Origin of the sequence: Paenibacillus senegalimassiliensis, assembly GCF_001486585.1 — a bacterium.
Lineage (GTDB): Bacteria > Bacillota > Bacilli > Paenibacillales > Paenibacillaceae > Fontibacillus > Fontibacillus senegalimassiliensis.
In genome coordinates this window covers 2,501-59,488 of sequence record NZ_LN909041.1, presented here as the reverse complement: position 1 = coordinate 59,488, position 56,988 = coordinate 2,501, and the positions used below count along the sequence as shown (strand labels likewise).

The 56,988-nt window shown below is 50.2% G+C and carries 57 protein-coding genes, 1 pseudogene and 1 riboswitch (2 of these 59 only partly in view); of the genes and pseudogenes, 46 read left to right on the top strand and 12 right to left on the bottom strand.

The window, feature by feature from the left end:
- The 9 genes from BN3279_RS01970 to BN3279_RS01930 form a co-directional block, all read left to right on the top strand.
- Positions 1-555: the 3' portion of a LytR/AlgR family response regulator transcription factor gene (locus tag BN3279_RS01970; RefSeq protein ID WP_059048978.1), read on the top strand. The gene continues 186 nt to the left of window position 1, outside the view; only the last 555 of its 741 coding nucleotides appear in the window; the start codon falls outside the window, past its left edge; it ends in the stop codon at positions 553-555.
- Positions 556-557: 2 nt separating this feature from the next.
- Positions 558-1,865, top strand: a complete 1,308-nt coding sequence (locus BN3279_RS01965; protein ID WP_059048977.1) for a sensor histidine kinase — start codon at positions 558-560, stop codon at positions 1,863-1,865.
- 116 nt (positions 1,866-1,981) lie between these two features.
- The gene (locus tag BN3279_RS01960; RefSeq protein ID WP_089153417.1) at positions 1,982-4,051 is read left to right on the top strand and encodes a serine hydrolase domain-containing protein; all 2,070 of its coding nucleotides are present in this window, start codon (positions 1,982-1,984) and stop codon (positions 4,049-4,051) included.
- Between the two features lie 210 nt (positions 4,052-4,261).
- Positions 4,262-4,621 carry a DUF805 domain-containing protein gene (locus BN3279_RS01955; protein WP_059048976.1) on the top strand — a complete coding sequence of 120 codons (360 nt, stop codon included), beginning with the start codon at positions 4,262-4,264 and terminating at the stop codon, positions 4,619-4,621.
- 104 nt (positions 4,622-4,725) lie between these two features.
- Positions 4,726-5,409, top strand: a complete 684-nt coding sequence (locus BN3279_RS01950; protein ID WP_059048975.1) for a DUF554 domain-containing protein — start codon at positions 4,726-4,728, stop codon at positions 5,407-5,409.
- 303 nt (positions 5,410-5,712) lie between these two features.
- The gene (locus BN3279_RS01945) at positions 5,713-7,005 is read left to right on the top strand and encodes an ABC transporter substrate-binding protein (protein WP_059048974.1); all 1,293 of its coding nucleotides are present in this window, start codon (positions 5,713-5,715) and stop codon (positions 7,003-7,005) included.
- 73 nt (positions 7,006-7,078) lie between these two features.
- Positions 7,079-7,966: a carbohydrate ABC transporter permease gene (locus BN3279_RS01940; protein WP_059048973.1), complete on the top strand. Its 888-nt coding sequence runs from the start codon at positions 7,079-7,081 to the stop codon at positions 7,964-7,966.
- 3 nt (positions 7,967-7,969) lie between these two features.
- Positions 7,970-8,776: a carbohydrate ABC transporter permease gene (locus BN3279_RS01935; protein ID WP_059048972.1), complete on the top strand. Its 807-nt coding sequence runs from the start codon at positions 7,970-7,972 to the stop codon at positions 8,774-8,776.
- A 326-nt stretch (positions 8,777-9,102) separates the two neighbouring features.
- Positions 9,103-10,002, top strand: coding sequence for an MBL fold metallo-hydrolase (locus tag BN3279_RS01930; protein WP_059048971.1), 900 nt, complete (start codon positions 9,103-9,105; stop codon positions 10,000-10,002).
- A gap of 22 nt (positions 10,003-10,024) precedes the next feature.
- Here the strand turns inward: BN3279_RS01930 and BN3279_RS01925 are convergent, their stop codons facing one another.
- Entirely contained in the window at positions 10,025-10,432 is a 408-nt protein-coding gene (locus BN3279_RS01925; protein WP_059048970.1) for a DUF2500 domain-containing protein, read from the bottom strand.
- Between the two features lie 422 nt (positions 10,433-10,854).
- Between BN3279_RS01925 and hflX the strand changes: the two genes are divergently transcribed.
- On the top strand, positions 10,855-12,135 hold the full coding sequence (hflX, locus tag BN3279_RS01920; protein ID WP_059048969.1) for a GTPase HflX: 1,281 nt from the start codon (positions 10,855-10,857) through the stop codon (positions 12,133-12,135).
- A 31-nt stretch (positions 12,136-12,166) separates the two neighbouring features.
- Positions 12,167-12,637 (top strand): GNAT family N-acetyltransferase, encoded by a 471-nt coding sequence (locus BN3279_RS01915; RefSeq protein ID WP_059048968.1) that lies wholly within the window; start codon positions 12,167-12,169, stop codon positions 12,635-12,637.
- A gap of 43 nt (positions 12,638-12,680) precedes the next feature.
- Here BN3279_RS01915 and BN3279_RS01910 read toward each other — a convergent pair whose 3' ends face one another.
- Together BN3279_RS01910 and BN3279_RS01905 are read right to left on the bottom strand one after the other, a co-directional pair.
- Positions 12,681-14,231 (bottom strand): sensor histidine kinase, encoded by a 1,551-nt coding sequence (locus BN3279_RS01910; protein WP_059048967.1) that lies wholly within the window; start codon positions 14,229-14,231, stop codon positions 12,681-12,683.
- Entirely contained in the window at positions 14,228-14,914 is a 687-nt protein-coding gene (locus BN3279_RS01905) for a response regulator transcription factor (RefSeq protein WP_059048966.1), read from the bottom strand. The genes BN3279_RS01910 and BN3279_RS01905 overlap by 4 nt, the downstream gene beginning before the upstream one ends.
- A 178-nt stretch (positions 14,915-15,092) precedes the next feature.
- Here BN3279_RS01905 and BN3279_RS01900 point away from each other — a divergent pair, with 178 nt between their 5' ends.
- A complete protein-coding gene (locus BN3279_RS01900; protein WP_059048965.1) occupies positions 15,093-16,025 on the top strand; it encodes a manganese-dependent inorganic pyrophosphatase in 933 nt (310 codons plus the stop codon).
- Positions 16,026-16,124: 99 nt separating this feature from the next.
- Here BN3279_RS01900 and BN3279_RS01895 read toward each other — a convergent pair whose 3' ends face one another.
- Positions 16,125-16,424 carry a hypothetical protein gene (locus BN3279_RS01895; RefSeq protein ID WP_059048964.1) on the bottom strand — a complete coding sequence of 100 codons (300 nt, stop codon included), beginning with the start codon at positions 16,422-16,424 and terminating at the stop codon, positions 16,125-16,127.
- Between the two features lie 161 nt (positions 16,425-16,585).
- Here BN3279_RS01895 and BN3279_RS01890 point away from each other — a divergent pair, with 161 nt between their 5' ends.
- From BN3279_RS01890 to trxB, 6 genes are all read left to right on the top strand, one after another.
- Positions 16,586-16,849 (top strand): YqkE family protein, encoded by a 264-nt coding sequence (locus BN3279_RS01890; protein ID WP_059048963.1) that lies wholly within the window; start codon positions 16,586-16,588, stop codon positions 16,847-16,849.
- Positions 16,850-16,890: 41 nt separating this feature from the next.
- Positions 16,891-17,472 (top strand): peptide deformylase, encoded by a 582-nt coding sequence (gene def, locus BN3279_RS01885; RefSeq protein WP_059048962.1) that lies wholly within the window; start codon positions 16,891-16,893, stop codon positions 17,470-17,472.
- Between the two features lie 45 nt (positions 17,473-17,517).
- The gene (gene deoC / locus BN3279_RS01880) at positions 17,518-18,168 is read left to right on the top strand and encodes a deoxyribose-phosphate aldolase (RefSeq protein ID WP_059048961.1); all 651 of its coding nucleotides are present in this window, start codon (positions 17,518-17,520) and stop codon (positions 18,166-18,168) included.
- Positions 18,169-18,332: 164 nt separating this feature from the next.
- On the top strand, positions 18,333-19,625 hold the full coding sequence (locus BN3279_RS01875; RefSeq protein ID WP_059048960.1) for a homocysteine synthase: 1,293 nt from the start codon (positions 18,333-18,335) through the stop codon (positions 19,623-19,625).
- 310 nt (positions 19,626-19,935) lie between these two features.
- Positions 19,936-21,876 carry a heavy metal translocating P-type ATPase gene (locus BN3279_RS01870; RefSeq protein WP_059048959.1) on the top strand — a complete coding sequence of 647 codons (1,941 nt, stop codon included), beginning with the start codon at positions 19,936-19,938 and terminating at the stop codon, positions 21,874-21,876.
- A 117-nt stretch (positions 21,877-21,993) separates the two neighbouring features.
- Entirely contained in the window at positions 21,994-22,944 is a 951-nt protein-coding gene (gene trxB, locus BN3279_RS01865) for a thioredoxin-disulfide reductase (RefSeq protein ID WP_059048958.1), read from the top strand.
- A 91-nt stretch (positions 22,945-23,035) separates the two neighbouring features.
- Here the strand turns inward: trxB and BN3279_RS01860 are convergent, their stop codons facing one another.
- Positions 23,036-23,233 carry a hypothetical protein gene (locus tag BN3279_RS01860; RefSeq protein WP_059048957.1) on the bottom strand — a complete coding sequence of 66 codons (198 nt, stop codon included), beginning with the start codon at positions 23,231-23,233 and terminating at the stop codon, positions 23,036-23,038.
- A 231-nt stretch (positions 23,234-23,464) separates the two neighbouring features.
- Here BN3279_RS01860 and BN3279_RS01855 point away from each other — a divergent pair, with 231 nt between their 5' ends.
- Positions 23,465-24,595: a transglutaminase domain-containing protein gene (locus tag BN3279_RS01855; protein ID WP_059049044.1), complete on the top strand. Its 1,131-nt coding sequence runs from the start codon at positions 23,465-23,467 to the stop codon at positions 24,593-24,595.
- A gap of 76 nt (positions 24,596-24,671) precedes the next feature.
- Here the strand turns inward: BN3279_RS01855 and BN3279_RS01850 are convergent, their stop codons facing one another.
- Positions 24,672-26,150 carry an amino acid permease gene (locus BN3279_RS01850; RefSeq protein WP_059048956.1) on the bottom strand — a complete coding sequence of 493 codons (1,479 nt, stop codon included), beginning with the start codon at positions 26,148-26,150 and terminating at the stop codon, positions 24,672-24,674.
- Between the two features lie 105 nt (positions 26,151-26,255).
- Positions 26,256-26,454: riboswitch (Lysine riboswitch) on the bottom strand.
- Between the two features lie 158 nt (positions 26,455-26,612).
- Positions 26,613-27,805, bottom strand: a pseudogene (locus BN3279_RS01845) (virulence factor).
- Between the two features lie 341 nt (positions 27,806-28,146).
- On the opposite strand from BN3279_RS01845, the gene BN3279_RS01840 reads away from it, so the two are divergent.
- Both BN3279_RS01840 and BN3279_RS01835 read left to right on the top strand, forming a co-directional pair.
- A complete protein-coding gene (locus tag BN3279_RS01840; protein ID WP_059048955.1) occupies positions 28,147-29,091 on the top strand; it encodes an MBL fold metallo-hydrolase in 945 nt (314 codons plus the stop codon).
- A 112-nt stretch (positions 29,092-29,203) separates the two neighbouring features.
- Positions 29,204-30,835: an ABC-F family ATP-binding cassette domain-containing protein gene (locus tag BN3279_RS01835; RefSeq protein ID WP_059048954.1), complete on the top strand. Its 1,632-nt coding sequence runs from the start codon at positions 29,204-29,206 to the stop codon at positions 30,833-30,835.
- Positions 30,836-30,941: 106 nt separating this feature from the next.
- Here the strand turns inward: BN3279_RS01835 and BN3279_RS01830 are convergent, their stop codons facing one another.
- Positions 30,942-31,139, bottom strand: a complete 198-nt coding sequence (locus BN3279_RS01830; RefSeq protein WP_059048953.1) for a hypothetical protein — start codon at positions 31,137-31,139, stop codon at positions 30,942-30,944.
- A 217-nt stretch (positions 31,140-31,356) separates the two neighbouring features.
- Here BN3279_RS01830 and BN3279_RS01825 point away from each other — a divergent pair, with 217 nt between their 5' ends.
- The 8 genes from BN3279_RS01825 to BN3279_RS01790 all read left to right on the top strand — a co-directional run bounded on the left by BN3279_RS01825 (position 31,357) and on the right by BN3279_RS01790 (position 38,441).
- Positions 31,357-32,226 (top strand): cation diffusion facilitator family transporter, encoded by an 870-nt coding sequence (locus BN3279_RS01825; RefSeq protein WP_059048952.1) that lies wholly within the window; start codon positions 31,357-31,359, stop codon positions 32,224-32,226.
- Positions 32,227-32,668: 442 nt separating this feature from the next.
- Entirely contained in the window at positions 32,669-33,694 is a 1,026-nt protein-coding gene (locus BN3279_RS01820) for a C40 family peptidase (protein WP_059048951.1), read from the top strand.
- Positions 33,695-33,849: 155 nt separating this feature from the next.
- Complete coding sequence (locus BN3279_RS01815; RefSeq protein WP_059048950.1) at positions 33,850-34,344, top strand: DUF948 domain-containing protein; 495 nt, start codon at positions 33,850-33,852, stop codon at positions 34,342-34,344.
- 127 nt (positions 34,345-34,471) lie between these two features.
- Positions 34,472-35,626 (top strand): SpoIIE family protein phosphatase, encoded by a 1,155-nt coding sequence (locus tag BN3279_RS01810; RefSeq protein WP_059048949.1) that lies wholly within the window; start codon positions 34,472-34,474, stop codon positions 35,624-35,626.
- An 80-nt stretch (positions 35,627-35,706) separates the two neighbouring features.
- Positions 35,707-36,045, top strand: coding sequence for an STAS domain-containing protein (locus BN3279_RS01805; RefSeq protein ID WP_059048948.1), 339 nt, complete (start codon positions 35,707-35,709; stop codon positions 36,043-36,045).
- Between the two features lie 18 nt (positions 36,046-36,063).
- On the top strand, positions 36,064-36,516 hold the full coding sequence (gene rsbW / locus BN3279_RS01800; RefSeq protein ID WP_059048947.1) for an anti-sigma B factor RsbW: 453 nt from the start codon (positions 36,064-36,066) through the stop codon (positions 36,514-36,516).
- Positions 36,513-37,286 (top strand): sigma-70 family RNA polymerase sigma factor, encoded by a 774-nt coding sequence (locus BN3279_RS01795; RefSeq protein ID WP_059048946.1) that lies wholly within the window; start codon positions 36,513-36,515, stop codon positions 37,284-37,286. Before rsbW ends, BN3279_RS01795 begins: the two co-directional genes overlap by 4 nt.
- Before the next feature lie 144 nt (positions 37,287-37,430).
- Positions 37,431-38,441 (top strand): asparaginase, encoded by a 1,011-nt coding sequence (locus tag BN3279_RS01790; RefSeq protein ID WP_059048945.1) that lies wholly within the window; start codon positions 37,431-37,433, stop codon positions 38,439-38,441.
- Positions 38,442-38,447: 6 nt separating this feature from the next.
- Here the strand turns inward: BN3279_RS01790 and BN3279_RS01785 are convergent, their stop codons facing one another.
- Complete coding sequence (locus BN3279_RS01785; RefSeq protein ID WP_059048944.1) at positions 38,448-38,675, bottom strand: DUF1128 domain-containing protein; 228 nt, start codon at positions 38,673-38,675, stop codon at positions 38,448-38,450.
- 132 nt (positions 38,676-38,807) lie between these two features.
- Here BN3279_RS01785 and yyaC point away from each other — a divergent pair, with 132 nt between their 5' ends.
- The 6 genes from yyaC to BN3279_RS23285 all read left to right on the top strand — a co-directional run bounded on the left by yyaC (position 38,808) and on the right by BN3279_RS23285 (position 44,500).
- Complete coding sequence (gene yyaC, locus BN3279_RS01780) at positions 38,808-39,356, top strand: spore protease YyaC (protein ID WP_059048943.1); 549 nt, start codon at positions 38,808-38,810, stop codon at positions 39,354-39,356.
- A gap of 86 nt (positions 39,357-39,442) precedes the next feature.
- Positions 39,443-40,249: an alpha/beta fold hydrolase gene (locus tag BN3279_RS01775; RefSeq protein ID WP_059048942.1), complete on the top strand. Its 807-nt coding sequence runs from the start codon at positions 39,443-39,445 to the stop codon at positions 40,247-40,249.
- Between the two features lie 147 nt (positions 40,250-40,396).
- Positions 40,397-41,044 (top strand): DUF6483 family protein, encoded by a 648-nt coding sequence (locus tag BN3279_RS01770; RefSeq protein ID WP_059048941.1) that lies wholly within the window; start codon positions 40,397-40,399, stop codon positions 41,042-41,044.
- Positions 41,045-41,313: 269 nt separating this feature from the next.
- Positions 41,314-42,501 carry a class I SAM-dependent methyltransferase gene (locus tag BN3279_RS01765; RefSeq protein ID WP_059048940.1) on the top strand — a complete coding sequence of 396 codons (1,188 nt, stop codon included), beginning with the start codon at positions 41,314-41,316 and terminating at the stop codon, positions 42,499-42,501.
- 167 nt (positions 42,502-42,668) lie between these two features.
- Complete coding sequence (locus tag BN3279_RS23665; RefSeq protein ID WP_187377714.1) at positions 42,669-43,439, top strand: hypothetical protein; 771 nt, start codon at positions 42,669-42,671, stop codon at positions 43,437-43,439.
- A complete protein-coding gene (locus tag BN3279_RS23285) occupies positions 43,397-44,500 on the top strand; it encodes an O-antigen ligase family protein (RefSeq protein ID WP_157686428.1) in 1,104 nt (367 codons plus the stop codon). Before BN3279_RS23665 ends, BN3279_RS23285 begins: the two co-directional genes overlap by 43 nt.
- Before the next feature lie 15 nt (positions 44,501-44,515).
- On the opposite strand, the gene BN3279_RS01750 is transcribed toward BN3279_RS23285, so the two are convergent.
- Positions 44,516-44,833, bottom strand: coding sequence for a hypothetical protein (locus tag BN3279_RS01750; RefSeq protein WP_059048937.1), 318 nt, complete (start codon positions 44,831-44,833; stop codon positions 44,516-44,518).
- Positions 44,834-45,016: 183 nt separating this feature from the next.
- Here BN3279_RS01750 and BN3279_RS01745 point away from each other — a divergent pair, with 183 nt between their 5' ends.
- The 3 genes from BN3279_RS01745 to BN3279_RS01735 all read left to right on the top strand — a co-directional run bounded on the left by BN3279_RS01745 (position 45,017) and on the right by BN3279_RS01735 (position 47,030).
- Positions 45,017-45,628 carry an undecaprenyl phosphate transporter UptA gene (locus tag BN3279_RS01745; protein ID WP_059048936.1) on the top strand — a complete coding sequence of 204 codons (612 nt, stop codon included), beginning with the start codon at positions 45,017-45,019 and terminating at the stop codon, positions 45,626-45,628.
- An 80-nt stretch (positions 45,629-45,708) separates the two neighbouring features.
- Entirely contained in the window at positions 45,709-46,335 is a 627-nt protein-coding gene (locus BN3279_RS01740) for an MBL fold metallo-hydrolase (RefSeq protein ID WP_059049043.1), read from the top strand.
- Positions 46,336-46,646: 311 nt separating this feature from the next.
- Complete coding sequence (locus BN3279_RS01735) at positions 46,647-47,030, top strand: hypothetical protein (RefSeq protein ID WP_059048935.1); 384 nt, start codon at positions 46,647-46,649, stop codon at positions 47,028-47,030.
- A 33-nt stretch (positions 47,031-47,063) separates the two neighbouring features.
- On the opposite strand, the gene BN3279_RS23660 is transcribed toward BN3279_RS01735, so the two are convergent.
- Positions 47,064-47,231: a hypothetical protein gene (locus tag BN3279_RS23660; protein ID WP_157686427.1), complete on the bottom strand. Its 168-nt coding sequence runs from the start codon at positions 47,229-47,231 to the stop codon at positions 47,064-47,066.
- Positions 47,232-47,594: 363 nt separating this feature from the next.
- Here BN3279_RS23660 and gatC point away from each other — a divergent pair, with 363 nt between their 5' ends.
- The 7 genes from gatC to BN3279_RS01700 all read left to right on the top strand — a co-directional run bounded on the left by gatC (position 47,595) and on the right by BN3279_RS01700 (position 56,057).
- The gene (gene gatC, locus BN3279_RS01730) at positions 47,595-47,882 is read left to right on the top strand and encodes an Asp-tRNA(Asn)/Glu-tRNA(Gln) amidotransferase subunit GatC (RefSeq protein WP_059048934.1); all 288 of its coding nucleotides are present in this window, start codon (positions 47,595-47,597) and stop codon (positions 47,880-47,882) included.
- 265 nt (positions 47,883-48,147) lie between these two features.
- Entirely contained in the window at positions 48,148-49,602 is a 1,455-nt protein-coding gene (gatA, locus tag BN3279_RS01725; RefSeq protein ID WP_059049042.1) for an Asp-tRNA(Asn)/Glu-tRNA(Gln) amidotransferase subunit GatA, read from the top strand.
- 65 nt (positions 49,603-49,667) lie between these two features.
- Positions 49,668-51,107 carry an Asp-tRNA(Asn)/Glu-tRNA(Gln) amidotransferase subunit GatB gene (gene gatB, locus BN3279_RS01720; protein ID WP_059048933.1) on the top strand — a complete coding sequence of 480 codons (1,440 nt, stop codon included), beginning with the start codon at positions 49,668-49,670 and terminating at the stop codon, positions 51,105-51,107.
- A 54-nt stretch (positions 51,108-51,161) separates the two neighbouring features.
- Positions 51,162-51,620 carry a GNAT family N-acetyltransferase gene (locus BN3279_RS01715; protein ID WP_059048932.1) on the top strand — a complete coding sequence of 153 codons (459 nt, stop codon included), beginning with the start codon at positions 51,162-51,164 and terminating at the stop codon, positions 51,618-51,620.
- A gap of 174 nt (positions 51,621-51,794) precedes the next feature.
- Positions 51,795-53,612, top strand: a complete 1,818-nt coding sequence (locus BN3279_RS01710) for a DUF4097 family beta strand repeat-containing protein (RefSeq protein ID WP_059048931.1) — start codon at positions 51,795-51,797, stop codon at positions 53,610-53,612.
- Positions 53,613-53,759: 147 nt separating this feature from the next.
- Positions 53,760-54,188 carry a Fur family transcriptional regulator gene (locus tag BN3279_RS01705; RefSeq protein WP_059048930.1) on the top strand — a complete coding sequence of 143 codons (429 nt, stop codon included), beginning with the start codon at positions 53,760-53,762 and terminating at the stop codon, positions 54,186-54,188.
- A 132-nt stretch (positions 54,189-54,320) separates the two neighbouring features.
- Entirely contained in the window at positions 54,321-56,057 is a 1,737-nt protein-coding gene (locus BN3279_RS01700) for a glycosyl hydrolase family 18 protein (RefSeq protein ID WP_059048929.1), read from the top strand.
- A 77-nt stretch (positions 56,058-56,134) separates the two neighbouring features.
- Here BN3279_RS01700 and BN3279_RS01695 read toward each other — a convergent pair whose 3' ends face one another.
- Positions 56,135-56,515, bottom strand: coding sequence for a YgzB family protein (locus tag BN3279_RS01695; protein WP_059048928.1), 381 nt, complete (start codon positions 56,513-56,515; stop codon positions 56,135-56,137).
- 169 nt (positions 56,516-56,684) lie between these two features.
- Between BN3279_RS01695 and BN3279_RS01690 the strand changes: the two genes are divergently transcribed.
- On the top strand, positions 56,685-56,988 hold the 5' portion of the coding sequence (locus BN3279_RS01690; protein ID WP_232436730.1) for a nucleotidyltransferase-like protein. It continues 551 nt past the right edge of the window; 304 of the gene's 855 nt are visible here — the first part of the coding sequence; the start codon lies at positions 56,685-56,687; its stop codon lies off the right edge, out of view.

The window sequence follows — 56,988 nt, the reverse complement described above, 5'->3', positions numbered from 1 at the left end:
ATGAAGGAACGGAATGGAATAGAGACGGCCCGGAGATTAAGGGAGATGAAGCGGCAAAGTGAGCAGATTATCTTCCTGACCAGCTATCCGGAGTACATGCTGGAGAGCTTCGATGTCATTACGTTTCAATATCTGATCAAGCCAGTGGAGCCTGAAGTATTTGAAGAGAAGATGTTGAAGGTATGCCGCTTTTTCCAGGAAAGTGAATCCGATATTCTGATTATTAAGTCTGCGCATGAAGAAATCGTGCTTAGACAAGATGACATTATTGCCATTGAGGTCGTGAAGAGCTTAACAGTCAAGAATAAACTCAAGTTCACGACCACACATGCCGTCTACGAGGGCAAGGGATTAATCTCTGGTTATGCCTCGGCACTCAAGGCAGAGCGTTTCCTGCAAATCCACCGCTCTATTCTGATTAATTTATTGCATGTACATAAGTTCTCAGGAGGACAGGTAGTGATGTCCAACGGTATGCAGTTACCGATCGGCAGATCCAAGATGAAGGAAGTCAAGGATGCCTGTACAAAATTTATGGTCATGAGGACGGATTGAAGATGGACGGGATGCTACTTTTTCTGAATTTGAGCATAGTGCTGATTATGGCCGTGCAGGTGAACTTCTACTTTAACTCCGTGTTCGGCAAGGAGAAGAGCAAGCGTGAGAAGAAATGGTTTATTCATCTCTTTCTGGTGCTGAATTTTTGGTATATGAGCGCCTACTTTACACCCCTCTTGTCCTCCTTGATTGCCTTGTTCGTCATCTTCTGTCTCGCGATGGGGTATGAAGTGGAGATGCGGATGAGGGTAATCTTTTCGGTGCTGTATGCTGTGCTAATCTCGCTCATTAACTTGCTCTGCTTGTATTTGCTCAATCCTTCGGCCTCTTTGGCTCTAGACAACTGGGAAATTGTGCAGGGGCGGGAAGAGATGTTGGTTGCCAAGATGAGTATTTTAATAAGCTGTATGATTATGTTTGCTGTCGTTCAGATTATCCGGTTTGTCGCCAAACGCCGCAGCTTTCCCTTGGACTCACGCTACTACCTGATGTTTCTCAGCGTGCCGATCATCAGCATCTATCTAGTGAATGTGCTGTCTGTCTACAGCGAGAAGAATATTCATTACTTCATCTCCATCGTTGGCTCCATCGTACTGAATGTACTGGTGGTCTATATTCTGGATACGGTTATTGCCAAATTCCAGCTATTGCACGAGAATGCCGGACTCCAGCAGCAGATGGACTATCAGGACGCCAACTATGAGAAGACCGTGCATAGCTTCAAGAAGATTAAAAGCATTATTCACGATAATAACAAACAGTTGCTCTATGTTGCAGAATGCATTGAACAGGGGCAGGTGGACGAGGCTAGCCGGCATATCCGGGTGATCTTGAATAAGGTGGAACATGCCTACCACCGGGTGAATACGGGAAATCTGGTCGTTGATGCGTTGGTGACGAACGCGCTGAACATTGGTCAGGAGAACGGTATTCGTGTGGATACGGAGCTTCGACTGCATGATCGGGAGCTAGGGATCGAACGTTATGATCTCTGTGTTGTGCTGGGTAACCTGCTGGATAACGCTGTAGAGGCTTCCAAGAAGGTACGGGTGGCGGAGGATCGACATATCCGAATTCAGATCCGTTCCAACAAATCGGCGCTCTTGATTTGCGTCCGCAACTATGTGGATCACGAGGTTAGCCATTTCAGTACCCAGAAGGCAAGTTCCGGCTACCACGGCTTTGGCTTGGTCAATATTAAGCGTATTTGCGAGAAATACGGCGGGCATATGACTATTGAATCTGCCAATCACACGTTTGACAATATGGTCATGATACCATTTAGTAGGAAGGACTCCCTGGCGTAAATGCAGTTCAGGGGTCTTTTTTTTCGTTTCGGGGTTTTTCCATGCTCGTGAAGGAATCCATCCGTATAATGAGACTCAATCAAGGAATTTGGATGGAGAAGAGAGGAGATTACCCTATGAATACATTGAAAAAGCTAGGCGTGGCTACGATTGCAGCCCTGATGTTCGCTTTGCCGGTAGTTGGAGTTGGTGCAGCAGATCATAAGGATGTCGGACTCGCCGAGCGCAAAGCGCGGGAAGCTGCCGAAGTGCTCGTTCGTGATTATGGCGTAAATAGTGTGCAATATGCGATTCGCGATCAAGGAAAGGTTGTATTGTCTGGTGGACTGGGGGTCACGGAAGATGGGAAGCAGGAGGCAGTCTCCAAGGATACCATGTTTGGTATCGGTTCCGTGAGCAAGGTGTACTCTACCGCGGCCGTGCTAATGCTGGTTGATGCTGGGAAGGTGGACCTGGATCGTCCGCTGACAGACTATATTCCCGATTTTCAAATGGCCGATGAACGCTACAAGCAGATCACAACCCGGATGCTGATGAATCATTCGGCAGGATTATATGGTAGCCATTATAAGAATAGTATGCTGCTGGCGGATAATGACTCGCAGAACTATGATACATTGCTGGAAAATTTGCGGAACGAGCGGTTGAAATCTGATCCGGGAGAATATTCGGTATACGCCAATGATGGATTTCAGTTGCTACAGCTCCTGGTAGAGCGAGTAAGTGGGTTAAGCTATAACGAATACCTGGATCGCTATATGAGCACGCCGCTAGGATTAACTTACACCAAGACGCCATTAGATACGTTTAATCGGACTTCGTTGAGTCCGGTGCGCTTCCCGGGGATTGCCGGGGATTTACCGGATGAGAATGCTAATATACTGGGAACGGGTGGGATTTACTCTACCGCAGAAGAAGTAACCCTGTTCTCGGAGGTATTGATAGGTAAACGTCCCGAGCTCATGTCTACCGAGTCTGCACTGGCCATGCAAGCCAAGGAGTATCGTAAGGGCATCTGGGTAGAAGATGAGACCAATACGTATGGTTATGGTCTCGGGTGGGATTCCGTAGACCTCAGTCCGTTTGACCAATACGGCATTAAGGCAGTGACTAAGGGCGGAGACACGATTCTCTATCATGCGGCACTAGTTGCCTTGCCGGAAGAAGGCATGTCTATTGCGCTGCTGACTTCAGGTGGTTCTTCAATCTTCAATACGCTCTCGGCATCCAATATTATGCTGGCTTACTTACAGGAGACGGGGCGAATTGCTGAAGTATTGCCTCCGCCAACCTTTGAAGCGCCTGTGCAAGTAGATGTGCCAAGCGAACTGCTTGAGTTCTCTGGTCTATATGGAACGGTAGGTTCAACCCTTGAGGTAACCATAGAAGACGGTGTGATTGCCATGCCTAGCTTATTAAGCAATATGATTCCGGAACAGAATTACGTATACACAGGTGATGGAGAGTTCACTAGTGAGGATGGCTACACCTTGATCAGCTTTGATGAACAAACTAACGGACATACGTATATGCGTACCCGGACCAACCTGGAGCTTCCGGGGCTTGGACAGACGCTTATGGCTTACTATGAATATCAAAAGCTGGGCGAGAACGTATTAAGTCCAGAGGTATCCAAGGTATGGCAACAAAGAGAAGGCAAAACGTATTACGCAGTGGACGAGAAAATCAATTCCCTATTTTATCTCGTTCCTTCATCCATCCTGTGGAAGCCAATTGTGCTGGATGAGGAAGGCGGCTACGCCAATGGAACACAGATTAAGGATGCCAATCATGCTGTTAATATCGCGGAAATTCCAGTCATGAATGGTCGCGATGTCTTTGATCTGAGCTTTCAGCAGAGAGATGGAGTAGAATACCTGATGGAAGATGCCCGCACTTACGTAAGTGAAGCAGCGGTAAGCACGATTTATGGTGGGCCCTCTTCACGAGTTACGATTCCTGAATCCGGTTATGTGCGATGGTTCAAGGTCGGTAGTGAGGCCGCTGGGAAAACGATGAGTGTACAGCTTCCGGCTGGCGGAGGATTCGCTGTTTACACGGCAGAAGGAGCACTTGTAGAGTTTTCTGTAGCCAGTGGCAATTCTGCTGCGCTTCTGCCGGAGAATGGCATTGTCGTATTCGGTGGTCAGGCGGGAGATCTGTTCCAGATCAAGTTGACTAATTAATAGGCTATAAGGCCTATAACATCATGATTACAAGTGGTGTAAAGTCCTGCAAGAGAGTATCGTACTCTCGCAGGACTTTTTTTATTTTGTAGGTCTTTATTCGTCTTTTTTTAATAATTATGAACAGAATGCAAGCTTTTTGGATGAAAATCCGATAATATTGTGAATGCGGTAATCCGCAAGAAATCGAAAGAAGAGGTGGAGTGCAAGATGGAGTGGTATTTAAAGGTTTTGAAGAATTACACCGGGTTTCAAGGACGGGCAAGTCGGCAAGAATATTGGATGTTCTTCCTGTTTAATGTGCTTGCTGTCTTAGCTCTAAGTATTGTTGGTGGAATTATCAATCAAACACTGGGTCTTATTCTGGCGTATGGCTATATGCTGGCAGTAGCATTACCTTCTCTGGCAGTTGCTATGCGTCGTTTGCATGACACAGGCAAAAGCGGCTGGTTTGTGCTTATTTCCTTGGTTCCAGCAGTAGGCTCGATTATTCTGCTTATTTTCTTGGCGCAGGAAGGTCAATCTACAGACAATCAATATGGCTCAAACCCTAAAGGATTAGCGGCATAATACATAGCTTATAACCTTTAAATCATTTTTGACTTTATCCGGGGACGCCGTTATAATGTAGAGCTGTCTTGCAGTTGAGAATTGGACGGGATTGGAGCGGACAAATGATCGGCACGATAGTGAATACAGCCGCTATATTAGTGGGCAGCGTCCTCGGAAGTATTTTTAAAAAGGGATTAAAGGAAAAGTATCAAACCGCGTTATTTACGGCAATTGGGCTAGCCGCTACGGTACTTGGCATCAACTCGGCAGTAACCCATATGAATGACAGCGCATTTCCCGTATTATTTATCATAAGTTTGGCGGGAGGAAGCCTGTTAGGAACGGCGCTTGACCTTGACGGCAGATTTCAGCGTCTGGTTGGACGGTTCTCCAGCTCTAACTTGGGACAAGGTCTGTCTACGGGCATTCTGCTATTCTGCATCGGTACGTTGTCGATTTTGGGGCCCATCGAAAGTGCACTTCGTGGTGACCATACCTATCTGTATATGAACGCGACGCTGGATCTGGTAACCTCCATGGTGCTGGCATCCAGTTATGGCATAGGAATTGCGCTTACTGCGGGAGTCTTGCTCGTGTGGCAAGGCCTGATTTACTGGAGTGCGGACATTCTGGCGCCCTTTCTGACTGCGCCTTTACTGACTGAGATTTCCATTGTAGGTGGAATACTGATCGCCACTTCGGGATTATCCATTTTGAAGATCATCAATCCCAAAACCTTGAATTTGTTGCCGGCCTTATTGGTTCCGGTCGTCTGGTTCCTGGTCAAGGGCTTGTTCATGGGATAGTTAAAGGTCAATAATGAGCATACGAGGATGTCGAAGGGGGCGGAGACGCCCTCTTTTGCATTGGCTTCACCTTCCTGCTGAAGTCTTGTCCCTTTGCAATGAGCAGGACAACCTTTCTATTTCTTTTATTACAATAATATTGTATTAAATGGACAAACAGGCAATAATATTACAATAAAATTGATTGAAAGCGTTGACAAACGGGCATTACCTCCTTATATTTAGGTTCAAAGGAACGAAAAAAATGGAATATTTTACGGTTTGTCCACTCGTTCCTTGGACTATCGCAAAGGGGAGGTCGCTATGAATAAGAGACTGGTCTTTATGCTTGTCCTGTTGCTTTCCGCATCGTTTGTATTAAGCGCTTGTGGAGGAAATAGTGCTAGGGGGAACGATACATCTGGTGAAGGTGGAAAGGTAGAGTTGACGTTCTGGACGTTGTTCTCCGGTGGAGACGGAGATAATATGCAGGCGATGATTGATGCTTTTAACAAGGAGCACCCTGATATTCAAGTGAAAAATACCAAGCTGGAGTGGGGCGAGTATTATACCAAGCTGATTACCGCTGTAGGTAATGGTAACGGTCCGGATATTGGTATCTCTCACATTTCCCGGTTGCCAGATCTGATCGACCAGGGAGTTGTGTCCGAGTTAGACGACGTAGCTGATGCAGCCGGTGTAGACTGGTCTACCTTTAACCCCAATATCCTCGAAGCCTCTGTTGTTAATGATGCCCACTATGCCGTTCCCATCGATACACATCCGTTCATCATGTATTATAACAAGAAGCTGCTGAGTGATGCCGGACTCCTTGGCGATGATGGCAAGCCAGCGTTTGAATCTTCCCCGGACGGCTTCGTCACCTTCCTGACCAAGCTGAAGGAGCAACTGCCGCAGAAGGCCACGCCTTTTGCTTTATCCAATACCAATGATGATCCCTTTCGCTTATGGTGGGCGCTGTATTCCCAGCTAGGGGGCAATGATGTCGTTGCCGACGATTTATCGACGGCCCAGGTGGATACGGAGAAAGCCGTGGAAGCGGCTCGCTACATCCAGGATCTATTCCACAAGCATAAAGTGATCAAACTCAATGACCCGGATTTCTATAAAAATTTCCAAAGCGGAACGGCTGCCATTATGATGACCGGTGTCTGGGCCACAGGGACGTGGGAAGCCACAGAGGGTCTGGATTTCGGAGCGATGCCGATTCCTACCATTTTCGGGCAAGCGGCCACTTGGGGTGATGCTCATACCGTCATCCTCCCCATCACGAAGAAGGAAGATCCAGCCCGGCGGCAGGCGGCTCTTACATTTGCCAATTGGCTGGCTGACAATGGCCAGGTCTGGGCGAAGGCCGGGCATATTCCCTCCAAACCATCCGTCTTCGAGCACCCTGATCTTCAGGCACTCCCTCACCGCAGCGATTACGTATCTGTAGCCTCTACCGTTAAATTTAACAAGCCATCGACGAAGAACTGGCAAATCCGCGATCTCGCGATGTTCAAATATTTAAACGAGATCTGGGCCAACAAAATGTCGCCGGAGGACGGCATCTCCAAATTGACTGATGAAGTGCAGAAGGTGCTTAGCGAATAGAGCCAAGGATCGGAATCGGGCCGGCTTTGCGGGCAACACGGGCAAGGCCGGCCATCCTGGGAGGTTGAGTACGATGAAGATGGGCAAGTGGAGGGCAGACGGGCAGGCATTTCTGTTCCTGCTCCCTTTTCTGGTTGTATATGTCCTGTTTACCATTTTTCCAATGATCAAGGGCGTGGAGATGAGCTTCTATAAGTGGACGCTGATTCGGAAGATGGACTATCTCGGCTCGGGCAACTATGAACGAATGTTTCAGGATCAGGAGTTTTGGGCATCCATTTGGCACTCAACCATCTTTGTATTGATCACGACTCCTACGATGCTGGTGCTCGCCATGGTACTGGCCCTTATTGCTAACCGTAATTCACGATTACAGCGCTTTTACCGCAGCGTGTTCTTTATTCCCAGCATTCTGTCCGTTGCGGTTGCCTCCTTCCTGGGGTTGTTCGTATTTCAGCCCTATACCGGACTGTTAAATTCCATGCTGCATTGGCTAGGACTGCTTGCCGAAGGCGCGGAAATCTTCTGGTTGACCGAAACGCATCTGGCCTGGATAGCCATCTCGTTATTGACGCTTTGGTGGACGGTTGGCTTCAACTTTATCTTGTATCTCTCAGCATTACAGGATACGCCTGATGAAGTGTATGAAGCAGCTCGCCTAGACGGCGCATCTGATTCTCAGCTATTCTGGCGAATTACTCTCCCCTTGCTGAGCCCCATCACACGAACCATTACCATGCTGCAAATCATCGCCTCGTTCAAAGTGTTCGTGCAGATTTATGTCATGACCGGCGGCGGACCGCTTGACCAGACACGTCCGGTCATTCAATTAATCTGGCAGACGGGCTTCCGTAAGAACGACCTGGGTTATGCTGCCGCCATGTCCTATATGCTATTCGCTATTTTGCTTGTGCTGTCCGCCTTGCAGTACTGGATGAATAACCGCAAGGAGGCGAACTAGGATATGAAGTGGTTCTATCGGATCTTTTCCCTGTGTATGGGCTTATTGTTTCTTTTCCCACTGATCTGGATGCTGGTCGTCTCCGTGAAAAAAGAAGGCATGAAAATCATTACGGTCGTGGACTGGTTTACGCCCCCCTACTCGCTGGCCGTGTATCATGAGATCATTACGGGGACTAAATTGCTGCATTGGTCGTGGAACAGCTTCTTTATCGCGGTCTGTGTCACGGTGCTGACGTTGGTCATTGCGGCCATGTCGGCCTTCGCCGTATCCAAGATTCCTTTCCGCTATCGAACCTTCATGTTCTTCTTCATTCTGGCGGGGCTGCTGATTCCGGGTGAGGCCATCCTGATTCCTTTGTATCAGGTTGCCAAGGATTTGGATATCCTGAACTCGTATCAAGGGCTGATCCTGCCTGCCTTGGCTTCACCATTTGCGATTATCATACTTAAGAGCTTCTTTGATGGCATTCCTAACGAGCTGTTGGAAAGTATTCAAATGGATGGTGGCGGCGTGTGGAGAATTTTTACCAGCATTATGCTCCCTTTAACGCGGCCTGCTCTGGTATCCATCGCTATTCTGACCTTCATCGGCTCGTGGAATAACTTTCTGTGGCCGTTTATGTCGGTAACCGATGATAACTTGTTTACCTTGCCGATGGGGATTCCTACCTTGATGAATCAATACACGGAGGACTATGTGAAGCCGATGGTCATCAATACGGTCGCCTCGCTGCCTATTATGGTGTTGTTCCTTATTTTTGAACGGCAGATTATAAAAGGGGTTAGCCTTTCGGGAATAAAAGGGTAAAGGAGGATAAGAAGGGGATAAGAATAGAAGGAATTTGCACTGAATTCGGAGAAACTAAAGAGAACGATTTGAGGACTACCCATGAGTATTTAAAATTAATCAGAAGCTGACTTTCTGAACTATTTCTCTAAGTGCGTGTTCAAAAAGTCGGGTTTTCAGGACCAAGAAGGTTGGATGAAGCTAGGGACTGAGTAGCGGAGCGTACGTAGTGGGTACGTGAGCAACGGAAGGCCCGGCTGAATTCAAGATTCGATGTCGAACCTGCTTCTCGAACTGCTTCGTTCTGGAAAGCTGACTTTTTGAACAACCTCTCTAAGGAGCTAAATATGAAGACACATCATCGAAGCAATGACAGCAGCAACTTACACATTAACCAGGCCAGATCCGGCGTGGCCTTTATTGAAGAAGTTCGTCGTACCGAGGTTCCCTACGGAACGCTGGCTTTGTGGTTCCTTGGACAAGAGAGCGTCATTATCAAGGGAGACGGCATCACCATCTATGTGGACCCGTATGTATCGGGTGATTTTGACAATGAGCTATGGAGACGAACCTACCCGGCACCGATCCGTCCAGAGGAGATACAAGGAGTCGATGTCTGCTTGATCACTCATGAGCATAACGATCATATGGATGAGAGAACTTTGCTGCCGCTGCATCGTCAAAATCCGGCCGCGTTGTTGGTAGCGCCGGGGTGCTGTCAGCCCATGCTCCAGGGATGGGGCATTGCCGAGTCCCAAATTCGGGTGGCGGATGATCGCCAGCCACTGGAGTTATCCTCCAAGCTGCGTGTAACCCCCATTGCAGCGGCCCATGAGCAGCTTGAACGGGATGACAGCGGCAACCCGAGATACGTAGGTTATGTGCTGGAATTAAACGGTGTTACGCTCTATCACGCGGGCGATACCTTGGTGTTCCCTGAACTGTTAGAGCAGGTAGCTGCGTTGCAGCCGGACGTGGCCCTGCTGCCGATTAATGGCAGAGATTACTTTCGGGAGCGCCTTGGCATCGTAGGCAACATGGATTACCGGGAAGCGGCAGAGTTCGCTCACGGGATTCATGTGGATACCGTCATTCCGCTGCATTATGATCTGTTCGCTGTCAATGCGGAGAAGCCCGGCTACTTCGTCGACTATATATACGAGCACTTCCCGGAGCAGAAATGTCACGTTATGGCTCGGGCCGAAAGGTTCATTTACGCTTCTCCGCACGCTTTTCTTAGCAAATAGGGAGCCTTCTGGCTCCCTTTCTCTAGTAGTTGCTGCTATATTGCCCCGGCCCCAAGTCACGCTCAAAGGCTACAATCCAATCTCCTTGAACGGCCGCGTATCCAACATCTCCTTCGGCGACAAGTCCATACAATTTCTTGACGTCCAGATACTCGTGGCGTTCCCCATTATCAAACTCCAGGGTTATGTAGTAATAGGTACGTGAGGATGAGGTATGCACATGATGATCACCAGCAGGACTGCTGGAATTGTGCTGTACATCCATACGTTTGGATATGATGCGCGCATACCGGCTGCTTCGGGGAGCGCTGGCATTTTTGACATAACGGGCTCCATTCGTAAAAATACCAACAATCACAATGACAAATACGATAACTATAAAAATAGGGGCTAATGAGAAAATATCAAAACCGCCTTCGACTACACTCATGGTAGTTCCTCCTCTGCTATTCTCTTTATAATTACGCAGTCTGTGCCAGAATGTTTCACTGTGCCCTCCCTAAGTGCGCAGCAGCACGGATTGTGAACGCATACGAATTGTGATAAACTGGGATCATTATAAATGAACGGAGGGTTCCCTGTGATTAACATTAAATTCCGTTTTGCAACTTTGCGCGGCTAATTGAATACAGCCAAAGGCTCTGCACCCGTGCAGGGCAAACGGGATAGGTGTGCTATGATAAAGGGAACCTTGATGACTTTAGAATAGAATATGCCTTTTTTGCTGGCGTCCGCTCTGGTGGCAAGCTTATTTGCCTATAGAATGACTGCGCCGGGGAAGAGTGCCGTTTGCGTAGAACATGGGTGTGGGCCGCCTGTGTTTTATTTTTTTCCCAAGGGAGGAAATCATTTATGATCGAGGAACAGCAATTGGAGCAACGTGCGGTTCTGGTAGGCGTTAACTTGAACCATCAGGAGGACTTTGAATATTCCATGGAGGAATTGGCTAATCTGGCCGAAGCCTGCGATATTCAGGTCGTTGACCAGCTTACGCAAAATCTGCCCAAAATCAACACCTCGCACTACATTGGTACGGGGAAAATTATAGAAGTGCGAGCCTTGCTGGAGGCGCACGAAGGCAACCTGGTCATTTTTAACGATGAACTGTCCCCTTCGCAAATTCGCAACCTGGAGGCTGATCTGGACTGCAAGGTTATCGACCGTACCCTGCTCATCCTGGATATTTTCGGGCAACGGGCCAAGACGCGGGAGGCGCAGCTTCAGGTTGAAGTCGCACGGTTGAAATACATGCTGCCACGGCTGATCGGTCTTAGAGAATCACTGGGTCGTCAAAGTGGCGGGGTAGGCACGAAGAACCGTGGCGTCGGGGAGACGAAGCTGGAACTGGACCGTCGCCGGATCGAGGAACGAATTACGGCACTGGGCAAAGAATTGGATACGCTGGTCGCCCATCGGCAGGTGCAGCGCAAGCAGCGGAAGAAGAACGAGTTGCCTGTGGTGTCCCTTGTCGGTTATACGAATGCGGGGAAATCAACCATTATGAATGCCATGCTGGAGCGCTACAGTCCGGAGCAGGAGAAGCAAGTGCTGGAGAAGGATATGCTGTTCGCTACCCTGGAGACCTCGGTGCGGAGCATCCCCCTACAGGATAACAAGGCGTTCCTGCTGACGGATACGGTTGGCTTTGTCAGCAAGCTACCCCATCACTTGATTAAGGCCTTCCGCTCGACGCTGGAGGAAGTGGCTGAGGCCGACCTGTTAATTCATGTAGTGGATTATTCCAATCCGGAGTTCTCCCGTATGCTGGACATTACCCACGAGACTTTACGAGAGATCGGTATCTCGGATATTCCGGTCATCTATGCCTACAACAAATCAGACCTGACGGAGCAGTCTATTCCTGAAGTGCAGGGTGATATTGTATACTTGGCAGCGAAGCCTCGCGTAGGCATTACCGAACTGATTGATGAAATTCGCAGCCGGGTGTTCAAGGACTATATCCAGTGTACGATGCTGGTCCCTTATGATCAGGGTGGGGTTGTCTCATACCTGAATGAGTACGCCAACATCTTCGATACCAGTTACGAGGCGGAGGGGACGAAGCTTTCTCTGGAATGTCGACTCAGCGATTACGGCAGATACCGTGAATTTGTAGTTGAAGCTACGGAATAACTATGTGATGTATAAAGGAGACTTGGCGATTATGGCAGATATGTTGGTGAAGCTGTACGGCTTGCCCACGTTTGAATCAACCGGGCAATATGAGGAACGTACAGGGGTTATGATTCGCCGGGCGCTTGCCCCGGAGAAGCATGTGGTCACGCAATGGATTGGCGAGCATTTTGGCCCGATGTGGGTTAGTGAATGTGAGGTGGCTTTCTCCAGATCGCCGATCACTTGCATTCTGGCGGTAGAGGATGGCAAGCTACTGGGCTTTGCCTGCTATGACACGACAGCCAAGGGCTTCTTCGGACCGACCGGAGTAGACGAGAACGAGCGGGGACGTGGCGTGGGCAAAATGCTGCTGCTGCATACACTTGATCTGATGCGTCATGAAGGTTACGGTTATGCTGTAATTGGGGGAGCCGGTCCTGAGGAGTTCTATGCCAAAGCGGTAGGTGCCGTCGCTATAGAAGACTCGAAGCCAGGTATATACAAAGGGATGCTGCGATAACGCGCATCCCTTTTTTTGTTCTGTTTTTATGTTCTATTGTGCATTAGTGTCCGGTTCCGGAGTGGATGTCCAGCGCCGGTAAAATCACCTTGAAGGCGGCTCCTTGACCGGACTCGCTTTGCACACTGATCGTGCCCCCGTGGGCTTCTACAATCGATTTGGAAATAGCCAGGCCTAGGCCGGCGCCCCCTTGCTTGCGCGTCCGGGAGGCGTCGCTGCGGTAGAACCGCTCGAAGACGTGGGGCACGTGTTCTTGGGCGATGCCGGGCCCGTTATCCACAACCTCGAACTCGGCCAGACCTGCAGTTCGGGTTAGACGTACCTTGATTTGCCCCTGAATGGGGTCAGTATGCTGTACGGCATTATGGAAAATATTCAGCACGACCTGCTTGATCTTGTCCTCATTGCACATAGCCTGAACATCCGGCTGCAACATAAAGTGTACGGTGCGTTCTCCGGCCAGCATGCGCAGGTGGGGCTGCATTTCTGCGATCGTCTCATCCAGGGATACCAGCGTTCTCTGCACGACCGGGGTACGGTCCAGTTTGGCCAAAGTAAGCAGATCCTCAACAAGCTTCTTCATCCGCTTAGATTCACCTAGCATGCTGTGAAGCGCGGTGTGCAATTGCTCTGGTCGGTCGGCTGCGCCGCGAAGCAACACTTCCAGGAAGCCATGAATTGCCGTGAGCGGAGTGCGTAGCTCATGGGAAGCATCGGCGACGAAGCGGCGCATTTGCTCCTTGGCTTCCCGCTCGGCCTGGAAGGAGCCCTCCAGCCGCTCCATCATACCATTGAAGGAGACGCCTAGCCGATCAATCTCCGATTGACCCGTATTTGCCGGGAAGCGATTGTCCAGGTTGCCTGCATTAGTATCCTCCACCGTCTTGACCATCTGATTCAGCGGGCTGAGACTTCGGCGCAGCAGGGGCAAGTATAAGGCCAAGCCCCCGGACAGTGCCAGTAGGGACAGGCCGGCGAACGTCATTAGCTGACGAACCACAACCTCCCTCAAAGGAGCCGTAGAGGAGCCCATTTGTATGAGCCAGGTGCGTTCCCCTGTCTCGGCGGGCAGGACCACTTGACGGAAGACGACTAGCTGCTCGTTGCCATTCTCATCCTCAAGCAGCCGATACTGGTCGGGCTTGAGATGTCCTGCGGAACTGGCCAGCAGGGTGGCGTATTCTTCATCGGTCAGGCGGGGCGAAGCAAGACCGGATGATGTACTCAAGTCAATAAATCCGTTGTCACTGCTAATGATGGCCAGGGAGGAATCTGGCAGAAACAGAATCGGCGGGCGTCTGCCTGTATTATCATCCGAGGCGGACGCTCCAGGCTCGGCCTCCTCCACCCCCCAGCGCTCAGGCCATTGGCCGGTTCGATCGAACATCTCTCTTAGCGGTCCACGCATTTGGGAAGCCAGCGTCTCCGCTTGATTCTTAATAAGAAAGTCCCTCATGATGACATATTGAAATCCACCGATCAGGATAAGGAGCGCGGCCAGTACAAACAACGAACGGGACAAGAGCTGGAAGCGAAGCGAGCTTGGGGACAGTATTCTTCGTATCCTGCCGGTTATGCCGGGTCTGCGGCTCATGGCAAGTCGACCCGGTAACCCGCGCCCCGAAGCGTGCGAATCAGGCGATGCTCGCGATCATGCAGCTTCTCGCGCAGGGAACGAATGTAGACTTCCACGATATTCTCCTCGCCACCGAAGTCATAGCCCCATACCTTGTCCAGAATCTTGGTCTTGCTAAGGACGATACCGTGATTCAAAATCAGATATTTCAGCAACTCGTATTCGGTGGGCGACAGCTCCAGCACTCGCTCCAGATAGAGGATTTCCTTGCGCTTGTCGTCAAGCTTGAAGGGCCCGATGATCACTTCGCCGAATAATGCTGGGAATTGATTGCGCAGCCGCGCGCCGATTCGGGCTAGCAGCTCCTCGAAGCTGAACGGTTTGACCACATAATCATCGGCTCCGATTGTGAGACCCTTCACCCGGTCCTCTATCTCATCCTTGGCGGTCAGCATGATGATGGAGACATGCTCGCCGTGCTTTCTGAGCAGACGGCACACCTCCCAGCCGTCCATCCCCGGCATCATCACATCCAGCACAATGACATGTGGCTGGAACTCGTCCGCGATGCTAACGGCGCTCATTCCGTCACTGGCCGTACGCACCTCGAAGCCTTCATTCACCAGCCCCAGCTCCAGAAATTGCACGATGTGCGGCTCGTCGTCCACCAGCAGTATTTTAGCTCCTTTAACCTGATTCATCGATATCGTTCCTTTCTGCCCCTTGCATCCTATGATTTCTTATTATAAACGAAGCCCCTGAGTGTTGGCTGAATACTACCTTAAAGCTGGGGCGATATCGTCTCCCGAAACTCTTGCTTGCCCCTTGACTTTTAGGCTATACTTTTGACATTAGGACATGTTAAAGGAGAGTAATGAGATGGAAAAAGTATTCATTTTCGGACATAAAAATCCTGACACCGACACGATTTGTTCGGCTATTGCTTATGCGGACCTCAAGACCAAGCTAGGCTGGAACGTTGAGCCAATTCGTCTGGGTAACGTCGGAGAAGAAACGGCCTTTGCCTTGAAGAAGTTTGGTGTGGAAGCCCCTCGCCTGGTCGAAGCCGTAGCTTCCGAAGTGAAGGAAGTCATCCTGGTCGACCATAATGAGCGACAACAAAGTGCCTCCGATATTGATCAGGTGCGCGTGGTTGAGGTTATTGACCATCATCGGATTGCCAATTTCGAGACCAGCGGTCCTCTCTACTACCGTGCCGAGCCGGTAGGCTGTACCGCTACGATTTTAAATAAGCTGTATAAAGAAAATGGGATTGACGTGCCTGCGAATATCGCCGGATTGATGCTTTCCGCCATTATTTCCGATTCATTGCTGTTTAAGTCCCCTACCTGCACGGAGCAGGATGTGGCTGCTGCCCGTGAACTGGCTGATATCGCTGGTGTGAATGCCGAAGAGTATGGCCTGGAGATGCTCAAGGCCGGAGCTGACCTGAGTGATAAGACCGTTGAGCAATTGATCTCGCTGGATGCCAAGGAATTTGATATGGGCGGCTCCAAGGTGGTCATTGCCCAAGTTAATGCGGTAGATGTCAATGATGTATTGTCTCGCCAGGAGGAGGTGGAAGCGGCGCTGAACAACATCATTGCCGACAAAGAGCTTGATTTGTACCTGTTCGTCGTAACCGACATTTTGAACAACGATTCCGTGGGCTTGGCCCTGGGTAAGGCGGCTGATTCGGTTGAGCAGGCTTATCAAGTGAAGTTGTCCGATAATAAAGCCGTACTGAAGGGCATTGTTTCCCGTAAATCGCAAATCGTTCCCGTACTGACGGACATCTTCAACCAACGCTAAAGACGTGGTGCACAACTGAGAATGCTAGTTAAATACTGCGTGAAAAAAGAGCCTTCAAGGCTCTTTTTTCATGTCAGGAGCTAAATGATTAAACATTTCTTAGAATTTAAATCTCTCCAGTTGGTCCCATAATCCTTCTTCCCGTAAAATCTCCTGCTGCTTCGGGCCGATCAGATCGAAATGGGGAAATGGAGAGCGGTGATGAATATATTTTGACGGAAGACCGTGGGCTTCGCACCAAGCCTTCAAACGTTCTATATCAGAGCAGCCAACCTTGGTGACGGTTCTGGAATCAGGGAAGCGCGGGTCCAGCCAATAATGCGTCAAATAGCCGATCTCCCCACGAGCGACCGTCTGTTTCCATGCCGTTAGCTCGGCACGCGTTACTCCAAAAGCCATGATATATCCTCCTTTGACGATTTATTATATCATAGGAGTTCATTGACAATAAATTTTGGCCTATGATACCTTAGGCATGAAGTTGTAGCATGTGGAAGAAGACGAATTTAAGAAAATACGTGAAAAGTTTCCATTCAACTTATATACTTGAGGTGAGATAGATGGCTAAGAAGAAGTCGCGCAACATAGCCAGTGCCCCGGCGCATGCAGGGGATAAACCGGCTACACTGAAGGATTTGCTGGGGGAAGATACACTAGCAAAGCTGAAAGCGCAGGCCACTGAGCTGAAGCAGGAAGAAGAGCAGCGCCAGCAGGAAGAGCGTGCGCGTAAGGAAGAGGCACGGCAAGCGGAGCAGAAGCGACTCGATAACAACTTTGAGCACTTGCTGAACAACAGCGAGATGGACTGGAACAAGTATAAATAGAGTGGCTATTTTACGGATAAAGGTGGATGAAGGGTTCATTTATGAGTAAATTCAAACGGGATTATATCATTACAATGGATGATATTGTTAGGGAAGGAGAACCTATCCTTCGTGTCGTGACGGAGCCTGTCAGCGTGCCTCCCACTGAGGAAGATCGCGAAGAGATGGCGGCCATGCTGCAATTTCTGAAGAATAGCCAGGACCCGGAATTGTCCAAGAAATACAAGTTGCGTGCAGGTGTTGGCTTGTCCGCTAATCAAATCGGGCTTAACAAGCGGATGTTCGCCGCTTTGCTGAGCGATTCGGAAGGTCAGGATCGTCCTATCGCTATGTTCAATCCGAAGATTATCAGTCATTCCCAGGCAATGACTTACCTGCCTGAGAGCGAAGGTTGTTTGTCCGTGGACCGTCCGGTACAGGGGTTTGTGCCACGTTATGAGAAAGTACAGGTCAAGGCTATGGACGAAGAGGGAAACGAGGTCAAACTTCGCTTCAAGGGCTTTGATGCCATCGTTATGCAGCATGAGCTTGATCATTTGAACGGTATCATGTTCTATGACCATATCAATAAAGAGCATCCATTCAAGCTACCGGATGGCGTGCAAATTGCCAGCTTATATTAACAATTAATTGGAGGAATTACATTGTCAACACAGTCCATTACATCTATGGTCGACCATACCCTGCTCAAGGCGGATGCAGGACAGGCGGCCATTATCAAGCTGGCGGAGGAAGCTAAGGAGTACGGCTTTGCCTCTGTCTGCGTTAACCCGGTATGGGTAGAGACCGCGGCACAGGTGCTGCAAGGAACTCCGGTGAAGGTATGTACAGTCATCGGCTTCCCGCTCGGGGCTTCGGCCCCGGAGGTTAAGGCATTCGAAGCGGCCCATGCCATTGCCCAAGGTGCGGGCGAGGTTGATATGGTGATCAACATCGGCGCGCTTAAGGACGGTAACGATGCCTTGGTCCAAGCGGATATTGCCGGAGTTGTCCAAGCCGTATCCGGCAAAGCCCTGGTGAAGGTCATTATTGAGACCTGCCTGCTGACAGAAGAAGAGATCGTGCGCGTATGCAAGTTATCTGTGGAAGCAGGGGCAGATTTCGTCAAGACGTCAACCGGCTTCTCAACCGGCGGAGCTACCGTGGAGGCTGTGGCCTTGATGCGTAAGACCGTGGGTCCTGAGGTTGGCGTTAAAGCCTCCGGTGGTGTACGTACATTAGCGGACGCCAAGGCCATGATTCAGGCGGGTGCGACGCGACTTGGCACCAGTGCCGGGGTGGCCATTGCTCAAGGTCAAAGTGGGCTTAACGACTACTAGATAGCTTTTTTCAATGAATAGCGCTATTTCGGCATCTTGTCGAGATAGCGCTTTTTTGAGTATGAGCAAATATATATTACTATTCGCACAAAAAATATCGGAATACTATTTCCAAACATGCCAAGATGTGAGAGAATATCTAAAACGTTGAGGAGGAATAAGTTATGTCTGAGAAACGTTCATTCGCCCCTGAAACGCTAGCGATCCATGCCGGTCAAGAAATTGATCCCACCACAGGTTCGCGGGCCGTACCACTCTATCAAACGACATCCTACGGCTTTCGCGATACAGAGCATGCTGCCAATTTATTTGGTCTTAAGGAATTTGGTAACATTTATTCCCGCATTACGAACCCGACCAACGACGTATTTGAGCAGCGAATTGCTGCGTTGGAAGGTGGCGTAGGGGCGTTAGCAACCGCCTCAGGTCAGGCTGCGATTACTTTCTCTATCCTCAATATTGCCGGAGCGGGAGATGAAATTGTCTCCTCTAGCACGTTGTATGGCGGAACCTATAATCTATTCTCCACCACTTTGCCCAAGCTGGGCGTTCATGTGAAGTTTGTAGACTCCTCCAATCCGGAACATTTCCGGGCCGCGATTACGGAGAAGACGAAGGCGCTATACGCAGAGACAATCGGTAACCCCAAGGGGGATGTGCTAGATATTGAAGCGGTTGCGGCAATTGCTCATGAGTATGGTATTCCGCTGATTGTTGATAACACGTTCCCTAGTCCGTACTTGTTGCGCCCGATCGACTTCGGGGCAGACATCGTTGTTCATTCTGCTACCAAATTTATAGGGGGGCACGGAACATCCATCGGGGGAGTTATCGTGGATGGAGGTAAGCTGGACTGGGCTGCCAGCGGGAAATTTCCGGGACTTACCGAACCTGATCCAAGCTATCATGGTCTTGTATATACCGAAGCTGTGGGGCCGCTTGCTTATATTATTAAGGCTCGAGTCCAATTACAGCGCGATCTGGGAGCCCCCTTATCTCCATTTAATGCCTGGTTGCTACTGCAAGGGCTGGAGACTCTTCATCTTCGCGTGGAGCGCCATAGTGAAAATGCCTTGAAGGTCGCCCGGTATTTGGAGGGACATGAGCATGTAGAGTGGGTCAGCTACGCCGGTTTGCCAAGTCATGATTCCTACGAGCTTGCCAAGAAATATTTGCCGAAGGGTCAGGGGGCCATCCTGACATTTGGTATTCGCGGCGGGGTAGAAGCAGGGCGTAAGCTAATTGAAAGCGTGAAGCTGTTCTCACATCTGGCGAATGTCGGGGATTCCAAGTCGCTGATCATTCACCCGGCCAGCACTACGCATCAGCAGCTTGCGGAAGCGGAGCAAGAGGCAGCAGGTGTAACGCCTGGCTTAATCCGGCTCTCCGTAGGGACCGAATCCATTGACGATATTATTTATGATCTTGAGCAAGCCATTGCTGCCAGTCAATCCTGAAGGCAAACGATGGGCATGCAGCTTAAGGGGAATCCAATGTTCACCACATTGGGATTCCCCTTTTTTTATTGCAGATATAGGCATAAAGTGCATTTACATCCGATTGAATTTGGTTTAAAATGAAGCTAAAGTTTCACAAGGCCAAAATTATTGTCCGAGTGCAACAATGATTATCGTTCTCAATTGCGAGCTGCTCCGGGAGATTCCCGGGGCAGCTTGCGCCATTTTCAGGGAATTAACAATAATATTCATTCTCAGAGAGAACATACTGCGCTAAGAGAAATTCAAGGGATTCAAGGAGGAGAAGAAGATGGAAGCTATTCATAGAAAAGCGATGCCTACTTTACAAAAGACAATGAATCAGCCCGATCCGGGGAGAAGGAGAAAGTTCTCATTGCTCCATTTGCTGCGTCATCGGGAAATGCTGCTGGCCTTAGCCAGTGGTGGATTTATGCTCGTGGCTTGGGGGATGCAAGGATTGTCCCCCATGTTGTCGGTCTTGCTGTACATTGTGGCCTATGCTGCCGGGGGATATATGAAAGCTCGTGAAGGGCTTATCACCTTGCTAAAGGAAAGAGATTTGGATGTCAACCTGTTGATGATTGCCGCCGCGCTTGGTGCCGCCTCGATTGGCTACTGGAACGAAGGGGCGATGCTGATCTTTATCTTTGCGTTGAGCGGAGCGTTGGAGTCCTTTGCCAGTGAACAGAGCCGTAAGGATATTTCGGCCCTGATCGCCATGAAGCCGGAGACGGCCTGGAAGATCGATGGGGATGGGATGAAGGAAGTAGAGGTCGGCACACTGGCACTGGGAGATTTGGTGCTGGTCAAACCTGGTGCCATCATCCCGGTCGACGGTGTTATTCGCAGCGGCAACTCAGCGGTGGATCAATCGGCCATTACCGGAGAATCGCTGCCGGTGGAGAAGGAGAACGGCGATGGAGTTTACGCAGGCACGGTAAACGGGGGAGGCGCACTTTATGTGGAGGTTGCCAGTCTGGCCGAGGGTACTTTGTTTGCCAAAATTATTGCACTAGTCGAGCAGGCCCAGCAGGAGGTTCCCGACACACAGCGGTTCATCCAGCGGCTGGAAGGCATTTATGCCAAGTCCGTCGTAGCCATCACTCTGGGGTTGATCTTGCTCACACCCTATTTGGTGGGGTGGAGTTGGCCTCATGCCTTCTACAAGGCCATGGTATTTCTGGTAGTAGCTTCACCCTGCGCCATCGTATCTTCCGTGATGCCAGCCATGCTATCGGCCATGTCCAAGAGCGCACGACGGGGCGTATTGTTCAAAGGTGGGGCGCCGATGGACCATCTGGGTAATGTGAAGGTGGTGGCCTTCGATAAGACGGGTACCTTGACGGCCGGCTCCCCGGTCGTGAGTGAATTATGTGTATCCGAGGGCTTTGACCGACTGGAGGTATTAGCGGCCTGTGCAGCGGCGGAAAGCTTGTCGGAGCATCCGCTGGCCAAAGCTATTGTACGCAAGGCCGAAGAGGAAGGCTTAATGATTCGTGCTGCGGATGAGCTTCAAGCCTTGCCTGGATGGGGCATTGAGGCGATTATTCAAGGTGAGGTGTGGCGTGTAGGTAAGGCGGACACCGAGGATGCCCGGTTGCCGGCTGACCTGAAGGACCGTCTGGTGGCATGGGCTCAGGAAGGTTATACCGTGTCATCCATTCAGAAGGATGGTCGATATGCGGGGATTATTGCCCTGCGCGATGAGATTCGTCCCCAGGCGAAGGCTGCCGTTACCCGTTTGCACAAGCTGGGCATTACCGTAGCCATGCTGACGGGAGACCGTAGCGGCACCGCTGGCGCTATCGCCAGAGAGGCAGGAATTGATCTTGTTTATGGAGATCTCCTGCCTCAGGAGAAGGTTGAGCATGTGAAGCTGCTACGGTCACGTTATGGCGGTGTAGTTATGGTTGGCGACGGCGTGAATGATGCGCCTGCTCTGGCTGCGGCAACGGTAGGTGTAGCTATGGGTGGTGCAGGGAGCGGCGCCGCACTTGAGGTGGCGGATGTGGTATTAATGAATGATGGACTGGAGCATATTGCTGAAACGATAGCCCTGGCCCGCCGCTCCCGGCGAATTGTGAAGCAGAATCTGATTTTTGCCGGTTCGGTCATCCTGCTGCTGATTGCAAGCAACTTCATTCAAGGCATTCCGCTGCCACTGGGGGTTGTTGGACATGAGGGAAGCACGCTACTGGTCATTCTGAATGGCCTGCGGTTGCTCCGCTAATTCTCGTCTTCATCATTCCTTCATGTAACCTTCACCGAACCCCCTTGGTGGGAACATTGACAGGGTATCAAGGGTTTAACATAATGAAATCAGAGGGTACAGAGAGGATTTGATCATATGTATAAGTCGATTATTATCGGTACGGGACCGGCGGGGTTGACCGCCGCGATCTATCTGGCTCGTGCCAACATGAGCCCGCTGATTATTGAAGGACCACAACCGGGGGGACAATTAACGACAACCACGGAAGTGGAGAACTTCCCGGGCTTCCCCGAAGGCATTATGGGACCTGAACTTATGGATAATATGCGCAAGCAAGCGGAACGCTTCGGTGCGGAATTCCGCACGGGCTGGGTGAATAGCGTGGATATGAACGAACGTCCGTTCAAGCTGCAGGTAGAAGGCCTGGGCGAACTGGTTACCGAAACACTGGTCTTGTCAACAGGCGCTACGGCTAAATATCTCGGCATACCTGGCGAGGAAACCAATGTGGGACGCGGGGTCAGTACCTGTGCCACCTGTGACGGGTTCTTCTTCCGGGGCAAGGAGATCATTGTGGTTGGCGGCGGAGACTCTGCGCTTGAAGAGGCAGGCTTCCTTACTCGCTTTGCTTCCAAGGTAACCCTGGTACACCGCCGTGATGAGTTGCGTGCTTCGAAGATCATGCAAGATCGCGTACGTACAAACGAGAAGATTGAAATGGCGTTGAACCGGACTCCACTTGAGGTGGTTGCCGGAGATACAGGCGTGACTGGACTGAAGGTCCGCAACAATGAGACCGGTGAAGAAGAGGTTATCTCGGCAAGCGGTGTGTTTGTCGCCATCGGTCATCATCCGAACACGGCGTTCCTTGGGGGACAAATCGATACGGATGCGAATGGCTATATCGTGGTAAAACCGGGTACCTCCGAAACGAATGTTCCAGGCGTATTCGCCTGTGGCGATGTTCAGGATACCCGCTATCGTCAAGCAATTACTGCGGCCGGCAGTGGCTGTATGGCGGCTATGGATTGCGAGAAATATATCGAGAGTCTGGAGCATGCAGCGGCTGTAGCTGCGGCCAAGTGATTTCGAAGAAGGACAACAAAATGGCGATGCCGGGTATCTCACGGCATCGCCATTTTATTTGGGTGAATTTCCATAGTTGCTCTTCGTAGTCTCAGGTGAACAGCCCAACGATCAGTTGGAACAGGAAATATCCGGCGACACCACTGCCTAGCAAAGTGAAACCGACTTTTTTGCGTCCCTGAAACAGGCGGAGTACACCTAGGCTGACTACGGGAGCTATCAGCAATAAGAAGAACATGACAGCAATAAATAGTTCTACAGAAATATCCGAAAGATTCACAATAGTCATCGGACCGCTTCTCCATTCCAATAAGTGTAAAAATGAATAAAACAATGATTTAAATCACATATGATGTTTCTATTATACCTAAGCCCTGCCACCTTTTGTAGGAGCTAGATGTGAAAAATAAACGGCGATTTGACAAAACTAGGAGTCTTTTGCAGGATAGGCTGTGTTACAATGAGCATGAAGGTTAATCAAGACCTGAACAAGCTTGCTCAAGAGAAGAGGGGGAGCCGTATGGGGAGAAGGCGCGGATTTTCTAAACGATGGGTGGTAACCGGAGCCATTTGCGTTTTGCTGTTGGGATCGGAGCCGCTCGGATGGGCTATTATTCCGGTTAATGCAGCAGAGGATGTAGCAACTTTTACTACAGTAGAGCAAATGAAGAGTAAGTTGTCAGAGGGCCTGAAGGCAAGACAGACAACGATTACATTCAGATATAAAGGGGTAACGCAAGAGCTTGACAGCAAGTTAATAAGTGCAGTCGAGGGTGCGCTTAATGCAGACCCATATACCAAATACATTGTAGATCGTTACTCATACTCTTGGCGTGGGACCTCCAGCTCTGCCAAGATTACGTTAAAGATTGAGTATCGGGAGACGGCTGAGCAAACCGCCTATGTCCAGCAACGGGTAAAGCAAATATTGCAGAAAATTATTCAGCCAGGAATGGATACCCACCAAAAGATTAAAGTCATTCACGATTTTGTAGTTCTTAACCTTAAATACGATACTGATTTGCAAAAATATACAGCCTACGAAGGCCTCCGTACCGGGGAAGCAGTATGCCAGGGTTATGCATTGCTCACCTATCAGTTGCTCAGAAATGCCGGGGTCGACAGTCGGGTGGTTGAAGGTACCGCTGACGGTCAGCTACATGCCTGGAATATGGCTAAGGTAGACGGTCACTGGTATCACCTTGACACCACCTGGGATGATCCGGTGCCTGATGTCGCAGGTCAAGTGAATTATACTTATTATCTACGGACAGACAAGCAAATGAGCAAGGATCATATTTGGGCAATTAATAACTATCCTAGAACCACAGGGACTTATCGGGAAGCCCTCGATGCCTTGGCTAACCAAGGAGGAGCTAAACAAGAGGCTTATGTGGACTTGAAGAAGCAACTCGGCTATAACCTGTACGATGATGATGCTGCAGTTGTTAATGCTTCAGGCTTGGCAGGGCGCGTTCAAGAGGAATTGAAGGCAAACTCGAAGAAGGCCGTTGTTCGTTATGCGGGGCCGGAGGATCAACTGCTCGATGATCTAGCCGCCTTGTATGAGCTGGGGCTTATGGATATTAGCTATCTCGCGCAGCCCTTGGAGGGTACCTGGGATCTGCGAGTAGAGATTTATTGGGAATAGTAATAATAGGCAAACAATAAGGAGATGCTCACCTGGCGATAATGGCCGGGGGGCATCTCCTTTATTTGTTGCGCCTCTAAATTTTGGAATCAAAGGTTGTCAGGGTATCCAGATTGCATTCCTTAAGCGGAATCAGCTTGGTTTTGCGGCTCCATTTGTAGCCCAGCCAGATCACCAGGAATAACGGAACGCTAACATAGGAGACAACCACACCGTACCAATCGATATTTTCTCCCGTAAAGGCAGATAAGTTCTGCCCAAGAATTACGACAAAGCAAAGCACGAAAGCAAAGATGGGGCCGAAGGGGAACCAACGCGCTTTATACGGAAGATCCTTGAGATCGCGGCCTTGAGCGACATAAGCACGGCGGAAACGGTAATGACTGATGGCGATGCCCAGCCAGGTAATGAAGCCGCACATGCCAGATGCATTCAGTAACCAGTTGTAGACGACGCCATCGCCGAACAAGGAGGCGGAGAACGCGGCCATGCCAACAAGGGTCGTCATCATCAAGGCGTTGATCGGAAGCCCACGTCGATTTAATCTGGCTAGGAATTTGGGTGCCTTGCCGCGTAAAGCCAGGGAGTACAACACCCTTGAAGAAGCGTACATGCCGGAGTTGCCAGCCGAGAGCACGGACGACAGAATGACGGCGTTCATGACGGAAGCGGCAAAAGCCAGTCCTGCTCGTTCAAATACTAGCGTAAAGGGGCTAACCCCGATATGTTCAAGTCCACCTTGCAGCAGATTAGGATTGGTATATGGAATCAGCAGACCAATGACCAGAATAGCCAGGAAGTAGAAGATCAGGATTCGCCAGAATACCTGACGGATGGCCCGCGGCACATGCTCACGGGGATTATGACTTTCGCCTGCCGCGACACCAACCATCTCCGTTCCCTGGAACGAGAAGCCCGCTGCCATGAATACCCCGAGGAAGGCGAAGAAACCACCGTGGAACGGGGCATCGTCTACCGTGAAGTTGGAGAATCCAACCGCTTCGCCGCCCATGATGCCGAAGATCATCAACACGCCTATGATCAGAAAAATAATAACAACAACAATTTTAATCGTGGCGAACCAATATTCCGATTCTCCATAACCTTTAACCGATAGGATGTTCAGACCTACGATCAGAGCAAGGAACAGCATGCTCCAAAGCAGCGATGAGCTGTCCGGGAACCAGTATTTGATAATAAGCGTGGCGGCGGATAATTCCGCGGCAATCGTGATTGCCCAGTTGTACCAGAAGTTCCAGCCCATGGCGAAGCCCAGAGACGGGTCCACGAACCGGGAGGCATAGGTCTCAAACGAACCGGAGTCCGGCAGGTAAGTGGCCAGTTCCCCCAGGCTCGTCATCAGAAAGTAAACCATAATGCCGACGGCGGCATAGGCAAGTAAGGCACCGCCCGGACCGGCGGAAGCAATGGCTCCCCCACTGGCCAGAAACAGCCCGGTGCCAATTGAGCCGCCAAGCGCAATCATGGTCATATGACGGGCTTTTAGCCCCGGCTTTAATTGTTGTTCGGCTACTTGATTGTTATTGCTGCTCATACTTGAACACTCCTTCTAACCTCTTCCTTAATCCCCCAAACCATGCAAAAAAGCCGCGGAAAGGATTCCGCGGCCCATACAATACATACCGTGATTCCCACCATTCATGAAGATAGCTCAACACGTATTCCCGGGTGAGGGGAATGACGTGACAGTCCTGTTCCTTTCGGAGACAGTCCCAGCCGGGATGCCATAAGAAGCGGGCAACCAAGCTTCGGCGACAGTGCCTTTCCACCGGGCTCCAAGGCGGCTTCTTAGCGCCTCCACCGGTGTACTCTTCACAATCGCGACCTCTACCTCACCAAACGATGAGGTTCCTATGGCAGTCCGAATATCGGGGTTACAACCCTTCGATCTTCGAAGCTGCATTTATTCATAAAGTGCCTATGAATTTACGTATTTTCCTAGTATATAGCATGGTAATAGGGGGAGCAATGTCCAATTCATGACAACTGAAGAGAGCTATTTTTCGAGCGTAGGGTTATCGCTATCACCGCGTTCCCGGTTGGCCATTTGCTGCCAAATGGTACCTGCGGCCTGTTCGCCGGATTCAATGCGTTCCACAGCCATTCTGGCCTGAAGGCCCACCTCAAATTCAGGATCATCAGCAGCCTGACGTAAGGCATCCAGCGCATCGTCTGTACCGGCCTCGTAGAGAAAGCGAGCGGCCCGCCAACGAACCAGCTTGCTCTTGTCGGTCAGCGCTTCAATCATCACTTCCGTGGCCGACGCATCGCCGATGTCGGACAAGGTATCGCCGGCGGTGCGGCGTACGGCGGCAGAGCTGTCGCGCAGCGCCTGGAACAGCAGCTCCATCGCCTCCGGCGTCTTCAGATCGCCGAGGTAGACCACGGCGAGCCGGCGGAGCTGCATCTGCGGGTGAGCCGGCGGAGCTGCATCTGCGGGTCACGCAGCGCCTCCGCCAGCAGCGGCAGCGCCGACACCTCCGGCTGCTGCAAGGACTCCAGCGCGGCGTACCGTCCGCGCCAGTCGCCATCTTGCATGCGCTCGCGGATCTCGCTCAGGCTGAGCGCCCGGCGCTGCTCGACGAACTCTGTCTCGCTGCGTCCATGGGCGATGGCCTGGGCTACAATGCCTTCCAGCCGCTCCTGTGGAAAAGCGGCTTCCAGCTCCTGCTCGACCTCGCGCGCAATCTCGTCGAGCTCACCATAGCGCACGCCATAATCGCTGAGCTTGCGCTCCTTGATCAGCGTGGCGCTGGCCACTTCCGTAACGGCGTTGACGAAGCGCTCGGACAAGGAGATCCGCTCCTCGCGCAGCCCGGCCTTAACCCGAATCTGCATCGGGATGCCACGGAAGAACTGAACGAAGACCTGGGCCTCTCCATAGGCCGCGGCTTCTTCCTCGCTATCCGGGTTCCAGGCCGATTCCACGCCCTCTTGCCCGAATTGCCGTTGTACTTCGGACAGGATAGCCGCCCAATCGGCGTTACCCTTGCGGTCCAATGCTACGAAGTCGGCGGTGTGGAACACGCTCTTCACGCCAGGGATACTTAAGAAGCCGCGAATCCATGGGGGTGCGGAGCGTTCGTTATCAAGCGTATATGTTTTCCGAATTCCAGGCTCCAGACTTTCATCCAAATGCAGCTTCATTGAATTCGGGCTAGGGGTAGGTTCAATAAAAATGATTTTCATACAATGTTCACATCTCCCTTCTTAAACTATTGTACCTCAATCCATCGCCTTGCCCAACCCTTCGTGCAATTCTAGCGCAAATGCATGGCATGAAAGGAATAAAAAGGTAAGTGTACTGACACACTAAGCGGCAAGGAAGCGAAAGTATGTTCAAGAAGCAGGAGAAGACCTTGATCGTGGTATGTTTGGTCGTCGCCACTCGTGATTCTAGCAGCGGTGACTTTCCTGTTCATATATGCTCGTAAGTATAAAGACCCGGTTAATTAGGGTGGAAAGTTTGGAAGAAGAGGGGGATTTGTTTTAAAATAGAAGAAAGTCATGTGGAGAGGAGCATTTGATTCATGTCAAGAACGCGCTACAACAACATCGATAATGTAAGTACGGATAAAACGTTGAAGCAGTTCGGACAATGGCGGGAAGAACGCCGTAGAAAAAGGAAGGATTATTCCTACGTCATCCCAAGCTCGCAACCTCAGATTGATTTTCTACAGCAAAACCGTGAGGAGAGCACGGTGACCTGGATCGGGCATTCTACCTTCCTCATTCAATATCAAGGATTAAATATTGTGACAGACCCCGTCTGGGCAGCACGCATGGGATTTCAGCGGCGGCTGGCCGACCCGGGGATCGCCATTGCCGATCTTCCACCCATCGACGTTATTTTACTGTCTCATTCACACTACGATCATATGCATGTATCTTCCATTCGTCGTTTATACAGTGTCGCGACCACGATTGTAGTTCCCATCGGTTTGGGACGCAAGATGCGCCGCAAGGGCTTTCACCGGGTACTTGAAATGAGCTGGTGGGAGCAATTGCAAATCGGGAAGGTCCTCATATCGTTTGTCCCGACGCAGCACTGGACCCGGCGGACCCTGTTTGATACGAATACGTCTCATTGGGGCGGATATGTTCTGGAGCCGACCGAGTTTGAACCGGATCAGAAGCCACAGGTGATTTATTTTGCCGGAGACAGCGGTTATTTTCGCGGGTTTGCAGAGATTGGCCAGCGCTTCAACATTGATATCGCCTTGCTGCCCATCGGCGCCTATGAGCCGGAATGGTTCATGACCAGCCAGCATACCACGCCCGAGGAGGCACTACAGGCCTTCGTGGATGTGAAGGGCAAGCTGATGATTCCGATGCATTATGGTACGTTCCGCCTGGCGGACGACACAGCCCGTGAAGCCCTTGACCGCTTGGAGCAGGACCGCAAGCAACGGGGCATTTCCGAGGAGCAAATCAAGATTCTATTTCACGGTGAGACGCTGCGGTTGCCTTACTAACCTTTTGGGAGCATCGGCGCTTCTGGCGGGGATTACTCAACTAAAATGCTAATCTATGCTATAATATGGAGCCAGTAGTGCGATTATTGAAAAAAGGATGGTAATGCTCAAAATGATCAGTACAAATGGTGTGACGCTCCGCTATGGAAAACGGGCACTTTTCGAAGATGTCAATATAAAGTTCACCCCCGGCAACTGCTATGGCTTAATTGGAGCAAACGGGGCTGGTAAATCTACATTCCTGAAAATCCTGTCTGGCGAAATCGAGCCAAACCAGGGTGAAGTGTTCATGACGCCAAACGAGCGGATGGCCGTCTTGAAGCAGAACCACTATGAATACGATGAGTATCAAGTGTTGGAAACGGTAATTATGGGTCATGCAAGATTGTATTCCATTATGAAAGAGAAGGATGCACTGTATGCCAAAGCTGACTTCTCCGAAGAAGATGGAATGCGGGCGGGGGAACTGGAGGGAGAATTTGCCGAGCTGAACGGTTGGGATGCTGAACCGGATGCAGCGGCTCTCTTGATTGGCCTCGGAATTCCACGCGAGCTTCACGATAAGAAAATGATTGAATTAAGCGGCAATGAGAAGGTTCGCGTGTTGCTTGCGCAAGCCTTGTTCGGGCGTCCACATAACCTGTTGCTGGATGAGCCAACGAACCATTTGGACCTGGAATCCATTCAGTGGCTTGAGAACTTTCTGATGGATTATGAAGGCACCGTTATCGTAGTATCCCATGACCGTCACTTCCTGAATAAGGTGTGTACTCATATTGCGGATATCGACTTTGGCAAAATTCAGATGTATGTCGGTAACTACGACTTCTGGTATGAATCCAGTCAACTCGCCTTGCAATTGCAGCGCGATGCCAACAAGAAGAAGGAAGAGAAGATCAAGGAACTGCAAGCCTTTATCCAACGCTTCTCCGCCAATGCTTCCAAATCGAAGCAGGCGACTTCCCGGAAGAAACAACTCGACAAGATTACGTTGGATGATCTTCGTCCATCCAACCGGAAATATCCGTTCCTGCACTTCAAGGGAGAACGCGAAGCGGGCAAGCAGTTACTGACGGTTGACGCTTTGACGAAGAGCCTTGAAGGCGAGAAGGTACTTGATAATGTCAACTTTGTGGTCAACAAGGGAGACAAAATCGCTTTTGTTGGGCCTAACGGTATGCCAAAGACGACGTTATTCCAGGTTATCATGAACGAAGTGGAAGCGGACGGGGGCGAGTATAGCTGGGGGGTAACGACTACCCAGGCTTATTTCCCTAAGGACAATTCTAAATATTTTGACGGTGTTGACATGAACCTGGTGGAATGGCTGCGGCAATATTCCAAAGACCAGGATGAGACCTTCCTGCGAGGCTTCCTTGGACGGATGCTCTTCTCTGGTGAGGAAGCATTGAAGAAAGCAAGCGTATTGTCTGGTGGCGAGAAGGTGCGCTGCATGTTGGCGAAGATGATGCTCAACGGCGCTAACGTATTGCTGTTTGATGAGCCTACTAACCACTTGGACCTGGAATCGATCACGGCGCTGAATAATGGGTTGATTGATTTTGACGGTACCATCCTGTTCACATCTCATGACCATCAATTCATTCAAACGATTGCCAACCGCATTATCGAGATTACGCCAAACGGTATTATTGATCGGGTCATGACTTACGATGAATATCTGGAGAGCGAAGAAATTCAGAACTTGCGTAAATCCATGTACCCGGAAGAGGCTAACGTATAGATTAGAGCTACATTCTGTCTTCTGGACAGACCAAAAGCCGCACGAGTGGTCCAATGAGGACCGAATTCGTGCGGCTTGTTTGTGTCAATTGGCTGCGGACGTTGAACTACGAACCGCCTGTACGACGACGTTGGTTGTTGGGCTTTTTATTATTTTGGGTTTTCAGTGCTTTGGTTTGAAGGTTACCTTTCAAGCCTGGCTTATTGTCAGCTTGCTGCTGCTTTTTTTGTTGCAGCTTTTGGCGCATGGCTTCGGCCAGGTCGACTTTGCGAACATCCTTATTATCTTCCGTCAAATATATCATCTCCTTCGAATGGAAAAGGGGCTGTACCTATTCTATACGTTTTTAAAAGCGTGTACAACGGGAATAATGAGTAATACTGCTTTTGCTGGGGGAAACACTGTTTCTCTAGACCCACACGGGGTTATTTGTTACGATAAATGAAAATTTTTATTTACATAAGTTGGGGGTTCAAACAGACCTTTTTTGAAATCTTTCAGCAATCTGGGGGTACGATAACTTGGATATTTATGAAGATATACGTAAAGGGGAACGAGGAGCCTGGGTCAGCATTACGGCTTATATCCTGTTGTCCGCACTCAAATTGGTCAGTGGCTTCTTTTTCGCTTCCAGTGCGTTGCTCGCTGACGGATTTAATAACCTTACGGATATCGTAGCTTCCATCGCGGTATTGGTAGGCCTGAAAATCTCGCAAAAGCCACCTGATTCCGACCACGCCTACGGACACTTTCGGGCGGAAACGGTGGCTGCGCTCGTTGCCTCTTTTATCATGGCGACGGTGGGGATTCAAGTTATCGTGGACGCGGTGCGGTCACTTGCTGCGGGAGAGCACACGGAACCCGATATACGTTCTGCATTTATTGCCTTGGCCTGTGCGGTTGCCATGGGAGGTGTATATTGGTATAACCGGAGGTTAGCCAAGCAGATTAACAACCAGGCACTCATGGCTGCGGCCAAGGATAACTTATCCGATGCTTTGGTCAGTATTGGAGCGGCTGTAGGTATTATTGGGGCGCAATTTGGCTTGCCGTGGCTGGACGGAGTTGCTGCCTTAGTGGTGGGTCTGCTCATTTGCAAGACGGCTTGGGATATCTTCCGTCAATCAACCCATGACTTAACCGATGGATTTGATGAGAAGGAGCTGGGGGATCTGCGTAGCACCATTGCCAGAACCAGTGGGGTGGAAGGAATTAAGGATCTTAAGGCCCGCGTCCATGGCAATCATGTATTGGTGGATGTCGTCATTGAGGTTGACCCTCAGTTAACAGTAACTCAGAGCCATCAAATCAGCGACCGTGTGGAAGAGAGAATGCGTAAGCTTCGCAATGTCATGCATGTTCATGTTCATATCGAACCAAAGGAACCGTAAACACAAAACATGGAATAGTGCTGAGATATAAACCGAATCGAGAGATGGGAAGATTGAAGCCCAGCTTGCTGATTCGGTTTTTTGCTGTGCTTTTTATCACTCTTGATATGCAATAATTACCAACAACCAGTAGGGTTGTCCAAAATATGGGCCTATGGTTACAAAAAAGTAACTTTTATGATGGAAGGAATTGGCGTGGACTTCGATTCAATGAGATGAGTGAAGGGGTTTATGGGTAATTAGGCACCCTGGTATGACGAATTGTTGGCGAAAAACAGGACCTGGGACATGATGTTTGCTTTCTAAGTTGTATGATATTCGACCGATTTAGACATCTTTCGACAAGGGATATAATGGGCACAAGCCCAAAGAAAGGAGAGATCATAAAACCAGTCCAAACGCACCAAGAACTTACTTACACGTAGGAGGAATTTGATTTTTTATGAAACGAAGCGTAGCGATCACATTGTTGAGTGCCCTTCTTCTCACTTCTTATACAGCTCTTCCAAATCAGGCTGCGGCAGCGACTATAAAGTCGGCGGACACTACAGGTTATATCGTCAGCGGCGTTAACTTTCGCGATGAGCCTTCTGTCTCCGGCAAGGTCATTGGTTTCTTGAACAAAGGCTCTGAAGTTACCGTTCTGGACCAAAGCAATAAATATTTCTACAAGGTCAAGGCGGAAGACGGGACGGTAGGTTATGTCAGTGCCAGCAGTAAATACATCAAAGTGACTACCACTTCTACTCCTACTCCTGCCCCTGTTCCTGCCGAGCCATCCTTGGCTCGGTCGGCAAAAGTGGTGTATGGTGTAAACCTGCGCTCAGAGCCATCGACTTCGGGGAAGGTCATCACCATGCTTAGCAAAGGGACCTCCTTAACCATTCTGGAGCAAAGTAATGCCAACTTCTATAAAGTGCGTACCTCGGATGGACGGACCGGCTATGTCAGCACAAATGACAAATACCTGAGCATCGAGGGCAAGGATCAACCTGCGGTGCCTGAACCTGCCCCTGTTAGCAGCATCAGCCGGCAGATTGATCAGGTTGTTGAGACCGGGATGAAATATCTGGGTACTCCCTATGAATACGGGTCCAATCGCAATACAACCACCACCTTTGATTGCTCCGATTTTATCCGGCAAATTTTCAAAGAGACTCTGGGCATCACCTTGCCAGCCGATTCTCGCCAGCAGGGACAATATATTAAGGATAACGGCACGGCAGTGTACAATATCAATAATCTCAAACGGGGCGATTTGGTGTTCTTCATGAGCTATAAAGGCTCCTCCGCCAAATCATATGAGGGCATCAATAAGTCGAATGCCCGCATTACTCACGTTGCCTTATATCTGGGTGACGGTAAGCTGCTGCATACGTATTCCCAGGAATCGGGCGGCGTTAAATTGGACAAGCTCGACGGAGCTTGGGTTCACCGCTTTCTCTATGGAGGCAGTGTATTGAAATAACAATATAGATATGAGACTAACGCCGCTTTGACGTCCTTCCCCTTCGGGAAGGGCAATGTCAAAGCGGCGTTACCTGTTTTACTTGGCGAATTTCGTGTTATAGTTAAAGAAGAAGCAGGCTTGACAAAACAAGCAACGGAAAGCGAGGAACCTGGATGATTTGGCAGATCAGTGTGGCGGTTGTGGCGTTAGCCTTCGTCGTGCTTGTCGTGTATCTGGTCAAAACGTTGAAAGCAGCAGAGCAATCGCTGCACACGACAACAACAACATTGCAGGAGGTGCAGAAGACGATCGACCAGCTTGGCTTCGAGGTCAAGCAGATCGTTAAGCAAGCCAACGACTTGACGGGCGATATTCAGCATAAGATGAAGCAGATTGATCCCGTGCTGGAATCGGTCAAAAATGCCGGAGAGGTATTAAACGAGGTCACATTGGCTACCAAGCAGGTATCGGTGGCATTGGCTGGAAGAATTAAGAATCGGCAACGTGCACGGCGGGAAGCCACTAAAGTGGCCGTAACTCCCAGCCCAGTCGTTCAGCCTCCGGTAGCTGCAAGCCAGCACGAACCAGCGTCTAGCGCCAGCAAGCCAGGCGGTTGGGTGAAGTGGGTGGATGTGGCTGCGGATGTATGGCAGAAATATCGGGGGTAGCCTGTTTCATTTTTTGCCCGGATGGGTATTATAAATTGATAGCCTGGTTGGCGGGAAGAGTTAACACCGTATCCAGAGGGAATGGGGGACACTCCGTTCCCTTTATTTTTTTAACAGGGAGATTGCCATGAGAATTCTAATCGTTGACGACAATTTGACGAATATCATTATTGTGCGTGAAATACTCAAGAAGGAGAAGTATCGGAATACGATAGCCGTATCCTCCGCCAAACAGATGTTTGAGAGGCTTGGCGTCAAGAATCTGGATGCTATTGAGGAGAGTGGCCCTTCAGACGTAGATTTGATTCTGCTGGATATGATGATGCCGGAGATGGATGGCACCTCCGCTTGCCGCTTGTTGCAGCGTTCTGAGCATCTGCGAGAGATTCCCGTCATTATGGTAACAGCGGTGGGAGACTCCAACAAATTGGCAGAGGCTCTGGATGCCGGGGCAGTTGATTACGTGACCAAGCCGATCAACAAGGTGGAATTGATGGCCAGAATTCGCCTGGCTCTTCGACTTAAGCTGGAGAAGGATTGGCATCGTAACCGTGATCAACGTATTCAGGAGGAACTGAAGCTCGCTTCCCTTATACAAAGCGCGGTGCTCAGTTCACCCATACAGGACGAAGAGATTGCAATTAACGCCATATATAAGCCATCCTACGAATTGGCTGGCGATCTGTACTCCTGGTATGCACTTGGTGATGGAAGGTATGCCGTCATCCTGCTTGATATGATGGGGCATGGTATTTCCTCCTCCTTATTCTGTATGTTCATCTCTTCTGTACTGAAGGATACTGTACATACGTATGTTGAACCGGAGAAGGTCATTCAGGAGCTCAATCGTCGTTTTATTCAACTACATATTGAGAGCAAGCTCATTCAATATTATTTTACGGCCATCTATTTGGTGGTGGACACTCGCCATCGCAAGATCGATTATGTTAATGCCGGACATCCACCGGCGTTATTCTACCAAGGGGATGGTGAACTTGTCCGTATGGACCAGGTTGGCCCTCCCGTGGGATTATTTGATTATATCGAAACCGAGCCGCAGACCCTATATTATGAAGGGGAGGGGCATATTGTGTTGTATACGGATGGATTGACCGATGTGCAACCGGATTTGCAGGAGGAGCGTCAGGCTTGGCTGGAGGAGCAGCTTGATATGGGTTGCCACCAATTTGATGAAGCCAAGTTGAACAAGCTGTTCTTCGCAGATGCGTTCCCTGAGGAACGGGAAGACGACAAATGTCTCGTATGGATTTCGCTAAAATAGTGGAAGTATCTGCCTTGATTCAGCAAGGTACAGGCTGGGTTATGTTGTAATAAGAAAACTTATTTCAGGAGAGAAAACGGATGAATACAAGAAAAAGTGAGAAATTTTCTGCAACGCCTCAGTGGGAGGACGGAGTTCACATCGTATATCTGCGAGGTGAGTTGGACTTATCCGTTGCTCCAGATTTTCGCAAGTTGATGGAACCGCTGGTAGGTAATGATGAAGCTGATTTGGTCCTCAATCTGAAAGAACTGAAATACATCGACAGTACGGGCATCGGTATCTTGTTGTCCATTCTGAAAGCGAGACAGGGAATGACCTCACGGTTCTACGTTCAGGAAGTACCGGATCACATTCGCAAGTTGTTTGAAATGACCGGGATTGCTAAGTTCTTTGCCGCACAGGAGAATTCCCAATAAGGAAAGGATAGAGAAGCAATGATAGAGCAAGTAGAGAGAATCGTCATTAGCCTGCCGGCAACAGCCGAGTACGTAGACATCGTAAGATTGAACTTATATGGCGTGGCCTCCAAGATGGGGTTTTCGTATGAAGAAATCGAAGATATGAAGGTAGCGGTATCCGAGGCGTGCAACAATTCCGTCTTGTATGCTTACAAGCATACGCCTGGAACTATGGAGATTACGTTCGATGTACTGGCCGATGCCTTATCGATTACGGTCAAAGATCAAGGGGAGAGCTTTGAGCCGTGGGGTACGGACGGAGGGCGTGTAACCTTGCACGAGAAGGAGCTTAACGAAGCGCCTATCGGAGGGTTAGGTTTCTACTTGATGCAAGCGCTGATGGATGATGTCAGCGTAGAGAGCCAGGCGGGACAAGGAACGAAGGTGATGATGGTCCGCAAGCTCCAGAGAAGTGAGGAGGCTGTATGACCCACAAAGCGACTCCCCAAGGCGCTTTGAATGATTCAATCAGCTTGATCAAACAATATCAGGCGACGAAAGACAATGAAATTGCAACCGAACTGATTCGCAGATATGATTCCATGGTGAGGATGGCTGCAGGGAAAATTGCTCGTAATAGACCTGACTTGTACGAAGATCTGTATCAAGTTGGCGAAATGGCGCTTGTTCGCCTGCTACAGCAATATGACAGTGAACTCGGTATCCCCTTTGAGCCATATGCCATGAAGAGTATGATCGGGCATATGAAGAACTATTTACGCGATAAATCCTGGTATATCCAGGTACCGCGTCGAATTAAGGAGAAGGGTGCCCTCGTTCAACAGGCGATCGATGAACTGACCATGAGGCTGGAGCGTTCCCCTGATGTGAAGGAAATCGCCGATTTCCTTGAACTGTCTGTGGAGGAGACCGTCGAGGTGCTTGCCGGACGGGAGTGTTATCATTACGTATCTCTGGACTCTCCCTTGTCCGCGGACGAAAGTGCCGCAACGCTTGGCGAACTGATTAGCGCTGATGTGGATGATTACAATGCGGTGGAGAACCGCATGGATCTGCAGGAGGCCTTGGGACATCTGAAGACCCAGGAGCAGCAGGTGCTGTTGCTAGCCTTCCAGGAGGGGCAATCTCAGCGGGCCATTGCCCAGAAGCTAGGGGTATCACAGATGAGTGTCTCGCGAATTCAGAAGCGAGCGACGGAGAAGCTGAAGCAAATCATGGACGATTACCATGTGAACTGATGAATAGGTCCTTTACGCGCTGCCGCAAGGTTCGGGCAGCGCTTTTTAATCCTCATATTCTCCTATAGCTGCTTGTAGCCATTGGGCCGCGGCTATACTATACTGTGGTAGGAAAGTAAGCGGGTATAAGGAGAGAATGAATGAATGGATTATCAAGAAGCATTGCTGATTAGAGAATATCGAGCAGGAATTCTGGAGTGCGCCCATTATGGGCATATATGTGTAATTAACGAACGAGGCGAAATACAAGGACGTGTAGGCAACCCTCATGCTAACGTATTCACACGCTCCTCCGCCAAGCCGATTCAGGCGATACCAGGAATTCGGGCAGGTATTCATAAGTCCTACGGTTTAAATGATGATGAGATTGCCGTGATGGCGGCCTCTCATCGATCCGAGACTGCCCACGTGGAGGTGCTGGAGCGTTTGCTCCATAAGGTGGGGCTGGCTGAAGAGAAGCTGGTATGTGCCCCAAGCCTTCCGCTGGATGGTTGGGCGAGAGAGCAGTTGTTGCGGCGGGGTGGGGAGAGAAGACGCCTGTACCATAATTGCTCCGGCAAGCATCTTGGCGTACAAGCGTATTGCAAGCTGAAGGGCGAATCTCTGGATACTTACAATTTACCAGAGCACCCGGTGCAACAGGAAATTTTGAGTACACTGGCCGAACTGGCGAATATCCCTCAGGAACAAATTGGTCTGGGCACGGACGGTTGCGGCTTCCCGGTCTTCGCGCTGCCTCTTTCTGCCTTGGCGACGGCCTACTTGAAGCTGGCTTGTCCTGACCTCATTGCTGACGCCAATACGGCTAGCGCAGCGGATACAATCGCCACAGCCATGAACCGGTATCCTAAGCTGGTTGCCGGAACAGGGCGAATTGATTCTATCCTGCTGGAGGATGACAACATCGTAGCCAAGGGTGGATTCAAGGGAGTTTATGCCTTCGCTTTGCGTCGCGAACGCTTGGCTGTGACATTCAAGATTCAGGATGGCTCGGAGGAAGAGTGGGGTTTAATTGCGCTGACGGTGCTGGAGCAGCTGGGATATGCGAACGAAGAGACGCTTCGCAAGCTGCGCGAAGCGTTCCCATCCGCCATTCGTAATGATGAGGGCTGGCAGGTTGGTCAGACCGAAACCGCCTTTAAGCTCGTACAATAACATGGTCTATGCCTTATGGCGAAGCCGTCCTAATTCCTGAGCCAACGCCTCTACCTCGGAGATGCTCAGCCGTTCTTTGCTCATCACGATGTCGTAAACATCACGGATATCGTCATATTGATCAGTGTGGAAGGCCGTCGCTGTCATGGCTGCGCCTGAGGCCATTCTGAGTTTGCTTTTGATCGCTTCGATCATGTATTCAATGTTTTCGTGGGTTTTCATGGATAAATCCATTATTGCTTCATCCTTCCGGTGAGGGTTTTCCGCTATTGTACCATGATGGCGGCCATCAGATGAAATTTTGCGATGGATGGCTTGGATGCGATACAATCAAATTACGTTACACCGGGAGGTGATGGCTGAATCGTGGGAGAGCGAAAGGAATGGCCAGTAACGGGGCTGGACCGCACGAAGCTTAATGGAATTGAATTGCAAGGCTTTTTTACCGGAATACGCCTTGACCATCCCAGGGAAGCTATTACCTTTCTTTGCATCGGTACTGATCGTTCAACCGGGGATGCGTTGGGACCGCTGGTAGGCACGAGATTGACCGAACTTGGCTTTGCTGGGGTCATTGGCACGCTTCGCGAGCCTTGTGACGCGACCAATCTGGAGAGACGCCTGCTGGAAATCGGCAGGGAGAGTGTTGTCATCGCCATTGATGCTTGCCTGGGAACAGCGGAATCGCTAGGACATTATTTAGTCTCCAGGCAACCCTTGCAGCCAGCCAGATCTGTGGGAGGGAACCTCCCGGAGGTAGGCCATTACAGCTTGGCTGCCGTCGTTAACGTGAAGGGTCCCAAGCCATACTGGACCTTGCAAATGACTTCGCTGTACAAGGTCATGCACATGGCCGACGAGATTGCGCGCGCTGCTGCCGCAGCGTTCCATAGTGATTCAAAATTAAGAAAATGATTTAAGTATGTATTCAAGTTCTGGAAAGACGACTTTTTTGAACAACCTCTTTAACTAAATCCCAAAAGAGAAAGTAGGTAGCGAACATGGACAAGAAGACGGTTAACGGTTATTCGATCGCCTATGAGAGCCAAGGGCAAGGTGAAACAGTAGTATTGCTGCACGGCTTTTGCGGCAGCTCCGCATACTGGGAGAAGGTTCAACCGCTGCTTGCTGATCAATATCAGGTCATTGCACCTGATTTGCGTGGGCATGGAGCCTCGGATGCGCCACTTGGAGCGTACACGATTGAGCAAATGGCCGATGATGTGGCCGAACTGCTCGACAAGCTGGGGATTTCAAAATATACATTGTTAGGACACTCGCTAGGTGGTTATGTAGCACTGTCGCTGGCAGAGCGTTATGCTTCCAGGTTGCGGGGCTTCGGGTTGATTCATTCAACCGGATATCCCGATAACGAGGAAGCGAAGGAGAAGAGACTTCAGGCGGTGACCTCCATTCGTACAGAAGGGATTACCAAATTTGTCGATGGAATTGTGCCCGGCCTTTTTGCCCCGGATAGTGTAGAGAAGCTAACCTCCGAACTAGACCGGGTGAAGGAGATCGGTTATCGCACCCCTCCTCAAGGAGCAGAAGGTGCAGCGCTCGCTATGCGCGAGCGGCCGGACCGCAGAGAGGTTATGGAGAAGTCCTCCCTTCCACTCTTGCTGGTTGCCGGGGAGAGCGATCAAGTTGTACCACTGACCAAGTTGTTCACTACGGAAGGTCCGCAAGTGACCAAGGCGGTCATTAAGGGTGCTGGTCATATGAGCATGTATGAAGCGCCCGAGCAATTGACCGCCGTCATTACTGATTTTTTGCGGAGTGTATCGGACCAATCGCAAGAGGCATGATTGCCGATAATGGGAAGCCAAGCCTCTAGAAGGCCTGAATGAACTGATGCCTAAGCCCGGAGTTTCTTTCAGAACTCCGGGCTTAGGCGTTCGCGTTCCCTGAGGATTATTCATCGATGAACTTATAGATAGAAGGGAGATTGGGAGATGCTGCGAAGAGATTATTTAGTACGGATGATTGAAGAGATGACGGAAGTGCTGGGCAAGGTATTTATGCTGAGACAGAACAAGAAGCTGACCGAGGCATTATGGTCGCTGGATGAGTTATACAAGAGACAATTCCGCTTGCATGCCCGGTTGCTGGACACCTTGCCGGCCAAGGATATAGTAGAGCTGTTCCATAGCGGCGGCGAATTGGAGGCAGACAAGCTGCAAAGTCTGGCCAGGCTGCTTAAAGAAGAGGGCGATATTCGCTTGGCTATGCAGGAGGAAGAAGAGGCAGCAACCCGCTGGCTCAAGTCGCTGCACTTGTATTTGGCAGCGGGACTGCATGGAGCGGACCGTTCGTTATGGAACTGGCCCGATGCTGTCTCCGAACTGCAGGATTTACTTAAATCCTACCGGCTGCCTCCAGAAACGGAATTGCTGCTCATGAAGCTGGAGGAAAGCGAAGGTCGCTATGATCAAGCGGAGAATGCACTCTACCGCCTGATGACGGAAGAATCCATTTCCAAGGAGGAAGCGGACGCCTTTTACCGACGCCTGTTGACGTTGCCCTCTGAACAACTGGAGGAAGGCGGCTTGCCAGTGGAAGAGGTTCGGGAAGGGTTGCTGGAGTTGGAGAAGCATTTCTAAATGTGCGTGTTCAAAAAGTCGAATTTTCAGGACCGAGAAGGTTGGATGAAGCTAGGGACTGAGTAGCGGAGCGTAGACAAATCTACGTGAGCAACTGAAATGTTTCTGAAGGAAACATACTACGGAAGCATATGCTAGGCCCGGCTGAATTCAAGATTCGATGTCGAACCCACTCCTCGAACAGCTTCGTTCTGGGAAGATGACTTTTTAAACAACCTCTGAATAGCTATATTATTTACTTTTGAACTTAGAAAGGTAGTGGATGACCTATGGAATCCCTTCATACACTTGTTGGTGAATTGGCAGAGCAAGCAAGTCTAATCACAGCTACGCTCAGCGGACGCCGTAAATCAGGGGAGGACGAATATACCAAGGTGCAGATCAAGCCGGTTGAAATCAAGCGGGAACTGCATTATCAATTTGCGTACCATTACAACAACAAGGTGCTGCACCGCAATATAACGCCAGTGGCCTATGCGGATGAGTTATACAGACTTCTGTCAGATGAATTTCGCCAAGGCCTGCTCTGTACAGCAGAGGTGGACTATCAGGTGCTCATCAGCAAGAAATTCAAGGTGTCGATTTTGAAGAAGGCACCTACGCGCAAAGCTCCAAATCAGTTGACACACAATCGCAGGAAGCAATATGTATTAGAGGAAGGCGTGCCTGTCCCTTTCCTGGTCGAGCTGGGTATTATGAATGCGGAAGGAAAAGTGCTGGCCAAGCGGTACGATAAGTTTAAGCAGATCAATCGTTTTCTGGAGATGGTTCAGGATGTTCTTGCCCATTTACCGGAGGGTCGCCCATTGACGATTGTTGATTTTGGCTGCGGTAAGTCATATCTGACCTTTGCGTTATATCATTACTTGGCGGTTCAACAGCAGCGCAAGCTTCAAGTGGTCGGACTGGATTTGAAAAAAGAGGTTATCGAGCATTGCGGCGAACTGGCTCGCAAGCTGCAATATGACGATCTACGGTTCCTGGTTGGTGATATTGCCGACTATGACGAATTAAGCGCCGTAGACATGGTCGTTACGTTGCATGCTTGTGATACGGCTACCGACGCCGCCTTGGAGAAGGCGGTTCGCTGGAACGCTTCGGTAATTCTGTCCGTGCCTTGCTGTCAGCATGAACTGTTTAATCAGGTGAACAATAAAGAACTGGCGCCGCTTTTGGATCATGGAATTTTAAAGGAACGCTTCTCGGCACTGGCGACGGATGCCATTCGGGCCAAACTGCTGGACGTGATGGGCTATAAAACGCAACTGCTTGAATTTATCGATATGGAGCATACGCCCAAGAACATTTTGATTCGGGCCGTGAAGGCCCCAAGTGCTGATACTGCTGCATTGTGGTCCGAGTACGAAGCATTCCGCCAGTTTCTTGGCGCGGCGCCTTATCTGGAGCGGGCTTGCCAAGACCTGCTGCCTCCGGTGCTTGCCTCAGCCAAAGGCTAGAAGCGAGGAATAAGCTGCTTCATTTCCGTGAATGAATGGTAAGGAGTCTCTTCGGCATGCTGGGAAATTAGCCCTGACCGGGGAGTGAACACGGGCGGGGTGAAGCGTTGAATAGGATGCGGCGGGTGAAAAGGCAAGAAAAAAGCACCAGTCTATATGGGCTAGGTATGGCTATAACAGTGACAGGACTACTGTGTGTTCTCCTACAGGGGCTGTTTGATATAGATTCTTACGGAGGTTTGTTGCTCATTTCAGGCTGGCTGCTCACAACCGCAGTTGGTTGGTTTGTGGTGGGGTTGAACCAGACCTCTGTCGCTGGTTGGCCTCCATTGCCTAGAAGGGATATGAACATCCGCCACCAGACTGGTTCAATTAAGGGACTATGGCTCAAGGGATGGTTCGGATTCGTAGCGGGCCCCGTTGTATTGGTGGTTTTGTATTCATTCCACGGGTTGAAGGGACATCCTTTATCTGTTCAGGCCACCGTGGAGGATGTGCTGCATTGGTCTTTTGTGGCTGTATTTGGCCTGGCCTTATACAGGCTTGGTCGGCTGGGGAAGATGGGCCGTCACTGGCTGACGGCAGGATGGCTGGCTACCGGCAGCCTGCTGGCGATTACGGCGCTGACTTCCGTATACGGTGTGTGGCCCCTGCCGGGAGCGATACTGCGTACCGGCGATTCAGCCGTGTCGGCGACCGGAGCCCGGCTTGGCGGGTTGTTGCAGTACCCGAACACCTTCGGCGCGGTGATGGCGGTGTTCACCCTGGAGCGGCTAATGCGGCTCGCCCGCTTAAGCCGCCGCGCTTTTACGCGCGAGGGCGGCTGGCAGGGACAGCGGGCGGCAATGCTCGCCCTGCTGTTCACCCTCTGCCTGCTGCTGAGCGAATCGCGCGGTTGCTGCTGCATGCCGCCGGGGCGGCGGGGCAGGGATTCCTAGGGCGGCTGCTCCGCCCGGAGACCGGGTTCGCCCGCGCGGTAATGTACGGCGATGCCGTGCAGTTGCTCCGGCAGGCGCCATGGCTTGGCCAGGGCGGGGATACCTGGCGCCACGCTTTTCGCAGCCTCCAAAGCACGCCCTATGTCGGCAGCGAGGTGCACAGCGGATACCTTGATTTAGCCCTGGATATCGGGCTTCCCGGGCTAGCGCTTGTCCTGCTGTGGCTAGCCCTTCAGGGAGTTCAATTGATACGCCGTCGTAGCGCTATGCTGCCCTCCTATGTGGCTATACTCTTGCATAGCGCGATTGATTTTGATATGAGCTATGGCTTGATCTGGCTGCTGCTGTTATGGATGGCGGCGGATGCCGTCCGTCCCGGCAGATTCATGATTTCGCGCAAAAGACCGTTGCGCCCTGCAATCTGTCTTCTTGCCGCAGTCTGTCTTGTGCTGCTTGGTCTATCAGGCTTGCGCCAGGCCACAAGCCTGAAGCTTTACCAGCAGGCGCTAAGTAGATATGCCGCGCCATCCACCGAGGAGCGGAGATTTGAGGCCGCTTCGAAGCTGCTGCGCCGTGCTCTGGAGTTGGCTCCTTATCGTAATCAAGCCCGCATAGCCTTGGCTTCCAGGTCCAACACCACAGAGAAGGTGTCCTTGTTGCGCCAAGGGCTAAGCTATGAGCCTGCGGATGCCAGGCTATGGCTGGCGCTGGGCCGTGCGTTGGCTGAGAGTAATCATGCCGGAACGGTCCCGGCGTTGCGGCAAGCGGTGGCATTGGATCGATTCGACCACAAGGGCCAAACGATGGTTTTACAAGAAGTGCTACAATTAGCACAACGTTTACGGGAGCAAGGCCAAATGCAGGAGGCGCTGGAGGTAGCAGATGCTGGCCTTGCTCTTTACGAGGAATATGCCGAACAAGCAGAGATGATGAGGCTAACCCTGGCCCGCAACGACCGACAATTCAATTTGACTGGCGAAGCGGAGGAATGGGGCAAGAAGTTGCAAGAGATTTCGAACTCTTTCTCCTGGAACGATCACGATCAGCAAGTGCGGCGCTAACCTGTTATGCTGGCGTTAACCTCCAAACGCGGCGCGAAAGGCAGCCGACAAGCGCTGCTGGTCAACCTCCCACAACTCGGCGAGCTCGGGACTGACGGCTTCATCCCACCAATCAGCGAGTAGCTTGCGGTTGCTTATATTTTCCCCAATCCATAGCAGGTTGCCGATGACCTTCTTATAGTATAAAGTCTCGCCTTCCTTCAGCTTTTCTTCGGGAACGAACAGGCCCAGACGCTTGATCGTCCGGTAGAGTTCTTTGCTGCAACTGCGACGAATTTTGCGTGGTGTAGGCAGTGAATTGGAGTTTGGTGATTTCGCGGGAAAGTTTGTCATGGTGAAAGTCCCTCCTATTTAAATAACCTCTATTTTGTCAGCATATGCAGCGGGTTTCGCCAGAGTCACCACCTCGCAGGCAAGTAGAATGCATGTCCGTGGCTGTGATAGAATAGACTGAGATCATAAGGGTATTTGGCTAAACTGAAAGAGAAGAAATGTCATGGGGAAAGAGGACAAACAGTGGAGTGGATATCGAGCCTTATCAGCGTGTTGTTGGAGTGGATTCAGCAATTGGGTTATTTCGGGATTATGCTGGGTTTAATGATTGAGGTCATCCCGAGTGAAATTGTGCTGGCTTATGGCGGTTACTTGGTACACCAAGGCCATATTCATTTTATCGGTGCCGTTGTTTTCGGCGTCATTGGCGGCGTGATTGCCCAGTTGTTCATTTATTGGATTGGCCGCTATGGCGGAAGGCCGATATTGGAGAAGTACGGAAAGTATATTTTAATTCAGAAAAAACATATCGACGTATCGGAAGCCTGGTTTTTGAAATACGGGTCAGGGGTCATCTTTACGGCCCGGTTCATCCCGGTTGCCCGGCACGCCATCTCCATTCCTGCGGGAATGGCCAAAATGCCAGTAAGCAAATTCCTGGTATTGACGACGCTGGCGGTCATTCCATGGTCGATTTTGTTCGTATATTTAGGGATGTTACTCGGTGAACAGTGGCAGCATGTGGATGAGAAGGCCGGTCCGTACATTATGCCTATTTTACTGGGCGCACTAGCCCTCTTGATCGTCTATTTAATTGTGAAAACCTATAATCATCGTTCGAAGAAGGACGCTTAATTACATTTGAGATCAGAAGGAGGAAGCGGAAGGGACGAGGGCAGCTCTCCGGGGTGTTTCTTGTTATTCCGTGTTACAGCATGCTAAGAATAGAAACTTACTCTTTAGGGCCTTTGCAGACAAATGCTTACTTGCTGCGGGGAGAAGACGAAGGCCGGGCGATCATCATTGATCCGGGAATGAACCCGGCGCCATTGTTGCGCAAAATTGAAGGTCTGGACATTGAAGCCATTCTGCTGACCCATGCTCATTTCGATCATATTGGGGGCGTGGAGGAAATTCGTCAGGCCAAGAAATGCCCGGTATACATTCATCCCATTGAAAGTGATTGGCTGACTACGCCCAAGCTGAATGGATCATTAATGTGGCCAGAGGTGGGCCCACCCATTTCGACATCGGCTGCAGAATATGACTTGGCTGAGGCGCAGAAGCTGCATTTCCTCGGGCATGATTTTACGGTATACCATACGCCAGGACACTCACCGGGCAGCGTTAGCTTTTTGTGCGGGAACGATTTGTTTTCAGGTGATGTTCTGTTTCGCCTAGGTGTAGGAAGAACCGATCTGCCGGGGGGCCGGGAGGTGGACCTGTACAATTCAATTAGAGGCAAGCTGTTTAATTTGAGCGACGAGGTCAAGGTGTATCCGGGGCATGGTCCGCGGACGACGATTGGCTATGAGCGGGCAAACAACCCATATGTTTCGTAACAGGTGCTGAAAAGCTGACTTTTTAAATAGCATGAATTAGACAAAATCTACGAAAAAGTGCAAAATGAGTGGACAAAAATGCAAGCCTTTGATAGGATGTACTTATTAAATCATTGTAACCTTTGCGAAGCACGCAAGCTGTGGACCTGATCCCGGTTTGCGTTCTTTTTATTTTCAGGTTAATAGGACGTTGCTGGAATCTGTCTAAATGCCTTGACCGGACTCCCTTACTTTTAGTAGGATGATATAAAGCAATAAGCAACACAGGTTTTCAGTTATTTTTCAAAACACACATATCAGGGAGGTAGACGATGCTTCATTTGGGAGAGAAAATTGTGATCGTCGGCGATGCTTTTGAGCAGAATCTTCCTGTTGGGGAATATGGCTACGTAATTGCTTATGACCGCAATCCGGATAATGCATTTGATTATGTCATCCGCTCGCCGAAGACGGGGCGCAATTATTTTGTTCCGCAGAGTGATGTAGAATCCGAAGAACGGCTAATCGAGCAGGAAGTAGAGCGCACGACGCAGGAAGCCTTGATTGATTATGCATTAGCTACGCATAACGAGAAGCTGTTCCATCATATTATGAATGGCGAAGGCAACGAGGCAAGCGCGCAGGAGGAACCAACAAAGGAAGCAATGTCCCAGGCGGAATTCATCAAACAGGTGAATTTGCGGGCGTGGATATAGGGAAGGGCCGGTCAACCGGCTCTTTTTCTTTTTTTAAATAGGTAATTTTAAAATTCGGCTTTTGATCACGAAGCGGATGCGGGAAGTAGACTCGGCATCGAATCTTGAATTCAGCCGCTCCTTGCGATGCTCACGTACCCATGCTTCCGAAGTCGTTTTCTCCGAAAACGTGTAGCTCCGCTTCTCAGTCCCTGGCTTCATCCAAGCTTCTTGGTGCTGAAAAGCCAACTTTTAAAACTTGTATTTAGGCTCAATCTAAAAATCAGTGCTTGACAAAAGACATCTATAGAGCGGAGGGTCGTAGGGATTCTGGAGAAACGAAGTGTTCGCCTTTGCGAGTGGATTTCTACCTTATAAGAATTTATTGAATCAGGAAAATCCAGGAACAATAGCGATCGGAAGAACCCTACGAACCCGTAGGGCCTCATCGCCCATATGTTAAGCAATTGCTCGCCACAACTTTAACGGATTGAATTGCGTCGCAAACTAAAATATAATTTTAATCAATTGCACCTGCATGGTAGAATGAACGAATCATGCACGATTGATAAGGAGGGCAACAACGTGAGTATCCAGACCAAGGATGTGGAGCATGTGGCCAAGCTAGCCCGTCTGCACTTGACGGAAGCAGAGCGCGATATGTTTACGGGACAACTGAATGCGATTCTTAAGTATGCTGACAAGTTGAATGAATTGAATACGGACGCCATCGCGCCAACAACGCATGTGCTGCATCTAAGCAACGTAATGCGTGAGGACGAAGTCAAGGAAAGCTTGCCGCAAGAGAAGGTATTCCGCAATGCACCGGATGAAGAGGATGGCCAATTCAAGGTGCCGGCTGTACTTGAGTAGGCTACTATATAAGAAATGGTTTGAACACGCACTATAAGTGCGTGTTCAAAAAGTCGAGTTTACAGGACCAAGAAGGTTGGATGAAGCCAGGGACTGAGTAGCGGAGCGTACGTAGTGGGTACGTGAGCAACGGAAGGCCCGGGTGAATTCAAGATTCGATGTCGAGTTCACTCCTTGAACTACTTCGTTCTGGGAAGGTGACTTTTTGAACAACCTCTATAAGTAGAATCAGCTTAAGATGTGATAAATGAAGGAGGAAGCGGATTTGGCGCTTTTCGATTTGCGTTTGCAGGAGATACATAATCAGCTTCATAATAAGAAGCTGTCCGTCTCCGAACTCGTTGGTGAAGCTTTTGCCAACATTCGGGAGTACGATGGTAAGATCGGTGCCTATCTGGCGCTTAACGAAGAAGGAGCCGAAGCCGAGGCTGCCCGCCTGGACCAGAAGTTGGCATCCGGTGAGGCGCAGGGTTTGCTGTTTGGCTTACCGGTAGGTATTAAGGATAACATGGTGACCGAAGGCTTATTGACGACCTGCGGAAGCCAGTTCCTGAAAAATTATAATCCTATTTATGATGCCACAGTGGTCAGCAAGCTGAAGGAAGCGGACACAGTCACGATCGGCAAGCTCAATATGGACGAGTTCGCCATGGGCGGCTCGAATGAGAATTCCAGCTTCCATCCTGTACGTAACCCGTGGGATTTGAATCGGGTGCCGGGAGGCTCCAGCGGTGGTTCGGCAGCAGCAGTAGCTGCGGGTGAGGCATTCTTTACTCTTGGTTCGGATACGGGCGGCTCAATTCGCCAGCCGGCCTCTTATTGTGGTGTGGTTGGACTTAAGCCAACCTACGGACGAATCTCCCGTTATGGTCTGGTGGCGTTCGCTTCATCACTTGATCAGATTGGACCCATTACCAAAAATGTCGAGGATGCCGCTTACGTATTGCAAGCTATCGCGGGCTATGATCCGAAAGATTCTACGTCGGCCGACGTATCGGTTCCTGACTATGTGAGCGCGTTGACCGGCGATATCAAAGGTCTGCGCATAGCTGTGCCGAAGGAATATCTGGACGGGATTGATCCACAAGTGAAGGCTTCCATCCTGGAGGCGCTTAGCGTGCTTGAGGGCTTGGGTGCAGTATGGGAGGAAGTATCTCTGCCGCATACGGAATATGCGGTAGCGGCTTATTATTTGCTGGCTTCTTCCGAGGCTTCCTCCAACTTATCCCGATTTGACGGGGTTCGCTATGGCGTTCGTGCCGATCATTCCGGCAGCTTGATCGATTTGTATTATGATTCGCGTAGCCAGGGGTTTGGTCCCGAGGTCAAACGTCGGATTATGCTGGGTACCTATGCACTTAGCTCTGGATATTACGATGCTTATTATTTGAAGGCACAGAAGGTCAGAACGCTGATTAAGCAGGACTTCGACCAGACCTTTGCGAACTATGATGTCATCGTTGGGCCTACGGCTCCGACTACTGCCTTTGAGCTAGGCTCCCAGGTAGATGATCCTTTGACAATGTATCTGAACGATATTTTGACGATTCCGGTGAGCTTGGCGGGAATTCCTGCCTTAAGTGTGCCTTGCGGCTTTGCGGACGGGCTTCCTATTGGATTGCAAATTATCGGGAAAGCCTTTGACGAGAGCACAATTCTCCGCGTGGCCCATGCCTTTGAGGCTCATACGGATCATCATAAGCAACGTCCTATTTTCTAAAGTGGTGACAAATTATTCAGAAAAGTGGACGCATGGATTAATCAAAAGTTGCAGGAGGATAGGCCATGTCAACATCCAAATATGAAACGGTCGTCGGGCTTGAGGTACACGTAGAGCTGCATACGAACACGAAGATTTTTTGCGGTTGCTCTACGGAATTTGGCGCTCCGCCGAATTCACATACCTGTCCGGTTTGCCTGGGGCATCCCGGCGTGTTGCCGGTACTGAACCGTCAAGCTGTCGACTACGCTATGAAAGCCGCTATGGCACTGAATTGCGAGATCGGTGATGTCAGTAAATTTGACCGGAAAAACTATTTCTATCCCGATTCGCCGAAGGCATACCAGATTTCCCAATTTGATCAGCCAATCGGTCTAAACGGTTATATTGATATTGAAGTAGACGGGAAGACAAAGCGCATTGGAATTACCCGTCTGCATCTGGAGGAGGACGCCGGCAAGCTGACTCACGTGGACGGCGGGTTTGCTTCGCTCGTTGACTTTAACCGTGTGGGCACTCCGTTGGTGGAGATCGTGTCTGAGCCGGAAATATCGTCGCCAGAGGAGGCTCGTGCCTACCTGGAGAAGCTGCGGGCGATTATGCAATATTGCGAGGTTTCCGACGTGAAGATGGAGGAAGGCTCCATGCGTTGCGATGCCAACATCAGCTTGCGTCCATGGGGGCAGCCGGAATTTGGTATTCGTGCGGAACTGAAAAATATGAACTCCTTCCGTGGTGTAGTGCGCGGACTGGAGTATGAGCAATACCGTCAAGCGGAAATTCTTGACGAAGGTGGCGAAGTTGTTCAGGAGACACGCCGCTGGGACGAGTCCCAGGGTAAGACGTTCTCTATGCGCGGCAAGGAAGAAGCGCATGACTACCGTTACTTCCCTGATCCGGATTTGGTCACATTGCATATCGACCAGGCCTGGAAAGACCGTATCCGGGAATCCATTCCGGAGCTGCCGGATGCGCGGAAGGCGCGGTATACGTCGGAATTCGGTTTGCCCGAATACGATGCCGGGGTGATTACCTCGTCCAAGGCATTGGCTGATTTGTTCGAGAACAGCCTAAGCTACACGAAGGATGCCAAGGTTGTTGCCAACTGGATTATGGGAGATCTACTGGGCTATCTGAATAGCAACTCCCTGGAATTATCAGATGTGAAGCTGACGGGTCAGGGACTTGGCGAAATGATTGGCTTACTCAATAAAGGTACGATCAGCTCCAAGATTGCCAAGACCGTATTTAAAGAGATGTTGGAAAGTGGCAAATTGCCGCAGCAGATTGTAGAGGAGCAAGGACTCGTTCAAATCAGCGACGAAGGTGCAATTCTGGCTATCGTGCAGGAGGTTGTTGCGAACAACCCGGCTTCTGTTGAGGATTACAAGGCAGGCAAGGAGAAAGCCATCGGTTTCCTGGTGGGACAAGTGATGAAGCAAAGCAAGGGCAAAGCCAATCCTGGACTGGCGAACAAGCTGTTGGTAGATGTGCTGAAAGGCTAGTTAACAGGCCAATACGGATAGCATACCTTTTAGGTGAGAGCAGGGGGAACGCCCATGATCGTGAAGCTGCCGCTAGAGGATGCGGATATCGTCGAGCAATTGTGGAGTATGCAGCATCAAGCCTATCGGCTCGAAGCAGAAGCGGTAGGGCTGACCGAGTATCCGCCCCTCACGGATACATTCGATTCTATCCGCTCTAGCGGGGACGTCTTTTACGGCGACCTGGAGCAGGACGGAGAATTACAGGGGGCCATCGGGGTGCGCAGCGAAATTCCTGGTGAGCTGCTTATTACGCGACTAATGGTGCAGCCTGACCATTTGCGCCAAGGCATTGGCCGCTCGCTACTGCGGCATGTATTGACTGTAAATGAGGACATTCGCGTATTTAAGGTAACAGCGAGCTCGTTGAACGAGCCGGCGACCAGGTTGTACCGTGACTTTGGCTTCGAGCCAATTCAGACATTCAACTCGGCCGCAGGTGTGGAGTTGACGTTGTTCCGGTTGAACGGCTAATATCCTATAGGCACGCCCTTGGCATAATGCTTCCTGCCCGGGGCGTGCCTTCTTGTTAGGCTAGAGTATCTATCGCAAGGTCCAGTTCATTCCACGTTACAGCGCAAAGTAGAATGGGTTATGATATGGAGTAGAAGAGATAGTTGAACACGTACTAGAAGGGAGTGGGGAACCATGACGCCGGATATGCAGCCGACCCATCAGCAGAGTGGTCTAAATCGGGCTAAGGGCTTTGCGCCAAGAAGACGCAAACGCAAAGCGATCGCCTGCTTGCTGTCCGCTCTATTCCCTGGACTTGGTCATTTATATTTACGCCTGTTTATACGGGGACTATCCATTATATATTTTGTATTAATTGATGCTTCGGCAATGATATATTTCTCCTCCGTTCGGACTGTGATGAACGTTCCTTTGCTTATTTTGCTGGGCCTGTTAATTCCGGCCGCCTATTTCTTTAGCGTATATGATGTACTTCAATCGACGGACGTCATCAATGCCAGATTTAAGCGAGAGCCGGACAAGAACAGAGAAGGTTCTGGCGGAGCGCCAACCGATCCGACATTCAAGCAAGGGATATGGGCAAGTGTATTGTTGATTAGCGGAGGCGTGGTGCTGTTCATTATTCAGCAGAAACCTTTTTGGCTTCAACAGATCGTGCAATTTTATGGAACTTATGTTGTAGCTGGAGCCATGCTGATAACGGCATTACTGTGGGGATGGCGGGAAGGAACACGGCGATATTTGCGCACCGGACGGTTTACGGCGGCCATGCTGCTGCTCGGGGTCGCCTTGCTTATGCTGCGTGATGCCTGGTCAGGTCAGGATCATATGATGTTGCTCTTGACCTGGTGGCCCTTGGTATTTGTCTGTTGGGGAATCGAACATCTGGTGATTATGATATGGAATTACAAGAGACAACCTGGAGTCAGACATCGGGCGAGGGTTGATGTTAGAGGACTACTCTTGTCGATGTTTATTGTGTTCTCTGTCTTCGCCGTCAGTGAACAGGAGCGGTATATGCATCTGTGGAACCGCGTCAGTCTTGATCTCGCATCCGCAGGAGTGGAATATAGCGCGGCCGAAGGCTACCGCGTGGAGAAGCCGCAAATGGATATCCCGATCGATCTGGATACGGAACGAATTGTAATTGATGGCATTAACGGTGATATCGAGGTACGTAAGGCCGAGATCGAGCAGGTTATCGTTCGTTATACCGTATGGATTGACCAACTTGAATCGGAGGAGGCGCGGCAAATTGCTGCGGTGACTTCCGTAGAGGCGGATGAAGGCAAATCACTGGGTCTTTCAGTCAAGAGTAAGGCCTACGGAGAATCCGGGCGCCGTCAGCCCCGGGTTAATCTGACGGTGATCGTGCCGACCAACCGCTTTCTTGATTTGGATATCACCACTACCAGTGGCAAAATCACCTTGACTGGTGTACAGGCCATGAAGCAGGTTAAGTTACAAACAGGGAACGGCGATCTAAGGTTATGGGATGTGGTCGGGGATGTTTCGGCCAAGACGCTTAACGGAGACGCAGAACTGTATCGTATCTTTGGTGATGCCGAGGTGGATACCCAGGGTGGCAATGTGAAGGGGAGAGGGATAACAGGGAAAGCCTCTTTGTCCACGCTGGTAGGGGATATAACCTTAACCGAAGCGCAGGACGATATTCAGGTGAATACCAAGAACGGGAACATTCGCATTGATAGTGTACCAGCAGGGCTTCAGGCCGAATCGTTGAACGGTAAAATTTACATCTCCACCGGACAGGTCGGGGGTGCGTGGGAGGTATACAGTGCGGTTGGTGAACTACGCGTCGATTTGCCGGAGGATGGCAATTATACGCTTAAGGGCTCCAGCGGGTATGGAGATATCTTTACCGAGTTTCCTTTTATTATTGAGAATAAGGAGATTTATGGCTTGTCAGGCAACGGGGAGTTTATGCTGAAGATTGATGGCAACAGCAGCCTATATGTGAATAAAAGCTGAACACATGGTTAGATAGGGACATTTTCCGGCCCGGTCAGTTTATACTGCGTTGACAAAATATTTATTTGAAACGTACAATATGCTTACAGACTCCTAATTTAGCATAACTATTAATTAGGAATAAGCTTATTAAAGGCGGTGGATTTCATGACAACGCGCGTACAACATGCATTGGACCAATTGAAGAGTAATGGTGTCCGCATTACGCCGCAGCGTCACGCCATACTTGCATATCTTATGGAATCGATGAGCCATCCGACCGCAGATGAAATATATCGGTCGCTGGAGCCCCGTTTCCCCAATATGAGCGTGGCTACGGTATACAACAACTTGAAGATGTTGATTGAGGCCGGGATGGTGCAGGAACTGAGCTACGGGGATAACTCCAGTCGCTTTGATGCCGATGTATCTAATCACTATCATATCGTTTGCGAGCAATGTGGTAAAATTGAGGATTTTATGTATCCCTCTCTGGAGGACGTTGAGCGTACGGCAGAAGAGGTAACCGGCTTTGAAATTCACGGGCATCGCTTGGAACTGCACGGGATTTGTCGTCATTGCCGAGTGGAACATTAACAAGTTTCAGTGTTGTGTTTGTTGGACAACGCGGAGAATTCCTTCAGGAGTTCTTCGCGTTTTTTTATTTTTGGTTAACTTTTTGCCCCGGTTATTAGTTATTATGAAGAGAGGGACTTTAGTAGCGGAGGTATGGATTTGAAGAGTAGAAGAAGCACTTATCGTAGAAAAAGGCGCACTCGAAGCACGGCAAGTATTTTCTTTGGACTCATACTTCTGATAGGCGGTTTATATTGGGCGTCAGCCGTATGGTTGCCCAACTCGGAGCACGTAGATCCGGAATGGCTAGGGACCGTGAATAAGCCGATATTTGCAGAGGGCGAACGGCTGGAAGGGTCGGCGCTGGGAGAGGGAGATAGTTTGAAGCTGCCGCTTCCTGTAATTCAATCTGTGGTTGATCCCACCATCCGATATGAGGAAGAGACGGGCTCCGTTATTTTGACAACGCCTCAAAAGCTGGTATTCCTCAAGGCGGATGAGAAGGTAGCCCAGATTAATAATAAACCTACGACCTTGCGATTTGCTCCTGAAGAGCAAGAGGGCGTGATATATTTACCGGCCTATTTGCTGGAGACTTTATATGGAACCGAAGTTCAGGAGGATGAAGCATCAGGAGCCGTCCTGCTGGTCCGAGCCGGGGACAGTGTTCAGACGGCCAAGGTACTTAGCACCTCCCGCAAGCAGGATGGCACGATTCCACTGCGTACGGGACCGAGCATACACCAGCCAATCTTGTTTGATATGCCCCCAGCCGCAGATTTACGTTTGCTAGAATCCGGTGAAGAGTGGCATTATGTTCAGTTGAACAATGGATACACGGGATATGTACAGCACAAAAATGTGCAGATAGGGGAGAACAGAACGGTTCCTGAATTGAAGCAGGAATTGTCCGAAGCCAAGAAGAAGTGGGAGGCCAAGACAATTAATATGACGTGGGAGGCGGTTTATCAGGTAGCTCCAAAGCCTGCGTCCATCGGCAAGCTGCCGGGGGTGAACGTCGTCAGTCCTACTTGGTTCTCTCTGGTAGATGGGAAAGGGAATGTGCAGAGTAAGGCAGATCCGGCTTATGTGAAATGGGCACATGCGCAAGGTATGCAGGTGTGGGGCTTATTCAGCAATAGCTTCGAGCCCGATATCACCACAGAAGCGCTAGCGAATTTCGAGAATCGGTTGAACACGATTTTGCAAATGTTGCATTTTGTCAAGCTGTACGATTTGGACGGTATTAACATCGACTATGAAAATGTATATACCAAAGATGGCGATAATCTGACCCAGTTTATGCGCGAGTTGCGTCCATTGGCCGAGGAGCAAGGCTTGATCGTATCCATTGATGTTACACCAAAGTCTAGTAGTGAAATGTGGTCGGCCTTCCTCGATCGCAAAGCGCTGGGACAGGTAGTGGATTATTTGGTGCTTATGGCATACGATGAGCATTGGGCAGCCAGTCCCGTAGCGGGCTCGGTATCCTCCCTTCCCTGGGTGCAACAGTCGGTGAGCCGAATTCTGAATGAGGATGGCGTGCCCCCGGAGAAAATGATTCTGGGTATTCCGCTGTATACCCGCGTGTGGACGGAAGTGGAGAAGGATGGGAAGGTTGAGGTCAGCTCTAAGGCCATTGGCATGGACCGGGCCAAGCGCATCATAGAGGAGAAGGAATTGAAGCCTGTGCTCTCCGAGGAGACAGGACAAAATTATGTGGAATACAAGGACCAGGATGGGCGTCACCGTATTTGGCTGGAAGATGCGGAATCATTGAAACGACGCGTTGAGCTCGCCAAGTCATTTAATCTCGCCGGCATTGCGACCTGGACCCGGAGCTTTGCTTCGGCTGAAGCGTGGAGTACACTGCAACAAATTGGTGAGTAGCTATCCTACATGAAAATAAAATGAAAACGGACCTCCGAGAGTAATCGGAGGTCCGTTTTTTAACTATTCGTCAGTAGTTAGCCTTTGCCAGCGATGCTAGTCGCTTGTTCTTGCTCCAGTTCATCCGCGGTGACTGTGGCTTGCGCAGGGTCCAGGGTAAGAATTGTCTTACAGAACATGCAACGGTCTGTTTTGCCCAGCATTTTGGTGAGCTTATGGCATTCCGGACATTCCAGTTGTACGGCAGAGGTGGACAGCATCCCTGCCCAGAAGTAAATAGCCAAACTTCCCAGCATAGCTATGAGTCCGATGACTAAACCGATGGCTGCCACAATTTTTCCAGCTTGTCCCCAAAATACAATTCCTGCGGTGCCCAGTATCATCAAGCCCATACCGCACATGGTCAATAGTAAGCCCCATAGACGAAACTCGCTAATTTTGCTCGACTTAAAGAACATGGTTAACCTCGCTTCATGAAGGATTTACAAGAACGTCTGCTCTGACTTTTTCAAGACCCGTGCAAAGACGAGAAGGAAACTTTGATTAGGTATAGAACTATATTATAACGAATCGGCAGGAATACGCCAAGCTGGGAGGAAGCACGTGGAACCCACTATTTTTCCAATCATGGACGAAGAAAAGGCTGGCCGCCAGGCGATTGGAGCAATTGGTTATCGCCTTGATGAGGGAGGGCCTCACGACTCGCTGCTACATGATTTTGAATTTCTTATTATGGTTGTACACCATGAACTGAATGAGACCGATCTGCGGATGGAGCATTGCTTAAGTGGAAAGACGCACTATCAATTGGTGCATGTTGCTATGACGGACATCGAACGCTGGATCGTAACTGGAGAGCAGCGCGAATATATCGAATATTTCCTGCATGGGGAGATCATTTGGGATATTAATGGCTCATTATCGACGGTTC

Excerpts from the sequence above, each read along its gene's own strand:
- BN3279_RS01965 (WP_059048977.1), top strand. The coding sequence starts at position 558 with ATGGACGGGATGCTACTTTTTCTGAATTTGAGCATAGTGCTGATTATG.
- BN3279_RS01960 (WP_089153417.1), top strand. The coding sequence starts at position 1,982 with ATGAATACATTGAAAAAGCTAGGCGTGGCTACGATTGCAGCCCTGATG.
- BN3279_RS01955 (WP_059048976.1), top strand. The coding sequence starts at position 4,262 with ATGGAGTGGTATTTAAAGGTTTTGAAGAATTACACCGGGTTTCAAGGA.
- BN3279_RS01950 (WP_059048975.1), top strand. The coding sequence starts at position 4,726 with ATGATCGGCACGATAGTGAATACAGCCGCTATATTAGTGGGCAGCGTC.
- BN3279_RS01945 (WP_059048974.1), top strand. The coding sequence starts at position 5,713 with ATGAATAAGAGACTGGTCTTTATGCTTGTCCTGTTGCTTTCCGCATCG.
- BN3279_RS01940 (WP_059048973.1), top strand. The coding sequence starts at position 7,079 with ATGAAGATGGGCAAGTGGAGGGCAGACGGGCAGGCATTTCTGTTCCTG.
- BN3279_RS01935 (WP_059048972.1), top strand. The coding sequence starts at position 7,970 with ATGAAGTGGTTCTATCGGATCTTTTCCCTGTGTATGGGCTTATTGTTT.
- BN3279_RS01930 (WP_059048971.1), top strand. The coding sequence starts at position 9,103 with ATGAAGACACATCATCGAAGCAATGACAGCAGCAACTTACACATTAAC.
- BN3279_RS01925 (WP_059048970.1), bottom strand. The coding sequence starts at position 10,432 with ATGAGTGTAGTCGAAGGCGGTTTTGATATTTTCTCATTAGCCCCTATT.
- hflX (WP_059048969.1), top strand. The coding sequence starts at position 10,855 with ATGATCGAGGAACAGCAATTGGAGCAACGTGCGGTTCTGGTAGGCGTT.
- BN3279_RS01915 (WP_059048968.1), top strand. The coding sequence starts at position 12,167 with ATGGCAGATATGTTGGTGAAGCTGTACGGCTTGCCCACGTTTGAATCA.
- BN3279_RS01910 (WP_059048967.1), bottom strand. The coding sequence starts at position 14,231 with ATGAGCCGCAGACCCGGCATAACCGGCAGGATACGAAGAATACTGTCC.
- BN3279_RS01905 (WP_059048966.1), bottom strand. The coding sequence starts at position 14,914 with ATGAATCAGGTTAAAGGAGCTAAAATACTGCTGGTGGACGACGAGCCG.
- BN3279_RS01900 (WP_059048965.1), top strand. The coding sequence starts at position 15,093 with ATGGAAAAAGTATTCATTTTCGGACATAAAAATCCTGACACCGACACG.
- BN3279_RS01895 (WP_059048964.1), bottom strand. The coding sequence starts at position 16,424 with ATGGCTTTTGGAGTAACGCGTGCCGAGCTAACGGCATGGAAACAGACG.
- BN3279_RS01890 (WP_059048963.1), top strand. The coding sequence starts at position 16,586 with ATGGCTAAGAAGAAGTCGCGCAACATAGCCAGTGCCCCGGCGCATGCA.
- def (WP_059048962.1), top strand. The coding sequence starts at position 16,891 with ATGAGTAAATTCAAACGGGATTATATCATTACAATGGATGATATTGTT.
- deoC (WP_059048961.1), top strand. The coding sequence starts at position 17,518 with ATGGTCGACCATACCCTGCTCAAGGCGGATGCAGGACAGGCGGCCATT.
- BN3279_RS01875 (WP_059048960.1), top strand. The coding sequence starts at position 18,333 with ATGTCTGAGAAACGTTCATTCGCCCCTGAAACGCTAGCGATCCATGCC.
- BN3279_RS01870 (WP_059048959.1), top strand. The coding sequence starts at position 19,936 with ATGGAAGCTATTCATAGAAAAGCGATGCCTACTTTACAAAAGACAATG.
- trxB (WP_059048958.1), top strand. The coding sequence starts at position 21,994 with ATGTATAAGTCGATTATTATCGGTACGGGACCGGCGGGGTTGACCGCC.
- BN3279_RS01860 (WP_059048957.1), bottom strand. The coding sequence starts at position 23,233 with ATGACTATTGTGAATCTTTCGGATATTTCTGTAGAACTATTTATTGCT.
- BN3279_RS01855 (WP_059049044.1), top strand. The coding sequence starts at position 23,465 with ATGGGGAGAAGGCGCGGATTTTCTAAACGATGGGTGGTAACCGGAGCC.
- BN3279_RS01850 (WP_059048956.1), bottom strand. The coding sequence starts at position 26,150 with ATGAGCAGCAATAACAATCAAGTAGCCGAACAACAATTAAAGCCGGGG.
- BN3279_RS01840 (WP_059048955.1), top strand. The coding sequence starts at position 28,147 with ATGTCAAGAACGCGCTACAACAACATCGATAATGTAAGTACGGATAAA.
- BN3279_RS01835 (WP_059048954.1), top strand. The coding sequence starts at position 29,204 with ATGATCAGTACAAATGGTGTGACGCTCCGCTATGGAAAACGGGCACTT.
- BN3279_RS01830 (WP_059048953.1), bottom strand. The coding sequence starts at position 31,139 with ATGATATATTTGACGGAAGATAATAAGGATGTTCGCAAAGTCGACCTG.
- BN3279_RS01820 (WP_059048951.1), top strand. The coding sequence starts at position 32,669 with ATGAAACGAAGCGTAGCGATCACATTGTTGAGTGCCCTTCTTCTCACT.
- BN3279_RS01815 (WP_059048950.1), top strand. The coding sequence starts at position 33,850 with ATGATTTGGCAGATCAGTGTGGCGGTTGTGGCGTTAGCCTTCGTCGTG.
- BN3279_RS01810 (WP_059048949.1), top strand. The coding sequence starts at position 34,472 with ATGAGAATTCTAATCGTTGACGACAATTTGACGAATATCATTATTGTG.
- BN3279_RS01805 (WP_059048948.1), top strand. The coding sequence starts at position 35,707 with ATGAATACAAGAAAAAGTGAGAAATTTTCTGCAACGCCTCAGTGGGAG.
- rsbW (WP_059048947.1), top strand. The coding sequence starts at position 36,064 with ATGATAGAGCAAGTAGAGAGAATCGTCATTAGCCTGCCGGCAACAGCC.
- BN3279_RS01795 (WP_059048946.1), top strand. The coding sequence starts at position 36,513 with ATGACCCACAAAGCGACTCCCCAAGGCGCTTTGAATGATTCAATCAGC.
- BN3279_RS01790 (WP_059048945.1), top strand. The coding sequence starts at position 37,431 with ATGGATTATCAAGAAGCATTGCTGATTAGAGAATATCGAGCAGGAATT.
- BN3279_RS01785 (WP_059048944.1), bottom strand. The coding sequence starts at position 38,675 with ATGGATTTATCCATGAAAACCCACGAAAACATTGAATACATGATCGAA.
- BN3279_RS01775 (WP_059048942.1), top strand. The coding sequence starts at position 39,443 with ATGGACAAGAAGACGGTTAACGGTTATTCGATCGCCTATGAGAGCCAA.
- BN3279_RS01770 (WP_059048941.1), top strand. The coding sequence starts at position 40,397 with ATGCTGCGAAGAGATTATTTAGTACGGATGATTGAAGAGATGACGGAA.
- BN3279_RS01765 (WP_059048940.1), top strand. The coding sequence starts at position 41,314 with ATGGAATCCCTTCATACACTTGTTGGTGAATTGGCAGAGCAAGCAAGT.
- BN3279_RS23665 (WP_187377714.1), top strand. The coding sequence starts at position 42,669 with ATGGCTATAACAGTGACAGGACTACTGTGTGTTCTCCTACAGGGGCTG.
- BN3279_RS01750 (WP_059048937.1), bottom strand. The coding sequence starts at position 44,833 with ATGACAAACTTTCCCGCGAAATCACCAAACTCCAATTCACTGCCTACA.
- BN3279_RS01740 (WP_059049043.1), top strand. The coding sequence starts at position 45,709 with ATGCTAAGAATAGAAACTTACTCTTTAGGGCCTTTGCAGACAAATGCT.
- BN3279_RS01735 (WP_059048935.1), top strand. The coding sequence starts at position 46,647 with ATGCTTCATTTGGGAGAGAAAATTGTGATCGTCGGCGATGCTTTTGAG.
- BN3279_RS23660 (WP_157686427.1), bottom strand. The coding sequence starts at position 47,231 with ATGAAGCCAGGGACTGAGAAGCGGAGCTACACGTTTTCGGAGAAAACG.
- gatB (WP_059048933.1), top strand. The coding sequence starts at position 49,668 with ATGTCAACATCCAAATATGAAACGGTCGTCGGGCTTGAGGTACACGTA.
- BN3279_RS01715 (WP_059048932.1), top strand. The coding sequence starts at position 51,162 with ATGATCGTGAAGCTGCCGCTAGAGGATGCGGATATCGTCGAGCAATTG.
- BN3279_RS01710 (WP_059048931.1), top strand. The coding sequence starts at position 51,795 with ATGACGCCGGATATGCAGCCGACCCATCAGCAGAGTGGTCTAAATCGG.
- BN3279_RS01705 (WP_059048930.1), top strand. The coding sequence starts at position 53,760 with ATGACAACGCGCGTACAACATGCATTGGACCAATTGAAGAGTAATGGT.
- BN3279_RS01700 (WP_059048929.1), top strand. The coding sequence starts at position 54,321 with ATGGATTTGAAGAGTAGAAGAAGCACTTATCGTAGAAAAAGGCGCACT.
- BN3279_RS01695 (WP_059048928.1), bottom strand. The coding sequence starts at position 56,515 with ATGTTCTTTAAGTCGAGCAAAATTAGCGAGTTTCGTCTATGGGGCTTA.